The sequence below is a fragment of the Povalibacter uvarum genome (genome assembly GCF_014202975.1).
Lineage (GTDB): Bacteria > Pseudomonadota > Gammaproteobacteria > Steroidobacterales > Steroidobacteraceae > Steroidobacter > Steroidobacter uvarum.
In genome coordinates, this window is the sequence record NZ_JACHHZ010000004.1 from 573,823 (window position 1) to 631,493 (window position 57,671).

47 protein-coding genes, 1 tRNA gene and 3 pseudogenes (2 of these 51 only partly in view) are annotated in these 57,671 nt (G+C 62.7%); 28 read left to right on the top strand and 23 right to left on the bottom strand.

All coding sequences use genetic code 11. The annotated features are described in order from the left end of the window. From HNQ60_RS18855 to HNQ60_RS18865, 3 genes are all read right to left on the bottom strand, one after another. Positions 1-69: the 5' portion of a flippase gene (locus HNQ60_RS18855; RefSeq protein ID WP_184334311.1), read on the bottom strand. It extends 1,218 nt beyond the left edge of the window; 69 of the gene's 1,287 nt are visible here — the first part of the coding sequence; it begins with the start codon at positions 67-69; the stop codon falls past the left edge of the window. An 84-nt stretch (positions 70-153) separates the two neighbouring features. Next, on the bottom strand, positions 154-1,497 hold the full coding sequence (locus HNQ60_RS18860; RefSeq protein ID WP_184334312.1) for a sigma-54-dependent transcriptional regulator: 1,344 nt from the start codon (positions 1,495-1,497) through the stop codon (positions 154-156). Then, a complete protein-coding gene (locus tag HNQ60_RS18865) occupies positions 1,494-3,122 on the bottom strand; it encodes a sensor histidine kinase (RefSeq protein WP_184334313.1) in 1,629 nt (542 codons plus the stop codon). The genes HNQ60_RS18860 and HNQ60_RS18865 overlap by 4 nt, the downstream gene beginning before the upstream one ends. A 182-nt stretch (positions 3,123-3,304) precedes the next feature. On the opposite strand from HNQ60_RS18865, the gene sucC reads away from it, so the two are divergent. The 3 genes and pseudogenes from sucC (at position 3,305) to HNQ60_RS18880 (ending at position 7,418) form a co-directional block, all read left to right on the top strand. Next, a complete protein-coding gene (sucC, locus tag HNQ60_RS18870) occupies positions 3,305-4,468 on the top strand; it encodes an ADP-forming succinate--CoA ligase subunit beta (protein ID WP_184334314.1) in 1,164 nt (387 codons plus the stop codon). Between the two features lie 72 nt (positions 4,469-4,540). Next, positions 4,541-5,404 (top strand): annotated as a pseudogene (sucD, locus tag HNQ60_RS18875) (succinate--CoA ligase subunit alpha); the annotation flags it as partial. Positions 5,405-5,774: 370 nt separating this feature from the next. Then, entirely contained in the window at positions 5,775-7,418 is a 1,644-nt protein-coding gene (locus HNQ60_RS18880) for an NAD+ synthase (RefSeq protein WP_184334316.1), read from the top strand. Between the two features lie 45 nt (positions 7,419-7,463). Here HNQ60_RS18880 and HNQ60_RS18885 read toward each other — a convergent pair whose 3' ends face one another. Together HNQ60_RS18885 and HNQ60_RS18890 are read right to left on the bottom strand one after the other, a co-directional pair. Beyond that, positions 7,464-7,814, bottom strand: coding sequence for a four helix bundle protein (locus tag HNQ60_RS18885; protein WP_184334317.1), 351 nt, complete (start codon positions 7,812-7,814; stop codon positions 7,464-7,466). Positions 7,815-7,880: 66 nt separating this feature from the next. Next, a complete protein-coding gene (locus tag HNQ60_RS18890; protein WP_184334318.1) occupies positions 7,881-8,678 on the bottom strand; it encodes an outer membrane protein assembly factor BamD in 798 nt (265 codons plus the stop codon). A gap of 162 nt (positions 8,679-8,840) precedes the next feature. Between HNQ60_RS18890 and rluD the strand changes: the two genes are divergently transcribed. The 10 genes from rluD to HNQ60_RS18940 all read left to right on the top strand — a co-directional run bounded on the left by rluD (position 8,841) and on the right by HNQ60_RS18940 (position 25,169). Further along, a complete protein-coding gene (rluD, locus tag HNQ60_RS18895) occupies positions 8,841-9,833 on the top strand; it encodes a 23S rRNA pseudouridine(1911/1915/1917) synthase RluD (protein ID WP_184334319.1) in 993 nt (330 codons plus the stop codon). Positions 9,834-9,849: 16 nt separating this feature from the next. Beyond that, positions 9,850-10,590 carry a peptidoglycan editing factor PgeF gene (pgeF, locus tag HNQ60_RS18900; protein ID WP_407676454.1) on the top strand — a complete coding sequence of 247 codons (741 nt, stop codon included), beginning with the start codon at positions 9,850-9,852 and terminating at the stop codon, positions 10,588-10,590. 199 nt (positions 10,591-10,789) lie between these two features. Further along, positions 10,790-11,614 (top strand): ZIP family metal transporter, encoded by an 825-nt coding sequence (locus tag HNQ60_RS18905; protein WP_184334320.1) that lies wholly within the window; start codon positions 10,790-10,792, stop codon positions 11,612-11,614. Positions 11,615-11,779: 165 nt separating this feature from the next. After that, positions 11,780-14,359: an ATP-dependent chaperone ClpB gene (gene clpB, locus HNQ60_RS18910; RefSeq protein ID WP_184334321.1), complete on the top strand. Its 2,580-nt coding sequence runs from the start codon at positions 11,780-11,782 to the stop codon at positions 14,357-14,359. Positions 14,360-14,470: 111 nt separating this feature from the next. Further along, positions 14,471-14,884 carry an FmdB family zinc ribbon protein gene (locus tag HNQ60_RS18915; RefSeq protein ID WP_184334322.1) on the top strand — a complete coding sequence of 138 codons (414 nt, stop codon included), beginning with the start codon at positions 14,471-14,473 and terminating at the stop codon, positions 14,882-14,884. Between the two features lie 134 nt (positions 14,885-15,018). Next, positions 15,019-15,585 (top strand): ECF-type sigma factor, encoded by a 567-nt coding sequence (locus HNQ60_RS18920; RefSeq protein WP_184334323.1) that lies wholly within the window; start codon positions 15,019-15,021, stop codon positions 15,583-15,585. Then, the gene (locus tag HNQ60_RS18925) at positions 15,585-18,602 is read left to right on the top strand and encodes a serine/threonine-protein kinase (protein WP_184334324.1); all 3,018 of its coding nucleotides are present in this window, start codon (positions 15,585-15,587) and stop codon (positions 18,600-18,602) included. The genes HNQ60_RS18920 and HNQ60_RS18925 overlap by 1 nt, the downstream gene beginning before the upstream one ends. Positions 18,603-18,730: 128 nt before the next feature. Next, the gene (locus HNQ60_RS18930) at positions 18,731-22,309 is read left to right on the top strand and encodes a Calx-beta domain-containing protein (protein WP_184334325.1); all 3,579 of its coding nucleotides are present in this window, start codon (positions 18,731-18,733) and stop codon (positions 22,307-22,309) included. Positions 22,310-22,634: 325 nt separating this feature from the next. After that, the gene (gene aspS / locus HNQ60_RS18935; protein WP_184334326.1) at positions 22,635-24,416 is read left to right on the top strand and encodes an aspartate--tRNA ligase; all 1,782 of its coding nucleotides are present in this window, start codon (positions 22,635-22,637) and stop codon (positions 24,414-24,416) included. 105 nt (positions 24,417-24,521) lie between these two features. Next, positions 24,522-25,169, top strand: a complete 648-nt coding sequence (locus HNQ60_RS18940) for an esterase/lipase family protein (protein ID WP_184334327.1) — start codon at positions 24,522-24,524, stop codon at positions 25,167-25,169. Positions 25,170-25,290: 121 nt separating this feature from the next. On the opposite strand, the gene mutS is transcribed toward HNQ60_RS18940, so the two are convergent. Further along, positions 25,291-27,849, bottom strand: coding sequence for a DNA mismatch repair protein MutS (mutS, locus tag HNQ60_RS18945; protein ID WP_184334328.1), 2,559 nt, complete (start codon positions 27,847-27,849; stop codon positions 25,291-25,293). Positions 27,850-28,072: 223 nt separating this feature from the next. Between mutS and HNQ60_RS18950 the strand changes: the two genes are divergently transcribed. The 7 genes from HNQ60_RS18950 to HNQ60_RS18980 all read left to right on the top strand — a co-directional run bounded on the left by HNQ60_RS18950 (position 28,073) and on the right by HNQ60_RS18980 (position 34,514). Next, complete coding sequence (locus tag HNQ60_RS18950; RefSeq protein ID WP_184334329.1) at positions 28,073-28,579, top strand: CinA family protein; 507 nt, start codon at positions 28,073-28,075, stop codon at positions 28,577-28,579. Beyond that, entirely contained in the window at positions 28,572-29,117 is a 546-nt protein-coding gene (gene thpR, locus HNQ60_RS18955) for an RNA 2',3'-cyclic phosphodiesterase (RefSeq protein ID WP_184334330.1), read from the top strand. Before HNQ60_RS18950 ends, thpR begins: the two co-directional genes overlap by 8 nt. A gap of 123 nt (positions 29,118-29,240) precedes the next feature. Continuing rightward, positions 29,241-30,281, top strand: a complete 1,041-nt coding sequence (gene recA, locus HNQ60_RS18960; RefSeq protein ID WP_184334331.1) for a recombinase RecA — start codon at positions 29,241-29,243, stop codon at positions 30,279-30,281. A 118-nt stretch (positions 30,282-30,399) separates the two neighbouring features. After that, positions 30,400-30,828, top strand: a complete 429-nt coding sequence (locus HNQ60_RS18965) for a regulatory protein RecX (RefSeq protein ID WP_221304290.1) — start codon at positions 30,400-30,402, stop codon at positions 30,826-30,828. Between the two features lie 210 nt (positions 30,829-31,038). Beyond that, positions 31,039-33,663 (top strand): alanine--tRNA ligase, encoded by a 2,625-nt coding sequence (gene alaS, locus HNQ60_RS18970; protein WP_184334436.1) that lies wholly within the window; start codon positions 31,039-31,041, stop codon positions 33,661-33,663. A gap of 338 nt (positions 33,664-34,001) precedes the next feature. After that, entirely contained in the window at positions 34,002-34,217 is a 216-nt protein-coding gene (gene csrA / locus HNQ60_RS18975) for a carbon storage regulator CsrA (protein ID WP_184334333.1), read from the top strand. Between the two features lie 206 nt (positions 34,218-34,423). Further along, positions 34,424-34,514, top strand: a tRNA-Ser gene (locus HNQ60_RS18980). Between the two features lie 248 nt (positions 34,515-34,762). Here HNQ60_RS18980 and HNQ60_RS28335 read toward each other — a convergent pair. Both HNQ60_RS28335 and HNQ60_RS18995 read right to left on the bottom strand, forming a co-directional pair. Further along, positions 34,763-35,821, bottom strand: a pseudogene (locus HNQ60_RS28335) (Arm DNA-binding domain-containing protein); the annotation flags it as partial. Continuing rightward, positions 35,803-36,015, bottom strand: coding sequence for an excisionase (locus HNQ60_RS18995; protein WP_184334334.1), 213 nt, complete (start codon positions 36,013-36,015; stop codon positions 35,803-35,805). The gene HNQ60_RS18995 and the pseudogene HNQ60_RS28335, both read right to left, overlap by 19 nt. Before the next feature lie 1,000 nt (positions 36,016-37,015). On the opposite strand from HNQ60_RS18995, the pseudogene HNQ60_RS28430 reads away from it, so the two are divergent. Further along, a pseudogene (locus tag HNQ60_RS28430) lies at positions 37,016-37,660 on the top strand (calcium-binding protein); the annotation flags it as partial. Positions 37,661-38,364: 704 nt separating this feature from the next. Here HNQ60_RS28430 and HNQ60_RS19020 read toward each other — a convergent pair. Together HNQ60_RS19020 and HNQ60_RS19025 are read right to left on the bottom strand one after the other, a co-directional pair. Further along, a complete protein-coding gene (locus tag HNQ60_RS19020) occupies positions 38,365-38,907 on the bottom strand; it encodes a hypothetical protein (protein WP_184334336.1) in 543 nt (180 codons plus the stop codon). Beyond that, complete coding sequence (locus HNQ60_RS19025; RefSeq protein ID WP_322096885.1) at positions 38,900-39,436, bottom strand: RNA polymerase sigma factor; 537 nt, start codon at positions 39,434-39,436, stop codon at positions 38,900-38,902. Before HNQ60_RS19025 ends, HNQ60_RS19020 begins: the two co-directional genes overlap by 8 nt. 680 nt (positions 39,437-40,116) lie before the next feature. Between HNQ60_RS19025 and HNQ60_RS19030 the strand changes: the two genes are divergently transcribed. Further along, positions 40,117-40,389, top strand: a complete 273-nt coding sequence (locus HNQ60_RS19030) for a hypothetical protein (RefSeq protein WP_184334338.1) — start codon at positions 40,117-40,119, stop codon at positions 40,387-40,389. A gap of 209 nt (positions 40,390-40,598) precedes the next feature. Here the strand turns inward: HNQ60_RS19030 and HNQ60_RS27945 are convergent, their stop codons facing one another. From HNQ60_RS27945 to HNQ60_RS19050, 5 genes are read right to left on the bottom strand one after another with little or no spacing between them, the layout of a single operon-like run. Next, positions 40,599-40,832 carry a GDCCVxC domain-containing (seleno)protein gene (locus tag HNQ60_RS27945; protein ID WP_281382777.1) on the bottom strand — a complete coding sequence of 78 codons (234 nt, stop codon included), beginning with the start codon at positions 40,830-40,832 and terminating at the stop codon, positions 40,599-40,601. Between the two features lie 13 nt (positions 40,833-40,845). Further along, the gene (locus tag HNQ60_RS19035; protein ID WP_184334339.1) at positions 40,846-41,211 is read right to left on the bottom strand and encodes an FAD-dependent oxidoreductase; all 366 of its coding nucleotides are present in this window, start codon (positions 41,209-41,211) and stop codon (positions 40,846-40,848) included. Further along, positions 41,208-41,966, bottom strand: a complete 759-nt coding sequence (gene merB / locus HNQ60_RS19040; protein ID WP_184334340.1) for an organomercurial lyase — start codon at positions 41,964-41,966, stop codon at positions 41,208-41,210. Before merB ends, HNQ60_RS19035 begins: the two co-directional genes overlap by 4 nt. 7 nt (positions 41,967-41,973) lie before the next feature. Continuing rightward, positions 41,974-42,261 carry a mercury resistance system periplasmic binding protein MerP gene (gene merP / locus HNQ60_RS19045; protein ID WP_184334341.1) on the bottom strand — a complete coding sequence of 96 codons (288 nt, stop codon included), beginning with the start codon at positions 42,259-42,261 and terminating at the stop codon, positions 41,974-41,976. An 18-nt stretch (positions 42,262-42,279) separates the two neighbouring features. Beyond that, a complete protein-coding gene (locus tag HNQ60_RS19050) occupies positions 42,280-42,675 on the bottom strand; it encodes a mercuric transporter MerT family protein (RefSeq protein WP_184334342.1) in 396 nt (131 codons plus the stop codon). Positions 42,676-42,751: 76 nt separating this feature from the next. On the opposite strand from HNQ60_RS19050, the gene HNQ60_RS27950 reads away from it, so the two are divergent. The 5 genes from HNQ60_RS27950 (at position 42,752) to HNQ60_RS19075 (ending at position 48,698) form a co-directional block, all read left to right on the top strand. Next, positions 42,752-43,225: a MerR family transcriptional regulator gene (locus HNQ60_RS27950; protein ID WP_322096886.1), complete on the top strand. Its 474-nt coding sequence runs from the start codon at positions 42,752-42,754 to the stop codon at positions 43,223-43,225. Between the two features lie 1,047 nt (positions 43,226-44,272). Then, the gene (locus HNQ60_RS19060; RefSeq protein ID WP_184334343.1) at positions 44,273-44,731 is read left to right on the top strand and encodes a MerR family transcriptional regulator; all 459 of its coding nucleotides are present in this window, start codon (positions 44,273-44,275) and stop codon (positions 44,729-44,731) included. Next, positions 44,718-46,583 (top strand): copper resistance system multicopper oxidase, encoded by a 1,866-nt coding sequence (locus HNQ60_RS19065; protein WP_281382779.1) that lies wholly within the window; start codon positions 44,718-44,720, stop codon positions 46,581-46,583. Before HNQ60_RS19060 ends, HNQ60_RS19065 begins: the two co-directional genes overlap by 14 nt. Beyond that, positions 46,580-47,512 carry a copper resistance protein B gene (locus HNQ60_RS19070; RefSeq protein ID WP_221304293.1) on the top strand — a complete coding sequence of 311 codons (933 nt, stop codon included), beginning with the start codon at positions 46,580-46,582 and terminating at the stop codon, positions 47,510-47,512. The genes HNQ60_RS19065 and HNQ60_RS19070 overlap by 4 nt, the downstream gene beginning before the upstream one ends. A 103-nt stretch (positions 47,513-47,615) precedes the next feature. Beyond that, positions 47,616-48,698: a c-type cytochrome gene (locus HNQ60_RS19075; RefSeq protein ID WP_184334344.1), complete on the top strand. Its 1,083-nt coding sequence runs from the start codon at positions 47,616-47,618 to the stop codon at positions 48,696-48,698. 212 nt (positions 48,699-48,910) lie between these two features. Here HNQ60_RS19075 and HNQ60_RS19080 read toward each other — a convergent pair whose 3' ends face one another. The 8 genes from HNQ60_RS19080 to HNQ60_RS19115 all read right to left on the bottom strand — a co-directional run bounded on the left by HNQ60_RS19080 (position 48,911) and on the right by HNQ60_RS19115 (position 57,592). Continuing rightward, entirely contained in the window at positions 48,911-49,384 is a 474-nt protein-coding gene (locus HNQ60_RS19080; protein WP_184334345.1) for a hypothetical protein, read from the bottom strand. Between the two features lie 431 nt (positions 49,385-49,815). Further along, on the bottom strand, positions 49,816-50,373 hold the full coding sequence (locus tag HNQ60_RS19085; RefSeq protein ID WP_184334346.1) for a DUF411 domain-containing protein: 558 nt from the start codon (positions 50,371-50,373) through the stop codon (positions 49,816-49,818). 200 nt (positions 50,374-50,573) lie between these two features. After that, complete coding sequence (locus tag HNQ60_RS19090) at positions 50,574-53,720, bottom strand: efflux RND transporter permease subunit (RefSeq protein WP_184334347.1); 3,147 nt, start codon at positions 53,718-53,720, stop codon at positions 50,574-50,576. Positions 53,721-53,732: 12 nt separating this feature from the next. Further along, positions 53,733-54,698, bottom strand: a complete 966-nt coding sequence (locus HNQ60_RS19095) for an efflux RND transporter periplasmic adaptor subunit (RefSeq protein WP_184334348.1) — start codon at positions 54,696-54,698, stop codon at positions 53,733-53,735. Between the two features lie 19 nt (positions 54,699-54,717). After that, complete coding sequence (locus HNQ60_RS19100) at positions 54,718-56,001, bottom strand: TolC family protein (protein WP_184334349.1); 1,284 nt, start codon at positions 55,999-56,001, stop codon at positions 54,718-54,720. A gap of 74 nt (positions 56,002-56,075) precedes the next feature. Continuing rightward, positions 56,076-56,456 (bottom strand): hypothetical protein, encoded by a 381-nt coding sequence (locus HNQ60_RS19105; protein WP_184334350.1) that lies wholly within the window; start codon positions 56,454-56,456, stop codon positions 56,076-56,078. Between the two features lie 71 nt (positions 56,457-56,527). After that, on the bottom strand, positions 56,528-56,887 hold the full coding sequence (locus HNQ60_RS19110) for a DUF3703 domain-containing protein (protein WP_221304294.1): 360 nt from the start codon (positions 56,885-56,887) through the stop codon (positions 56,528-56,530). Positions 56,888-56,920: 33 nt separating this feature from the next. Then, on the bottom strand, positions 56,921-57,592 hold the full coding sequence (locus HNQ60_RS19115) for a cation transporter (RefSeq protein WP_184334351.1): 672 nt from the start codon (positions 57,590-57,592) through the stop codon (positions 56,921-56,923). A gap of 76 nt (positions 57,593-57,668) precedes the next feature. On the opposite strand from HNQ60_RS19115, the gene cadR reads away from it, so the two are divergent. After that, positions 57,669-57,671, top strand: partial view of a Cd(II)/Pb(II)-responsive transcriptional regulator gene (cadR, locus tag HNQ60_RS28355; RefSeq protein ID WP_184334352.1) — the 5' end (the start) only. The gene runs 483 nt beyond the window's last position; only the first 3 of its 486 coding nucleotides appear in the window; its start codon is at positions 57,669-57,671; its stop codon lies off the right edge, out of view.

Consider the following 57,671-nt stretch of genomic DNA (forward strand, 5'->3'; position numbering starts at 1 on the left):
CTCGAGGCCAACGTACGACACTCTCACTGCGAGTGTCGCGAACGAATCCCACGTGAGGCGATCTCTCAAGGCAGCGCCGCGAGATCTGTCCGTTGCGGTCGACACCTCACCCTCGGCTGGCATGCAAGCATGAGCGGCATCGGCGCGTCCTGATTACTCGATCCCGAGCTTCTTGATCCTGTACCGCAGCGACCTGAACGTCATTCCCAGCAGCGCAGCCGCCTTGGTCTTGTTGTACCGGGTCTGCTCCAGGGCTCGAACGATGGCATCGCGTTCGATGTCCTCCAGCGCTTCACCCAGTTTTTCGCCGGGGGCGACACTGCTCTGGATCGGGACGTCCGCAGCGGCGACCTTCGGCCGCAGCTGCAGATCGCCGACATCGATCATTCCATTCGAGCACAGGGTCGCCGCGCGCTCGAGCACATTCTCCAGCTCGCGGACGTTGCCCGGAAAGTGATAACCGCTGAGCGTCTTGACTGCGTTGTCGGTGACGCTGAGGTCGGCATTGCCGATCTGCTTGCCGAGTCTGGCGATGATCGAGTCGACGAGTTCCTGGATGTCTTCCAGGCGTTCGCGCAGCGGCGGCACTCGCACTTCGATCACGTTCACGCGGTAGAACAGGTCCTCGCGGAACTTGCCCTCCGCAACGAGCGCCGCGAGATTCTTGTGCGTTGCGGACAGCAGGCGGATATCGGTTGGGATCTCGCGCGACTCGCCCACCGGGCGCACGCTTTTCTCCTGGATGACGCGCAGCAGCTTGACCTGCATGTGCAGCGGCAGGTCGGCGATCTCGTCCAGGAACAGCGTCCCGCCCTCGGCGGACTGAATGAGTCCCTGCTTGTCGGCGATCGCCCCCGTGAAAGCCCCTTTCTTGTGGCCGAACAGTTCGCTCTCCATGAGCTCTGTGGGAATCGCGCCGCAGTTCACCGGGACGAAGGGGCCGTCGCGACGTGCGCTAGCATCGTGAATGAGGTGGGCTACGAGCTCCTTGCCGGTGCCGGACTCGCCGTAGATGTGCACCGGCGCCTGGCTGCGTGCGACACGCTCGATGAGCTCACGCAGCTGCTCCATCCTCGCTGACTTGCCGAGCAGCTTCACCTGCGGGAGCTGGATCGTGCTCTCGCTGCTGTCGCCCAGTTTGAGCGTCGCCGCGATCAGCTTGCGCAGCACCGCGAGATCCAGCGGCTTCGAGATGAAGTCGAACGCGCCGAGCTTCAGTGCGCGCACGGCGGTTTCGACATTGCCGTGTGCGGTGATGACCGCGACGGGTATATGGGGTTTGTGGGTCTGGATCCATTCGACGAGGTTCAGGCCGTCGCCGTCCGGTAGCCGCATGTCCGTGAAGCACAGATCGAAGGCGCCATTGCGCAGTTCGCGCGTCGCCGTCGCGACGTCGCCCGCAGTGACGACGTCGATGTTCATGCGCTCGAGCGTGATGCTGAGCAGCTCCCGGATGTCCGGTTCGTCGTCGACGACAAGAGCGCGATGCTTCTTCAAGGCATTTCCCAACGCTGAGGATCAGCGAACACGAGCCGAAAAATACTACCACCGCCCACACGCGGCTCGTAGACGAGTATCGCGCGGTTGGCATGCGCGAGCTCACGGGCGATGAATAGCCCCAGTCCCGTGCCTCCCTTGCCGCCCGTGAAGAACGGTTCGAAGATCCTTTCGGCGTCGGCCGCGGAAATTCCGGGACCGCGATCCAGGACCTCGAGATACGGCCGTTCGGTCCCGGTAACGCGCCCGGTCTGTATTTCCAGCGAGCTTCCGCCGAGGGGATCGCGCCCGTATTTCAGTGCGTTCTCGCACAGGTTCCACATCAGCTGATGCAGGTGCGAGGGATCGACCCTGATTTCCAGATCGCGCGACAGCGGATTGAACCGCAGGACGTCTTCGCCGATCTGCGAGGTCTGTCTGAATTCGGTCAGGAATTCGCGCAGCCAGGCATTGAGCCCGATGCGCTCCTGGCGCGTCGAGTCACGCCGCGAAAGCTGGAGCACGTTGTTGATGATCGTGCTGACGCGCTCGCCGTTGCTCGTGATGATGTCCGTCAGGCGTTTCTCCTGCGGCGTGAGCGAGGGGTCTTCCGCAAGGAGCTGGGCCGCGTGACTCATCGCGCCCACGGGATTGCGGATCTCGTGCGCGATGCTGGCGCTGAGCCTGCCCAGCGCCGCGAGCTTCGTCTGCTGGACACGCTCCGCGATCAGGGTCGTATCCTCGAGAAAGATCAGCGTAGGCCCCTTGCTGGCCTGGTCGAGCGACACGAAGTGCGGCTGGACCACGCTGCCGCCGTCGGCGGCCAGGACGGAGAGCGAGCTCAGTTGCCAGTCATAGGAATGCTTGCGCCACATGCCGAGCAGATAGAGCAGGCGCGGCGACACTTCGCCCAGCAGCGTGCCCGGAGTGACTTGTCCTCGTTTCAGCAGCTGCCCGGCGGATTCATTGATGAGCCTGATGCTGTCGTTCTCGTCGACGACGAGGATGCTTTCGCGCAAGTGCTGCACGATGAACTGATTCAGCTCCGCGAGATTCGCGACGTCGACCTCACGCTGCCGGACCCGTTCCTCGCTTTCCCGCAGACTGGTGGAAAGCGGGACGACACCCAGTGCGACGATGAACATGAGCGCGCCCACGATGCCCGCCGCAGTGAAGTCCGTGGCATCGCCATGACCCAGCAGGGCGATGAAGCCCTGCTGGACCAGCATGGCGAGCGCCGCAAGCGCCGCGAACATGAATGCGAGCCGCTGCGTCACCACGAAGCTGGCCGCGCCGATCGGCAGCACCAGGATCGCGGCGAGCCCGCTGCCCATGCCGCCGCTGGAATAGGTGAGCAGCGCGATGATGGCCACGTCGACGCACACACCCAGGACGGCCTGAACATCAATCGGTGTTGAGCGGCGCCGGATGCTCCAGATCGCGCCGACGGCGAAGAGGAAGTAGGCGGTTGCGGCGCCGATGAATATCGCCGGGCGCATCTGACCGACGGGAGACGGGGTGATCGTCAGGAAAAGAACGGTCAGGAGCAGCGGGACGAGGAGCCGGAAGAGGTTGACGAGCGCCAGGACTCGCCATGCCAGGGTCGTGGAATCGCTGGTCGTCGTGGGTGGCCCGGAAAGTGTCATTCCACTGAAATTAGCACAGGCGCCGTCGGGGCCCGGCCAACCGGGTCGCAGGTCTTATTTTTCCGTGCAGTGCGCACGAACTCCCGATCGGTTCCTGCCTGGCCGTCCTTTGCTTCACCGGCGAATTCCTCCAGAATACGCGGCCTTTCCGCCGACGAACCTCCTCGAGAGACCCATTCAAGATGAATCTGCACGAATACCAGTCGAAACAACTGTTCGCGCGTTACGGCATCCCGGTGCCGAACGGGCAGGTCGCCTCCACGGGCGCGGAAGCTGCCGAGGCAGCCCGCAAGATCGGCGGCTCGAAATGGGTGGTGAAGGCGCAGGTTCATGCAGGCGGCCGAGGCAAGGCAGGCGGCGTGAAGCTCGTGGACTCCCCGGAAGCGGCCGCGGCAGCCGCCGAGGCGATGTTCGGCAAGCAGCTGGTCACGCACCAGACTGGACCAGAAGGTCTGCCGATCCACCAGGTCTTCGTGGAAGAAGGGTCGAAGATCGCCCGTGAGCTGTACCTGAGCCTGGTGCTGAATCGCGACAAGGGCCACATCGCATTCATTGCGTCGGCCGCTGGCGGCATGGACATCGAAGAAGTCGCTGCTCACACCCCGGAAAAGATCATTCGTGTGAACATTCATCCGGCGACCGGGCTGCAGCCCTCGCAGTGCCGCGTGCTCGCTTTCGGGCTCGGCCTGGAAGGCAAGCAGATCGATGAGTTCATTCACATCGCGCAGGCACTCTACAAGCTCTACCTCGACAAGGACGCGAGCCTCCTCGAAGTAAACCCGCTGATCGTCACCGGCGACGGCAAGCTCGTCGCGCTCGATGCCAAGATCGGCATCGAGGACAACGCGCTGTTCCGCCAGAAGGAGCTCGCAGCGTGGCGCGATGATTCGCAGGAAGATGCGATGGAACGCGCCGCTGCCCAGCACGAGCTGAACTACGTTTCTCTCGAGGGCGACATCGCGTGCATGGTGAACGGCGCCGGCCTCGCGATGGCGACGATGGACCTGGTGAAGCTGCACGGCGGCGCGCCGGCGAACTTCCTCGACGTCGGCGGCGGCGCGACACGCGAGCGTGTCACGGTCGCTTTCAAGCTGATTCTCTCGAACAAGAATGTGCGCGCGATTCTCGTGAACATCTTCGGCGGCATCGTCCGCTGCGACATGATCGCGGAAGGCATCATTCACGCGGTGAAGGACGTCGGCGTCAGCGTGCCGGTCGTGGTGCGCATCGAAGGCACCAACGCAGAGCAAGGTCGCAAGCTGCTGGCCGACAGCGGCCTCGCGATCATCGCCGCAGCTGATCTCACCGATGCCGCGAAGAAAGTCGTCGCGGCAGCGAAGAAGTGATCGGCGGTTCAATCATCTCTTCATCTGGCCAGATGCCAGTTTGCCAGTTGACCAGTTAGCCAAGGTTTTTAAATGTCCATCCTCATCGACAAGAACACCCGCGTGATCTGCCAGGGTTTCACGGGCAAGCAAGGTACGTTTCATTCCGAACAGTGTCTCGCCTACGGCACGAAGCTCGTCGGCGGCGTGACTCCCGGCCGCGGCGGCGAGAAGCACCTCGGCCTCCCGGTTTTCAACACCGTGCGCGAAGCGGTCAAGGAAACCGGCGCGACCGTCAGCATGATCTACGTGCCGGCGCCGTACGCAGCCGACGCAATCATCGAAGCTGCCGACGCGGGCATCGAGCTGATCGTCTGCATCACCGAAGGCATTCCCGTGAATGACATGGTGCGTGTGAAGGCTGCGCTCGCAAGCTACGGCAGCCTGCTGATCGGTCCGAACTGCCCGGGCGTGATCACGCCGGGAGAATGCAAGATCGGCATCATGCCCGGCTTCATTCACAAGCCCGGCAAGATCGGCATCGTGTCGCGCTCCGGCACGCTCACGTATGAAGCCGTGTTCCAGACCACGAACGCCGGCCTCGGCCAGAGCACCTGCGTCGGTATCGGCGGCGATCCGGTGCGTGGCATGAACTTCATCGACGTGCTCGCGCACTTCGAAGCGGATCCGAAGACCGAAGGCATCATCATGGTCGGCGAGATCGGCGGTGCGGACGAAGAGGCAGCCGCTGACTTCATTCGCAAGAACGTCACCAAGCCCGTCGTTGCCTACATCGCAGGCGTAACGGCGCCTGCCGGCAAGCGCATGGGCCACGCGGGCGCGATCGTGGCCGGCGGCAAGGGCACCGCGGCGGACAAGTTCAAGGCGCTCGAGCGCGCCGGCGTCCGCACGGTGAAGAGCCCGGCGGATCTCGGCAAGGCCATTGCCGAACTGCTCGCGAAGAAGGGCGGCAAGACGGCCGCCAAGTCGAAGGGCGGCGCGAAGGCCAAGTCGGCTCCGAAGCCTGCCAAGAAAGCTCCGGCGAAGAAGGCTCCAGCCAAAAAGGCCCCAGCCAAGAAGGCTCCAGCCAGCAAGGTCGCGGCAAAGAAGGCCCCGGCGAAGAAGCCGAAGCCGGTCGCCCGCAAGAAGTAAACCCGGGCGGGGTCTGATTACTCAGTCATTCCCGCGCAGGCGGGAATCCATCCGGATCAAGGCATGGATCCCCGCCTGTGCGGGGATGGCGGCAGACCCTCCTGAGGTTTTCTCCGGTATGAACCCGCGGGGCGTTCGGCAATAATCATCAACGCCCCCACCCCTGCAGCTCCCGATGCCTACCTCCACCCTCCGTATCGCCCTGGCGCAGCTCAACCTGTTCGTGGGCGATGTGAGCGGCAACACCCAGCGCGTGCTCGACGCGGCTGCGCGTGCGCGAGATGAGCTGAAGGCCGATCTGGTGCTGATGCCGGAGCTGAGCCTGTCGGGCTATCCGCCGGAAGATCTGCTGTTTCACACGGGCCTGCGCCGCCAGGTCGAGTCGGCGCTGAAGCGCGTCCGCGAAGAAACGCGCGGCATCGCCGCGATGGTGGGTTACCCCGAGTATGCGGACGGCGCGATCTACAACGCGGCTACAGTCGTGCGCGACGGCGCGCAGCTCGCGAACTACCGCAAGCAGGAGCTCCCGAACTACAAAGTCTTCGATGAGAAGCGGTATTTCAAACACGGCAACGCTGCACAGATCATCGAGCTGAACGGCATCCGTATCGGTCTGCTCATCTGCGAAGACATCTGGGAACCGCGTCCCGCCGTCGCGGCGAAAGCTGCCGGCGCCCAGTTGCTCGTCGTCATCAACGGGTCGCCTTATTCGCTTGGGTACCAGGACCGCCGCGAGTCTGTCGTGCGCGACCGCGTTCGCGACACGGCACTGCCCGTTGTCTATGTGAACCTGCTTGGCGGCCAGGACGAACTGGTGTTCGATGGCGGCTCGTTCGTCATGAACGCCGCGGGCCAAGTCGTACAGCGAGTCGCACCATTCGTGGAGAGGCTGACGCCGGTCGACATCGATCTGATCGACGGCAAGGCCGTGCCGCGCTCCGCGCACATCGAGCCGTCACTCAGCGAAGAGGCGAGCGTGTACGGTGCGCTGGTCCTTGGCGTCCGCGACTACGTCGAAAAGCATCGCTTCCCCGGCGTCGTCCTCGGCCTGTCGGGCGGCGTCGATTCAGCGCTCACGCTTGCGATTGCAGTCGATGCGCTCGGCGCCGATCGCGTGCACGTAGTGATGATGCCTTCCCGTTACACATCGCAGATGAGTCTCGACGACGCAGCGCTGCAGGCACGCACGCTCGGCGTCCGCTACGACGTCATCTCGATCGAAGGCATGTTCGAAGCCACGCTCGGCGCGTTGCAGGACGTATTCACCGGCCGCGAACCCGACACGACGGAAGAAAACATCCAGGCCCGCATCCGCGGCGTACTGCTGATGGCGATCTCGAACAAGACCGGCCGCATGCTCGTGACCACGGGCAACAAGAGCGAAATGGCCGTCGGCTACGCCACGCTGTACGGCGACATGAACGGCGGCTTCGCGCCGATCAAGGACTGCAGCAAGATGCTGGTCTATCGCCTCGCGAACTACCGCAACGCCATTTCCCCCGCGGACACGAAGGCGATCCCACAGCGTGTGATCGATCGTCCGCCCTCGGCCGAACTGCGCCCGGACCAGAAAGACTCCGACTCACTTCCTCCCTACGAAGTCCTCGACGCCATCCTCGAGCTCTTCATCGAAGACGACCTCTCCGTCGACGAAATCACCGCCCGCGGCTTCGACCGCGCAACGGTGGGACGAGTGCTGGATATGGTGAAGAGGAATGAGTACAAGCGGCGGCAGGCGCCGCCGGGGGTCAGAATCAGTGACCGCGCCTTCGGTCGGGATTGGCGCTATCCGATTACTTCGGGGTATCGGACGAGATAGCCAGCTAGCCGGCTAGCCACTAGCCACTAGCCGCTAGCCAGAGGGTCAGCGGATCTTCTCGATCAGAGCGCGAAGCGCGCGGCCAGACTGGGAAGCGAGATCTTCGATTTGCGCGGTGGCCACAGGGGCCATGTAGCCTAGTCGTGCTGCGAGGGAGACGTGGTATTCCAGCTCTCGGACTGAGCCGTAGGCGATCAGAAGCAGGCGGCGGAAATCTGCGCTCGAATGGCGGGCGGCGCCTTCCACAATGTTGGCTGCTGATGAAACCGCAGCCCGCCTGATCTGGCTCGTGAGCCCAAACTGTTCATGCGGCGGAAAAGATCCGGTGTGCTTGTACGCGAGCAATACCAGCCGATCCGTAAGCTGGAACACCTTGAGCCGTCGATGGTCACGCATAGGTTCCTCCATGAACCTCTCTCCCTTCTGGCTACCTGCTAGTGGCTAGCCGGCTAGCTGGCCTCCTTACCAGAACTTCCACCACTTCTCCTTCCCCACCTTCCCCACGCTGTCCGGCGACACGCCCGCGTAGTTCGTCTGGATCACCTTGTCCGTTTCGGCCGCCAGGTCGGCCATTCCCAGCCGCTTGTAGCTTTCGGACATGATCATCAGGGCGTGCTGCATCTGCGGGGCGCCGTCGTAGTTTTCGATCGTGTACTTGCTGCGGTTGATGGCGCCGACATAGGCGCCGCGCTTCAGGTAGTAGTCCGCGACGTACACCTCGTACGCGGCGAGGCGGTTGCGCAGGAAGATCATGCGCTGGCGGGAGTCCGGGGCGTATTCGCTGTTCGGGTAGCGTTCCACCAGCGTCTGGAAGGCCTGGAAGGATTTGCGGGCGTCGATCGGCGGGCGCATCGACAGGTCGGCGTTGAACCAGCGTTCCATGAAGTTCGGGTTGCGCTCGAACTGGGCGAGACCCTTGATGTAGTAGGCGTAGTCCACGCGCGGGTGGGCCGGATTTTCGCGGATGAACTGGTCGGCCTGGTCGATGGCGGACTCGGGCTCGGCGTTGCGGTAGTAGGCGTACATCAGGTCCAGCTGGCCCTGTTTGGCGGGGTTGCTGAACGGGAAGCGTGCTTCGAGCGCTTCGTAGTAGGCGATGGCGTCGCGATAGTTGCCGTTGTCCGAAGCCTTCCTGGCGGCTTCGTAGAGCTTGTCGGCGCTGCCGATGATCTCCTTGGCCTTGTTACCGCCGCAGGCGCCAAGGGCAAGAGCCACGACGGTGGTCAGAATCAGCAGGGGCGTGCGAAAATTACTGAGCATTTTGAAACCGATCCGAGTGTGCATTCAGCCCGGGAAAGGCGCGAGAGTATAGCCGCCAGACAGGGGCTGCTGGGTTGTCTCGGCTCCGGGCCGTGGCCTGGGCTCTCTGCGCCCCTGGGATTCTCCCTCTTTCGTGTCCAACGCCGTCCATAAAGTTCCTTCATGCCTGAACCGATCCGCCATTCCCTGACGATCCCCGATGACCATATCGGGCAAAGGCTGGACCAGGCGCTGGCCGAACTGCTGTCCGAGTACTCCCGCACCCGGATCAAGGACTGGATCGAGTCTGGCCAGATCCTGGTCAATGGCGGCCGGCTGAAGCCGAAGGACAAGGTCCTGGGCGGGGAGCGGATCGAGGTTTCGGCCGAGCTGCCGGACGTCATCGATGTCGCGCCCGAATCGATCGCCCTGGACATCGTTCATGAGGACAAGCATGTCCTGATCATCAACAAGCCGGCCGGGCTGGTCGTGCACCCGGGAGCCGGGAACGCGGCCGGGACACTCCAGAACGCGCTGCTGCACTTCGATGCCAGCCTGGCTCACCTGCCGCGAGGCGGCATCGTGCATCGGCTGGACAAGGACACCAGCGGCCTTCTCGTCATCGCCAGGACGCTCGAGGCCCATACCGAGCTCGTTCGTGCACTCGAAGTGCACGATGTCGAGCGCGAGTACGAGGCGGTCTGCGTGGGTGTGATGACGGCGGGCGGTACCGTGGATGCGCCGATCGGACGTCATCCTGTCGATCGTCTGAAGCAGGCCATTCGCGAGGACGGGCGCGAGTCCGTTACGCACTACCGCGTGATTCATCGCTATCGCGGACACACGCACGTGCGGCTCAATCTGGAAACCGGACGAACGCATCAGATCCGCGTGCACATGGCGCATATCAAGTATCCGCTCGTCGGTGACCGCGTGTACGGCGGCAGGTTGTTGTTGCCGAAGGGCGCGACGCCGGAGCTCGTCGAGGCGCTGCGCGGATTCGGTCGACAAGCGCTCCACGCCGCGCGGCTTGCGTTCGAGCATCCCGTGACGGGCAAACCGGTCGAAGCTGTCGCGCCGACACCGGCGGATATCAAATCCCTGCTGAAAGCGTTGGCGGATGATGCGACGTCCGCTGCTGCGTCGGCCCGTCCCACGCGGAGAAAGGGGCGATGACAAGCGCCGTCGCCCTGTGACCGCACCGCTCTTCATCGCGCCCGATTGGCCCGCGCCTGCCCACGTCCGCGCCGCCGCGACTCTACGTTCGGGGGGTGTGAGCGGGGACGAGTACGCGAGCCTCAATCTCGCGATGCACGTCGGCGACGACCCGGCCGCTGTGGCGGAGAACCGCCGCCGATTGCGCGAAGCGTTGGAGCTGACGGCTGAACCTGCGTGGCTCAACCAGGTGCACGGCATCAACGTCGTCGAGGCTCGCCAGCACAAAGAGCCGACCACCGCGGATGCTTCGGTCTCGACGCGACCGGATCAGGTTTGCGTCGTGATGACCGCCGACTGTCTGCCCGTCATCTTCTGCGACCGCGATGGAACGCGCGTCGGCGCGGCGCATGCAGGATGGCGCGGACTGGTGGGTGGAGTCCTGGAGGAAACGATCAAGGCGCTGGGCGTTCCCCCCGATCGACTGCTGGCATGGCTCGGTCCGGCGATCGAGCAGCCGGCGTTCGAAGTCGGATCCGAAGTCCGCGAGCAGTTCGTTGCACGCGATCCGGCGAATGCAGCGGCGTTCGAGGCGAATGCACGGGAACGCTGGCAGGCGGATCTCTACGCGCTTGCCAGGCAGGAGTTGTCGCGCCTCGGGGTCACCGATGTCCATGGCGGCGGATTCCGTGTCTTCGCCGACGAGGAACGATTCTTCTCGTACCGCCGATCATCGAAAACGGGTCGCATGGCGACGCTGGTCTGGCTGACGCGCTGAAGCGGAGCCACTTGACGCCCGTGCTAGGCTTTCAGACGAAATACCAACGAACCGATGCGGCCAGGGCGTTTGCACGCACTGTCATCCCCGCGCAGGCGGGGATCCATCTTGCCAAAGGCATGGATTCCCGCCTGCGCGGGAATGACGAGCGACGGTGCAAGGTGCTCTCAACGGCTAGTCGCTAGCAGCTCTCCTCCTCATGACCCTTCTTGCCTGGATCATTCTCTTCACCGCTCTGGGCGGTGCGCTGAGCGCGATTGCCGCGTCCGCCTTTCTGCTGGCGCCGGCGTCGATGCGCGTGCGCGTATTGCCGCACCTCGTGAGCTTCGCAACCGGCGCGTTGCTCGGAGCGGCGCTGCTCGGCTTGCTCCCACATGCGATCGAAGGCGTCGGTATCGAATCGATTCACGGGATCGGCATCGCGCTGCTGGCCGGGCTGCTGCTTTTCTTCGTGCTCGAGAAGCTCGTGCTCTGGCGTCACTGCCACCAGGAAGTGTGCGAAGGGCATGTGCCTCACGTGCCTCATCACGATCATGGCCACGGCGGCCACGCTCACGATCATGGGAAGGCCCGCGACGCCGCTTCCGCCTCGCTCATCCTGATCGGCGACGGCTTCCACAACGTACTCGATGGCGTGCTCATCGCCGCGGCGTTCATGACGGACGTCCATCTCGGCATCGTCACCGCCATCGCCGTCATGACCCACGAGATTCCTCAGGAAGTCGGCGACCTCGCAATCCTCCTGCAGGGAGGCATGTCGCGCGCGAAAGCGTTCACCCTCAACACCATCACCAGCATTACGTCCGTCATCGGCGGCATCGCCGCCTACTTCTTCCTTGCCGAGGCCCAGTACGTCCTGCCCTACGCCCTCGCGATCGCCGCCTCCAGCTTCCTCTACATCGCCGTCGCCGACCTGATCCCGGGCCTGCACCGCCGCGTCGATCCTGGCTCGGGGGTGAAACAGTTCGTGTTCATCATGCTGGGAGTGGCGGTGATTTTTGTGAGTCATAGCCTCGCGCACTGAGCAGCGACGAGCGGCGAGCGACGAGCTGGTAGCCAGAGGGGCGAAGAATTTTCCTTGTGGATCAGTGCGGATGTTGAATTCGCGCTGCCGCGCCCAAGATCTGAGCCCGTGCCCTCCGGCTCGTAGCTCACGGCTCGCTGCTTCCTAGCTTCTTCGGTGCTTCCCATGCGCATGGACAAACTCACCAGCAAATTCCAGCTCGCTCTGGCTGACGCGCAGTCGCTCGCGGTCGGGCGCGATCACCAGTACATCGAACCGGCACACGTCATGACGGCCCTGCTGGACCAGCAGGGTGGGTCGGTGCGGCACCTGCTCGACAAGGCCGGGACGAATGTGAACCTGTTGCGGTCGCATCTCGGGCAACTGCTCGATCGCATGCCGAAAGTCGAGGGGACCGGCGGCGAGGTTCATATCTCCAATGAGCTGAACAAGGTCCTCAATCTCACCGACAAGCTCGCGCAGAAGCGCGGCGACCAGTACATCTCGAGCGAGCTCTTCGTGCTCGCCGCTTTGGAAGACAAGGGTCAGCTCGGGGCACTGCTGCGCGATTGCGGCGCGGTGAAGGGCGCTATCGAGAAGGCCATCGATGAAGTGCGCGGCGGCGAGAAGATCGACGATCCGAACGCCGAGGAGAACCGTCAGGCGCTGGAGAAATTCACGGTCGATCTGACCGAGCGCGCCGAGCAGGGCAAGCTCGATCCGGTCATCGGCCGTGACGATGAAATCCGTCGCACGATCCAGGTTCTGCAGCGCCGGACCAAGAACAATCCCGTGCTCATCGGCGAACCTGGCGTGGGCAAGACCGCCATCGTGGAGGGTCTCGCGCAGCGCATCGTGAACGGCGAGGTGCCCGAGGGTCTTCGCGGCAAGCGCATTCTCGCGCTCGACATGGGCGCGCTCATCGCCGGCGCGAAGTATCGCGGTGAGTTCGAGGAGCGCCTGAAGGGCGTGCTCAACGATCTCGCGAAACAGGAAGGCCAGGTCATCCTGTTCATCGACGAGCTGCACACGATGGTCGGCGCCGGCAAAGCCGATGGCGCAATGGATGCCGGCAACATGCTCAAGCCCGCGCTCGCTCGCGGCGAGCTGCATTGTGTCGGAGCGACCACGCTCGACGAATATCGCAAGTACATCGAGAAGGACGCTGCGCTCGAGCGCCGCTTCCAGAAGGTGTTCGTGGGCGAGCCGTCAGTCGAAGACACGATCGCGATTCTGCGTGGTCTCAAGGAGCGCTACGAAGTTCACCACGGCGTCCAGATCACCGATCCGGCGATCGTCGCGGCCGCAACGCTCTCCAATCGCTACATCACGGATCGGCAGTTGCCGGACAAGGCGATCGACCTGATCGACGAAGCCGCATCGCGCATCCGCATGGAGATCGACTCCAAGCCCGAGTCGATGGATCGTCTCGAGCGCCGCATCATCCAGCTCAAGATCGAGCGCGAAGCGCTGAAGAAGGAATCGGACGAAGCCTCGCGCAAGCGGCTCGGCATCCTTCAGGACCAGCTCAAGGCGCTGGAAAAGGAATACGCCGATCTCGAAGAGATCTGGAAGGCGGAGAAGGCCTCCGTGCAGAACTCCGCGCAGATCAAGGAAGAGCTCGAGCGTGCCCGCATGGAGCTCGAGACCGCGCGTCGCGCGCAGGATCTCGGCCGCATGTCGGAGCTTCAGTACGGCAAGATTCCTGAGCTCGAGCGCCGCCTTGCCCAGGCCACCGAAGCCGAGCAGCAGGACACCAAGCTTCTGCGCAACAAGGTGACGGACGAGGAAGTGGCGGAAGTCGTTTCCAAGTGGACCGGCATCCCGATCTCCAAGATGCTCGAGGGCGAGAAAGAGAAGCTGCTGCGCATGGAAGAGGCGCTCGGCAAGCGCGTCGTTGGCCAGGCGGAAGCGGTCAAGGCCGTGTCCGATGCGATTCGGCGTTCGCGCGCGGGCCTGTCGGATCCGAGTCGTCCGAACGGTTCGTTCCTGTTCCTCGGCCCCACGGGCGTCGGCAAGACCGAGCTGTGCAAGGCGCTCGCGGAATTCCTCTTCGATACCGAAGAGGCGATGGTCCGCATCGACATGTCCGAATTCATGGAAAAGCATTCGGTTGCGCGTCTCATCGGTGCGCCTCCGGGCTACGTCGGCTACGAAGAGGGTGGTTACCTGACGGAGGCCGTGCGCCGCCGTCCGTACTCCGTGCTGTTGCTCGACGAGGTGGAGAAAGCGCATCCGGATGTCTTCAACGTCCTGTTGCAGGTCCTCGATGACGGGCGCCTGACCGACGGCCAGGGCCGCACGGTCGACTTCCGCAACACCGTGATCATCATGACGTCGAACCTCGGCTCGCATGTGATCCAGGAACTGTCGGGCGAAGCGAACTACTCGAAGATGAAGACCGCGGTCATGGAGATCGTCGGCCAGCATTTCCGGCCGGAGTTCATCAACCGCGTCGACGACATCGTCGTCTTCCACCCGCTGGGCAAGGACCAGCTGCGCTCGATCGTCGATATCCAGCTCGGCTACCTGCGCAAGCGCCTGGCCGATCGCGATATCGAACTGAACCTCGACACGGCCGCCATGGACCTGCTGGGCGAAGCCGGCTTCGATCCGGTCTACGGCGCTCGACCGCTCAAGAGAGCGATCCAGCAGCAGGTGGAGAATCCGCTGGCGCAGAGAATCCTGAGAGGCGAGTTTGGGCCCGGCGCGAAGATTGCGGTGAAAGGGACGGATGGGGGGCTGGAGTTTGGGAGAGCCAGCTAGCCACTAGCCGTTAGCCAGAGAGAGGTCTTCTGATTCTGGCTACCGGCTAGGTGGCTAGCCGGCTAGCAGGCTCTCCTCATAGAATCTCCCGTCGTTAACGAGACCCCACGAATGCCCTTCTACGAATACGAATGCAGCAACTGCAAGTTCTACGTCGAAGTCTTGCAGAAAATTTCCGATGAGCCGCTGAAGAAGTGCCCGAGCTGCAAGAAGCAGGCGCTCAAGAAGCTCGTTTCCGCGCCGGTGTTTCGCCTGAAGGGCGGCGGCTGGTACGAGACCGACTTCAAGTCGGAGCAGGAAGGCAAACGCAACCTGGTGGGCGAGGACAAGGAGCCCGAAACCAAGCCGGACGATGCCAAGAAGGACAAGGCTGAAGCCAAGCCGGCGAAGCCCGAATCCAAGCCGGAAGCCCGGTCAGAAGGCAAGGGCGGGAAGAAGGCTGCAGCCAAAGCGCCCGCCAAGTCCAAGGCGAAAGCCAAGCCAAAAGCGAAGGCGAAGCCGGCGAAGAAGGGCAAGAAGCGCTGATTCGTCACTCCCGCGAAAGCGGGAGTCCATCTTCCCTCCGGATGGGTCCCCGCTTTCCGGGGATGACCGGAGTACCTATCGTCCCTCCGGTCAACTAGCACGCCGTTCGCGCCCGGCTCTATCATCGCCCCCGCATGGGCGAAATCACGCAGCTCCTGGATCGAGCTCGTCACGGTGATCCGGCGGCGCGCGAGCGCTTTTTCGCCAGCGTCTACGCGGAGCTCGATCAGCTGGCACGCCGCAAGATCGGCCGGCCTGGCCGATTCACGATGCTCGATGCGCCGGGCCTGGTGCACGAGGTCTACCTTCGCATCGCCCAGCAATCAGACCTGCCGGGCAACGACCGCCGGTCTTTTCTCGCCTACGCTTCACGGGTCATGCGCAGCGTCATCATCGACTACGTTCGTTCGCGCCGTGCCGAGCGACACGGTGGTGACTGCGATCTCGTGACGCTCAATACGGGTATCGCAGGCCAGAGCTTCCAGGAGCCCGATCTCCTTGCGCTGGGTGATGCGATGGAATCGCTGCAGCGAGTCGACGAGCGCGCGCACTGGGTCGTCGAGATGCGCTACTTCGGCGGCATGGAGATCGAGGAGATCGCGGAATTTCTCTCCATCTCGCCGGCCACAGTGAAGCGCGACTGGCAGAAGGCGAGGGCATTCCTGCTGCAGGCAATCCAGCCGAATCTGGACCTTGCCTGATGAGCGCCTCTTCGCCGGCGCCTGACAGTGTTCGTCAGCGACCGGCGACGCGGCTGTGGGTGCAGGCACTCGCACACCTCGACGAACTGCTGCAGCAGCAGCCCGAACAGCGAGAGAGATCGCTCACCGACATCGCGCAGTCGCAACCGCATCTGCATTCGATGCTGGTGTCGCTGCTGGCGGCCGAAGCACAAGCGGAAAGCGCCGGCTTCCTCGAGCCTGCTCCGCGCATGGCGGCGGCGTTGCAGTCCGGCGCACAGCTGGGGCCCTATCGGGTTGAATCGCAGATTGGCGCGGGCGGCATGGGCGAAGTGTGGCTCGCCCGGCGCGACGACGGCCTCTACCAGGGCGAAGTCGCGATCAAGACGCTGCATCCGTACTACGGGGGCGGCGCGTTGCGCGAACGATTCCTGCGCGAAGCGCAGATCCTCAGCCGCCTCACTCATCCGAACATTGCACGCCTGCTCGATGCGGGGGTCGCCGGCGACGGCAGTGTGTATCTCGTGCTCGAGTATGTTCGGGGCGTCAGCATCGAAACGTGGTGTGACCAGCGCAAGCTCGGCGTCGATGCGCGGCTCGAGCTTTTCCTGGAGGTGTGCGCAGCGGTTGCGCAGGCGCATGCCAGCCTCGTCGTGCATCGGGACATCAAGCCGTCGAACATCCTCGTCACCGATGACGGGCAGGTGAAGCTGCTCGATTTCGGCGTTGCCAAGCTCACTCAAACCGATCCGCCCGCGGAGCGTTCCGATCTGACGCGCATGACGGGACGCATCTTCACGCCGGAGTACGCAGCACCAGAGCAGATCCTCGATCAGCCGATCACGACTGCGACGGATGTGTACTCGCTCGGTGTGCTTTTGAATGTGTTGCTCACGGGTACGCGGCCGTATGGGAACGCGAACAACAACGTTGAGATCGAACGCGCGGTTGTTCAGGACGAGCCGGTGCGGATGAGTCGTGCAATCGCCGGCGCTTCGGATCCGCGGCGAATCGCGGAGGCCCGATCCACTACGCCGGCCCGATTGCAGCGCGCATTGACCGGCGATCTCGACAACATCGTCTCGCATGCACTGCGCAAAGCACCGGCTGAGCGCTATCCCACCGTGCTTGGCCTCGCGGACGATGTGGGAAGGCATCTGCAGCACCAGCCGATTCTCGCGCGCGCCGAAAGCCTGGCAGCCCGTTCACGCAAGTTCGTGCGGCGGCATCGGGTGGGCGTGGCTGCCTCAGTGTTTGTCGCACTTGCAGTCGGCGTCGGCATCGCGGGCGTGGTGTGGCAGGCGCAAGTCGCACGAACGGAAGCACGCAAGGCCGGAGCGATTCGCGACTTCCTGGTCGGAATCTTCGAACGCAACAGCGTTGCGCATCCTGACGGCGCCAAGGCACGCCAGACGACAGCAGCGGAATTGCTGGCGCAGTCGGCGCAGCAGATCCGGACCGATCTGCGCGAAGCACCGGAGGTCCGGCAGGAACTGCTCGGCGTCATGGCGCGGCTCTATTCGACGATGGACATGCAGAAGGATGCGCTGCCGTTGCTCCAGGACCGCCTTGCTTCGCAACGGACGGCGCTCGGCAACGACGATGTCGCCGTCGCCCGCACGCTGTCCGATGTGGCTTTCAGCCAGGTGCAGATCGGGGACTACGAAGGCGCACAGCGCAGCGCGAACGAAGCGATCGAAGTCTTTCATGCACGCAACGCCGAGTCAGCGCTCGAGTACGCGCTTGCGCACGGCACGTTGGCGCAGGTCTCGTACAGGCTGGGAACCGGCCAGGACGGCACTATGCGCCGTCACTATCAGAAGGCGGCCGATCTCTTCGCGCAGTATCACCCTGCCCACAAATGGCGGATCGAAATGCTGCTGGGACTCTCCCGGGCCGCCAATCTCGATCAGGATCGCGAGAAGGGCCTGGTCTATGCCGAGGAAGCGATCGCGCTGATCGAATCGCAAGCGGTCGATGCCGATGGCATCGTGCGCGGCTCGGCGTACCAGACGGCCGGCAATGCGCTGAACTGGCTTGGGCGCAATGGCGAAGCCGAAGTCCTGATGAAACGGGCGATCACCGAATACGATCACGCCGGCGGGCCCGAGCATCCCTTCGCGATCGAGGGCAGGCGTGAGCTCGGAGCGTTCTACGGCTGGATGGGCCGGCGCGAGGAAGCGAAAGAGCTTCTTGCCGCGGCAGTGACGGCTCAGGAACGTGCCAAGGGGATCGACGATCCTGAATTGACGGCGCCGCTGCGCATCGAGCTGGGTCGTGTGCTTCTGCTGCGCGGCGAATACGCAGCCGCCGAGCCTCAGTTGCTCAAGGCGGTCGAAGCCTGGCGGCGCAGCGGCACGCCGACGGTGGGAATCACGATGAATCTCGCGCGGATGTACATGGAGCAGGGCCGTTTCACGGAGGCTGCGCAGATGCTCGCCGGAGCGGATTCCGCCGCCGAGAAAGCCTTCGGCAAAGGCTCGTGGATGCATGCGACGGCACTCAACCGAATAGGCGGGCTGCATCTTGCGCGAGGAGAGACCCGCGAGGCCGAGGCCTATTTCCAGCGCACCCGGGCGGATGCGCAGGATCCGCCGGGAGAGTTGGGTGCCAATCGAGCCTATGCTGAATTGTCGCTGCTGCGGCTCTCGGCGATGCAGCGCGATTCCGCAACGGCAGAACAGGCGCTGGCGCTGCTCTCGCAGATCGAATCCTCTTCCGCGCGCGGTGACATGCCCGACGAGGAGGTCACCGCACACATGCTCAGCGGGATCGGGCTCATGCGCCAGGGCAAACTGCTTGAGGCTGAGACCCATCTGAAGCAAGCCGTGACGATGCGCGAGCGCATGGATGCCCCGGAAAGTCTGTGGCTCGCAGAGGCGCGCCTCTACCTCGCGCAGCAGCAGTACCTCGCAGGGAATCGCGACGTCGCGCGCGGACTCGTCGATCGCGCGGCGGAGGCGCACCAGACGCAGGCGCACCTTGGCCCTCAGCACCGAGAGCTGATGAAGGAAACGCGACGGATCGTTTCGTTCTGATGGAGCGATGAGCCGTCCCGTCCCCGGATTCCGTCCTGACAGGCAGAGGGGCGGTGCGGGGTTCAAAAGGCAGGGTGGGTGACCCTGCCGCCGCGGGATACGCCTCTCTTAATCTGAGAGGCGCCGTCATGACCAAGCTCATTGCAGCAGCGTTCGCTGCTGTCGGGATTCTTGCAGCGACCACGGCCGGGGCGGGGCAGAAGCCGCCTGATATTGCAGGGGCCAATCCACAGCTACCGTTCCTTGCCAATGCGGGCCAGCTGGATCCGCGCGTGGCGTTCTACGCCCGAACGTTCGCTGGAACTGTTTTCGCTACCCATGCCGGTGAGATCGTGTACTCGCTGCCGGCGCGCAATGGCGGCTGGGTGTTGAACGAGTCGTTCGTGGGCGGTGATGCGAAGCCATCCGCTGGGCCGCGTTCCGCCACCCGCGTCAGTGTGCTCGCTCCGGAGCGAGCGGCAGCGGACGTTGCAGCCGTCGACAGTGTTCGCTTTGGAGAAGTGTGGCCCGGTGTCGAAGTCGAGGTTCACGCGCGCGGCAGCAACATCGAAAAGATCTTCACGCTGGCCCCCGGTGCTCATGATGACGCCATTGATATGGCGATCGACGGTGCAACGTTGAGCATCGCGCGCGATGGCTCGCTCGTCGCGGCGACGGGCGAAGGACCGGTCAGCTTCGCCGCGCCGATTGCGTTCCAGGAAGGCGTTACTGGTCGCGAGCCGGTCGTCGTGCGTTATCGGCTCGACGGCAATCGCTACGGTTTCGAACTCGGTGCCTACGATCGCACGCGGCCTGTCGTCATCGACCCGATCATCCAGTCGACCTACATCGGCGGTTCCGGCACGACCTTCCTGCAGGAAGGTCCGCGCGATATTGCTGTGCATCCGACGAACGGCGACGTCTATGTCGTCGGCGCCACTGATTCGCCCGATCTTCCGGGTGTGTCGGGAGGCGCGGTGCCGGCGCTGTCCGGCAACAGCAGCGGCTTCATCGCGCGCTTCAATGCGGATCTCACGACGCTGTATCAGGCGACGTTCTTCGGCGGGCAGGCCGACGAATGGGTGAGCTCGATCGCCGTGACGGCCAGTGACGTGTACGTCAGCGGCTACACCGCTGCACCGACACTGCCTGCGGGAACGACGGCGGGCGCGCAGCCGACCGATCCGAATCCAGGAGCCGACTTCAACGGCTTCATCGCACGCCTGCCGCTTTCGCTCACCAGCATCACCGCGTCCACGTTCCTGGGCGGCGCGACGAACAACCTCACGCAGATCTATGAATCGATGCTGCATCCGAACGGCGATCTCTATGTATGCGGCCGGACGTCGTCCGGGTCGTTGCCGAACACGGCGGGTGGATTCGATGCGGCCAACACTCCGGGTGACCGCACGGCGTTCGTGACGCGCGTTGCGCCCGACCTGACGTCGTTCACGCAGACGACCTACTTTTCAGATGGTGGCTTCACCGGTGGCACGCAATGCAACGCGATGGTGGCGCTGGCGGGCTCCACTGATATCGTCATCGGCGGTACGACTGAATTCGGTTCTTTTCCGCCGCCCAACACGGCGGGCGGGCTGACCACGACGACGACGGGATCGTGGCTCGGGCGCCTCAATGAAGCACTGACGCAGAATCCGCAATCGACCTGGCTCACCGGTGTCGCAGCCGGTACGGGAACACCGAACGTCTACGGACTGCGGGTGCATCCGACCAGCGGTGACCTCTATGTCGTCACGGAAGGGCGCACAGATTCGCCGCAGCCCGCCAATGCTACGGTCGGTGGCGGACAGGTTACGTGCACCGGCACCTTCACCTGCCTGCTCGTGCTGCGACTGAATCCTTCGCTCACGTCACTGGTCGCGGGAACGTTCTACGGCAATCCCGCGAGCTCCATCGTTCCGCGTGCATACGATCATCTTGCGATCGATCCGGCGAGCGGCGATGTGTTCATCGCATCCGATGGCGCGAGCAACCTGCCGAACACGGCCGGCGGCATTCAACCGGCGCCGATCAATACCGGCGGAACGCCGGGGATGGCCGTGCGCATTCGCGGCGACCTCGGCCAGATCGTGCAGGCGACGTATCTGAGTGCCGCGGACACGAGCGGCACATCGCCGTATGCGGTGCTCGTGCATCCTTCTGTCGGCCAACTCTACGTTGCGGGCTACACCGGTCCCGGCTTTCCACAGACTTCAGGTGGAGCGCAGCCCGCGATCGGCAATGCCAACGGCGATGGCTTCGTTTCGAGGATGACGCTCGATCTCCTCGGTTCATCGAGCCCCGGCGTCCTGCAGGTTTCTCCTGCGACTTATACGGTCGATGAAGGCAACACGGTCGTGCAGGTCACTGTCACAAGGACAGGTGGAACCGACGGCGCGGCATCGGTGAGCTACGCCACGAGCAATGCAACGGCGACCGCGGGTTCAGACTACACAACCACCAGCGGTACGTTGAACTGGGCTTCTGGCGACGGCGCTGCGAAAACCATCAGCATTCCCGTGCTGGAAGACACGACAGTCGAGAACGCCGAGACGATCACTGTGACGCTGTCGAACGCGACGGGAGCGACGCTCGGCACGCCCGCTGCGGCGACGATCACGATCAACGACGATGACGTCGCGCAAGCCGGTGTCGTGCAGTTCGGTGCGGCCAGCTACAGCGTGAATGAGAATGGCGGGTCCGTCACCCTCACCCTGACGCGCACGAACGGTGCTGACGGCGCCATCAGCGTGAGCGTCGCAAGCGGTGGCGGATCCGCCTCTGCCGGCGCGGACTACACGGCGCTGGCGCAGACGATCAACTGGGCCGCGGGTGACGCAGCCAACAAGACGGTCGTGCTCACAGTCGCCAACGACACTGCGGATGAAGTCGATGAGACCGTCACGGTGACGCTGTCGAATCCGACAGGCGGCGCTACGCTCGGTGCAACAGCATCGGCGACCGTGACGATTGTTGACGATGACGTGACGGTGACACCGCCGCCGACTTCGAATACTCAGACGCGCGGCTCCTACGGCGGTGGCGGATTCGAGTGGTGTTCGCTGCTGGTGCTCGCTGCTCTGGTCCTGCGACGACGACTGTGGATGCTTGCCGGGGGTCTGGTCGCGAGCATGTCGATTGCAAACGCTGCTGAGCCAGTGGAGGGCATTTATGTCGGCGTGCGTGGCGGGATCTCGCAGTCGACGCTCGATTCCGGCGACATCGCGCGGCGGCTGGCGGATGCGGGATTCGACATGGACGTCTCCAGTGACGATAGCGACAGCACCTGGGGTCTCTTCGGCGGCTATCGCTGGGCGAATGGCCTCGGCATCGAAGCGAGTTTCCTGGATCTGGGTGAGTTCGATGTGGCGATGCAAGGGGAGACCAGCGACCCGGACGGATTCCTTCCGGTCGCGGCGGGTACGCTCGGGGACGCGGGCTATGCGGGTGCGCTCACGCTGGGTTGGCAGTGGACCGTCACGGATTCGTTCGCCGTGACGCCGCGGATCGGGCTCTATCACTGGGAATCGGAGAGCGAGCTGAGTAACGGCAGCGAACAAGTCAGGGTCGAGGACAGCGGGACCGAGATCACGGGCGGTCTTGGGCTGTCGTGGCGCCTCAACCCGAGTTGGGCGATCGGGCTGCAGTGGGAGGTGTATGACGCCGGCGACCACCATGATCTGCGGACATGGACGGCGTCGCTGGAGTACGCGTTCGGCGGTAGATAGCGACTCCCGTTGTGGGTCTGGCTTCAGCCGGACGTCGGGCCGAAGGCCCGGATCGCTGGCGCGATGACGTCCGACTGAAGTCGGACCCACAGCAAAGACGCGAGCAACCCCCGGATTCGCCCGGAAAAATCGCCGTTTCCTTGCGCCGCTTCAGGCCCCTCCGTAACATCGCGCGCCTGCGAAGCCAGTCTTTAGCCATTTAGCCGGCTAGCCCGCTAGCTTCGGAACGTGGCACTGCGCCCTTCCACAGCTTCCGCGGGGTGATCTTCGTACCCGTTTCTTACTCTGGCTAGCTGCTAGCAGGCTAGCCGCCAGGTGCTTCTTCATGCGCTCTCATTATTGCGGTCAGGTCAACGAATCCCTCATCGGACAGGAAGTCAGCGTCGCCGGCTGGGTCCATCGCCGGCGCGATCATGGCGGGGTGATCTTCGTCGATCTGCGCGATCGCGAGGGCCTGCTGCAGGTCGTGTTCGACCCTGATCGCAAGGAAGTCTTCCAGAACGCCGAGCGCCTGCGCAGCGAGTTCTGCGTCCACATCACCGGCAAGGTGCGCGCTCGTCCGTCGGGGACTGCGAACGCCAACCTCGCGTCGGGCCAGATCGAAGTGCTCGCGCACGAGCTCGAGATTCTCAACCGATCCGAGACGCCGCCGTTCCATCACGACGAAGCGACGAACGAGGAGCTGCGCCTCAAGTACCGCTACATCGATCTGCGTCGCGACGTGATGCAGCAGCGCCTGCGCCTGCGCCACAAGGTGACGCGTGCGATGCGCGCGTTCCTCGACGAGAACGGCTTCATCGACGTCGAAACGCCGATGCTGACCAAGGCGACGCCGGAAGGCGCGCGCGACTATCTCGTGCCGAGCCGAACGCATCCAGGTCATTTCTTCGCGCTGCCGCAGTCGCCGCAGCTGTTCAAGCAGCTGCTGATGATGTCGGGCTTCGATCGCTACTATCAGATCGTCAAGTGCTTCCGCGACGAAGACCTGCGCGCCGACCGCCAGCCCGAATTCACCCAGCTCGATATCGAGACTTCGTTCATGAACGAAGCCGAGATCACGGGGCTCATGGAGAAGCTCGCGCGCTATCTGTTCAAGGCCGCGATCAACGTCGATCTGCCCGATCCGTTCCCGCGCATGACGTACGAAGAAGCGATGCGCCGCTACGGCTCCGACAAGCCCGATCTGCGTATCCCGCTCGAGCTCGTCGACATCGCGGATCTGGTGAAGGATTGCGAGTTCAAAGTGTTTGCTGGTCCGGCTTCGAGCGCCGATGGTCGTGTCGCTGCGCTGCGCGTGCCGGAAGGCGGCACGAAGTTGTCGCGCAAGCAGATCGACGACTACACACCGTTCGTCGGCCGCTACGGCGCGAAGGGCCTCGCGTATGTAAAGGTCAACGAGAAGGCGAAGGGCCGCGACGGCCTGCAGTCGCCGATCCTGAAGTTCCTCAGTGATGCCGCCGTCAGCGGCATCCTCGAACGCACCGGCGCGCAGGATGGCGAACTGATTTTCTTCGGCGCCGACAAGGCGAAGGTCGTGAACGACGCGCTGGGTGCATTGCGTCTGAAAGTCGGCCAGGACCTCGGCCTCGTCGCCAACGCCTGGCGTCCGCTGTGGGTCGTGAACTTCCCGATGTTCGAATGGGATGCGGACGCGAAGCGCTGGGGCGCGATGCATCATCCGTTCACGGCGCCGCGCGAACCGGATCCGTCGACGCTCAAGGCCGACCCGGCCAATGCCGTGAGCCAGGGTTACGACATGGTGTTGAACGGTTCGGAAATCGGCGGCGGCTCGGTGCGTATCCATCGCGCCGAAATGCAGTCGGCGGTGTTCGATCTGCTCGGCATCGGCCCGGAGGAACAGATCCGCAAATTCGGCTTCCTGCTCGAAGCTCTCAAGTTCGGCACACCGCCCCACGGCGGTATCGCCTTCGGTCTCGATCGTCTCGTCATGCTGATGGCCGGCGCGGACAGCATCCGCGATGTCATCGCGTTCCCGAAAACGCAGACCGCCGCGGATCTGATGACCGACGCCCCGACGACCGTCAGCGAGCAGCAGCTGAAGGAACTGCATGTGCGGGTGAAGCTGCCGGTGAAGGCGGCCGACTGACGTCGGCCGCCAGCCTGCTAGCCGTTAGCCGGCTAGCCAGAGTCGCTCGAAGGTACGCCGTCTTGATTCCCTACTTCTTCCTTCTGGCTCGGGGCTAGCTGGCTAATGGCTACCGGCTCTCCTCTCATCGTCCTCGTCCACGGTCTCTGGATGTCCGGCTTCGAGCTGGGCGTCCTGCGCAGTCGTCTCGAAGCCTCCGGTCGCTTTCGCGCGGTGGGCTTCTCCTATCCCTCGTTGCGCGGCTCGATGGCTGATCACGTCCGGAGCCTGATCGATTTTGCGCACGCGCAGAAAGCGGATGAGCTGCACTTCGTCGGGCACAGTCTGGGCGGGCTCGTGGTGTTGAACGCGTTGAGCGTTACCGACGACCTGCCTCCCGGTCGTGCTGTGCTGCTTGGAACGCCGCTGCAGGGATCGAAAGCCGCACAGGGCGTTGCGCGCTGGGTGCCGTTCGGCAAGGCGATCCTGGGATCGGCCGTCAATGCAGAGATCGTGCAGTGGCAGCCGAGGGAATGGTCGGGTCGTCGCGAGGTCGGTGTGATCGCGGGCTCGATGGGGCTCGGGCTCGGTCGCCTGTTCGCTGAGCTCAACACCGATCACGACGGTACGGTGATGGTGGAAGAGACGAAGCTGCCGGGCGCGAAAGATCACAAGATTCTCGCCATCTCCCACACGGGGATGTTGTTCTCGGCGGGCGTGGCCGAGGAGGCGGAGCACTTTCTGGTGCGCGGCAGTTTCAGGCGCGAAGGCTGATCGCAATCCGTCATTCCCGCGAAAGCGGGAATCCATCCCTTCTCCGGATGGATCCCCGCTTTCGCGGGGATGACGGAGCTGCGCTGGGAGATGACGGAGCTGCGCGGGGTGACGTCGGCTCTCACTGAGCCGTCAGGTTCTTCAGCTTGTACAGCGCCTCGAGCGCCGCTCGCGGTGTCAGCGAATCCGGATCGAGTTCCTTCAGCGCGGTGACCGCTGCGTGTTCTTCCGTCTCGGGCGCCATTTCCAGCAGCAGTTCCTGTTGCGGTCGCGGTTCATGCGCCGCGGCGGATCGCCGTTCCAGTTCGCGCAGGTATTTGCGGGCCGCCGTGATCACCTTCGGAGGGACACCGGCGAGCGCGGCCACCTGCAATCCGTAGCTCTGGTTCGCGGGGCCTTCCTTTACGGTGTGCAGGAAGATCAGGCGATCTCCATGTTCGGTCGCGTCCAGGTGCACGTTTGCGCAGCCTTCCAGTTCCCGGCCGAGTGACGTCAGCTCGAAGTAGTGAGTCGCAAACAGCGTGAACGCGCGAACGCTCTTCGCAATGTGGGTTGCGCATGCCCACGCGAGCGACAAGCCGTCGTAGGTGCTCGTGCCGCGGCCGATCTCGTCCATCAGCACGAGGCTCTGATCCGTCGCGTTGTTGAGGATGTTGGCGGCTTCCGTCATCTCGAGCATGAACGTCGAACGTCCGCCCGCGAGATCGTCGGAAGCGCCGATACGCGTGAAGACGCGATCGACAGGCCCGACACGCGCCGAACTCGCGGGAACATAGCTCCCGATACGCGCCAGAATGACGATCAACGCCGTCTGTCGCATGAACGTCGACTTGCCGCCCATGTTCGGGCCGGTGATCACGAGCATGCGCCGGTCGTCGCGGAACTGCAGGTCGTTGGGAACGAAAGGCTGGTCGATGAAGCGCTCGACGACCGGATGCCGGCCCTCGGTGATCTCGATCACGGGGTCGTCGGTCAGCGTTGGAGGCGCGTATCGCAGCGATATGGCGCGCTCGGCAAAGTTGGCGAGCACGTCGAGCGCGGCCAATGCGGCAGCGGTGCTCTGCAGTTCGGCCAGCCGCGTGATCAGTTGATCGAGCAGCGCGTCGTAGAGGAGTTTCTCGCGCGCCAGTGCGCGATCGCGCGCGCCCAGCACTTTGTCCTCGAACTCCTTCAACTCGGGCGTGATGTAGCGCTCGGCATTCTTCACGGTCTGGCGACGGTGATAGTCCGGCGGCACCTTGTCGGCGAGGCTGCGGCTGAGTTCGATGTAGTAGCCCTGGACGCGGTTGTAGCCGAGCCGCAGGTTTGCGATGCCGGTGCGCTCACGCTCGCGCGCTTCCAGGTCGAGCAGGTACTGATCGGAGTGCTCGCTGATGAGCTTGAGCTCATCCAGTTCCGGGTCGTAGCCGGGAGCAATCACGCCTCCATCGCGCAGAATCGGTGGCGGTGCTTCGATGATCGCGCGCGTGAGCAGCGCATGCAGATCAGGGTACGTGCCGACCTGCTGCGCGAGCTGTTTGAGAAGCGGTGCCTCTTCTCCCGCAAGAAGCTGCTGCAGTTCCGGCAGCCTGGCGAGCGCGTCGCGCAACTGCGCGAGATCGCGGGGCCGGGCACTCTTGAGCGCGACTCGGGCGAGACCGCGCTCGATGTCACCGACGTGGTTCAGCACATCGTGCACTGACGAATAGAGCCCTTGCTCGATGAGGGCACGCACGGCGCTGAGACGCAGCTCGACGGCTTGCCGGTCGCGCAGCGGACGATGCAGCCAGCGGCGCAACTCACGTCCACCCATTGCGGTGGCCGTCTGATCGAGCACCGCAGCAACGGTGCATTCAGGCCGGTCGGCCAGGCTGATATCGAGCTCGAGATTGCGACGTGTCGCGGCATCGAGCAGCACGGCTTCGCTGCGTTCCTCCGTTCGCAATCCTCGCAAGTGGGGCAGCGCGGCCTTCTGCGTATCGCGAACGTACTGGAGCAGCGCACCCGCCGCGCGGATCGCGAAGGTGTAACTGTCGCAGCCGAATCCGGAGAGATCGCGCGTCGCGAATTGCTCGCACAGCGTTCGAGCGGATGTGTCGAGATCGAAATGCCAGATCGGCCGTTCGCGCACATGGGCGGCAACACCGGCCAGCGGAGTCTGTTCGGATACCAGGATTTCAGCGGGCCGGAGACGTTCGATCTCGCTGGTGAGCGCCTCATCGCCGGCGCCTTCCAGCACGCTGAATCGGCCGCTCGACAGCTCGAGCCACGCGAGCCCGAATTTCTCCTGCTCGCGATACAGCGCGGCCAGCAACGTATCGCGGCGCGCGTCGAGGAATGCATCGTCAGTCACCGTCCCGGGCGTGACGACGCGGACGACCTGACGCTCAACGGGACCCTTCGATTTGGCGGGATCGCCGATCTGCTCGCAGATCGCCACGGATTCGCCTCTTCGCACGAGCCGGGCGAGATAGCTTTCCGCGCTGTGATAAGGCACGCCGGCCATCGGGATCGGCTGGCCCGCCGATTGGCCGCGAGCAGTCAGCGTGATGTCGAGCAGGCGCGCGGCCCGCTTCGCATCGTCGAAGAACAGCTCGTAGAAATCGCCCATCCGGTAGAACAGCAGCGAGTCGGGGTACTGCGCCTTGAGGCGCAGGTACTGCTGCATGACGGGGGTATGGGTTTCGAGCGCTGCGGACATTGGGAAAGAAGTGACTGGCGGATAGCGGATGGCGGATGGGCAAGAGAGTCCCCAGCGCGGATCTTGGTCGTGTCCAGTTCGGGGAATGCCGATTGTGCTTGGTCGCGCAGCCGCTGCACAGCTTGACGGACGGTGGAAGTTTAGGGTCCGTACGTAAAAGTCCATTGGCCCCAACGATTGGAGCGAGGCGTATTCTTTGCGTACCGTCCACGGCGTTGTTCCCATGTCTCAAATCAGTGATACCGAACTGAGCCGGCTCGCCACCAAGGTCGGCGCCCAGTTGCTCGATTCAGAGCGTCGTCTCGTTACCGCCGAATCCTGCAGTGGCGGGTGGATCGGCAAGGCGCTGACCGACGTTCCCGGCAGCTCGGGGTTCTATCTGGGTGGTGTCGTTTCCTACAGCAACACGCTCAAGCAGAGCCTGCTGGGCGTGCTGCCCTCGACGCTTGCCCAGCACGGCGCTGTCAGCGAAGCGGCCGTGCACGAGATGGCGATCGGGGCGCTGGAGACACTCGGTGGTCACATCGCGGTGGCGGTGAGCGGGATTGCCGGGCCGGAGGGCGGGCAGCCGGGCAAACCGGTCGGCACAGTCTGGTTCGGATGGGCGTGGCGCGAGGGCGATGAGATCGAGAGTCGCACTGCCCTCGAAACTTTCAGCGGCGATCGCGAAGCGGTGCGGCGGCAGATCGTGCAGCGAGCACTCGGTGAGATCCTGAAACTCGATGTCTGAATCGATCGAGGCCGGCCCAGCCCAGCACCGGCTGTTCTTCGCTCTCTGGCCCGACGATGCGCTGCGTCAGCAGATCGAGCGCAACACGTGCCAGGCCATCAAGGAAGCCGGCGGACGGAGAATTCCTGCTGGCAATTTTCACGTCACACTGGTCTTCATCGGCGAGGTGCCTGAGCAGCAGGTCGCCGGCGTGATCGCTGCGGCGTGCGAAGTACGCGCGCAACCCTTCGCCCTGACGCTGGACATGCTCGAGTCGTGGACCGGCGCGGACGTGCTGGTCTACAGCGGCGAGCAAGCACCGCCGGCGCTGGGCGCGCTGGTCGACCGTTTGCGAATCAGTCTCTTGCGCCACCAATTCAAACTGCAGCGTCAGACTTTCAAGCCGCACATCACGCTGGTCCGCAGATTGCCGCGACGACTGCCGAAGCGGCCGCTCGCGGCGCTGCAATGGCCTGTCAGCGACTTCGCTCTGGTCGAATCCCGCGGCGGTCCGGACGGCTCCATCTACACGGTGATCGGTCGCTGGCCGCTTGCCTGAGAGCGCCAGATCCATTACTGTACAAATACACAGTTTAACGACGGATCGATCCCGCGCCCGGGAAGTAGAGTTCCGGCTCCCGTTCGACCCGTTCAATGTATCGACAGATTGCAGGACACCAAGATGGAAGAAAATCGCAAGAAGGCGCTCGTTGCTGCGCTCGGACAGATTGAGAAGCAGTTCGGCAAGGGCTCGGTCATGCGTCTTGGCGATGCCAGCGCGTCTTACGACGTCGAAGTCGTTTCGACCGGGTCGCTCGGCCTGGACATCGCGCTCGGTGTCGGCGGCCTGCCGCGCGGACGCATCATCGAGATCTACGGGCCGGAATCCTCCGGTAAGACGACGCTCACGTTGCAGGCGATCGCGGAAGCGCAGCGCTCCGGCGGTACGGCGGCTTTCGTCGACGCGGAACACGCACTCGATCCTTCCTACGCAGCGAAACTGGGCGTGAACGTTCAGGAACTGCTGGTTTCGCAGCCCGACACGGGCGAGCAGGCGCTGGAGATCACGGACATGCTGGTGCGCTCCGGCGCCGTCGACATCGTCGTCGTCGACTCCGTTGCGGCACTGACGCCCAAGGCTGAAATCGAAGGCGAAATGGGCGATTCGCACATGGGTCTGCAGGCGCGCCTCATGTCGCAGGCGCTGCGCAAGCTCACCGGCAACATCAAGCGGTCGAACACCATCGTCATCTTCATCAACCAGATCCGTATGAAGATCGGCGTGATGTTCGGCAACCCGGAAACGACGACCGGCGGCAACGCGCTCAAGTTCTACGCGTCGGTCCGTCTCGACATTCGCCGCATCGGTGCGCTCAAGAACGGCGAGGAAGTCATCGGCAACCAGACCCGCGTGAAAGTGGTCAAGAACAAGGTCGCCCCGCCGTTCCGCGAGGTGGAGTTCGAGATCATGTACGGCGCGGGCATTTCGCGCATGGGCGAGCTGATCGATATCGGCGTGGCCCACGGGCTGATCGAGAAGTCCGGCTCCTGGTACAGCTACAACGGCGAGCGCATTGGGCAGGGCAAGGAAAACGCACGGACGTTCCTCGATACCCATCCCGAGATCGCCAACACCATCGACGCCAAGCTGCGCGAGAAGCTGCTCCCGGCTCGCAAAGGTGAGGCGCTGAAGGGTGAGGCACTGAAGGATGAGGTCGTCTAAATTCTTCCGGGGTTCTCGCGGCCGTGCTGACGACGGCCGCGGACCAGGTCCGGCGCTCGACCCCCAAGAACTCGACCCCAAAGAGATTGAGAAGGCCGTCGAGATCACGGCGGTCCGATTGCTGGCCCGGCGCGAGCACGCAGTCGAGGAACTGAGGCGGAAGCTTCGCTCCAAGGGTCACGCCGACGAGGCGATCGATCCTGTGCTGACCCGCCTGACCGCCAAGCGCCTGGTGTCAGACGATCGCTTCGTGACGAGCTTCGTTCACCATCATGCGCAGCGGGGGCAGGGGCCCATTCGCATCCGGGCGGAGCTTCGACAGCAGGGAATCGCTGACGAGGCCATCGATGCCGCTCTCGAAAATACCAATACAGACTGGGGCTTGCAGGCTCAGTCCGTCCGTCAGCGCAAGTTCGGGGCCGCACTGCCCGCGGGCATGGCCGAGCGTGCAAAGCAGGCGCGCTTCCTTCAATATCGCGGCTTTAGCTCAGACCAGATCCGGGCCGCCCTGAAGGCAGACGTGGAATCCTGGAGCCTGCCCGAGTGATGGGGATCGTCGCGCTGCTGCGACGGAACGACAGCCAGCGTCGATCTCGATAGCGCGTCAGCGCCGGGTTCGATGGAGTCGTCGCTCCGCGTAGCCGTAGCCGCTATCCGCTCCCGCGCAGATTCCTCCCGCTTTCCTGTCGCACCGGCCAGGCCTGGGACGGATCCCGATCCTCAATCAGCTCATATTGGTATGACGACCCCGAAGCGCCTGTCGAGCGCCGCGTTGCGCGCGCTGTTCCTCGAATTCTTCCGTGAAAACGGCCATCAGGTCGTTGCCTCCAGCTCGCTGGTGCCCGGCAACGATCCGACGCTGCTGTTCACGAATGCCGGCATGGTCCAGTTCAAGGACGTGTTTCTCGGCAAGGACAAGCGCAGCTACAACCGCGCCGCCAGCTCGCAGCGGTGCGTTCGCGCGGGCGGCAAGCACAACGATCTCGAGAACGTGGGCTACACCGCGCGACACCACACCTTCTTCGAGATGCTGGGCAATTTCAGTTTCGGCGACTACTTCAAGAAGGACGCGATCCGCCTTGCCTGGGATCTCGTGACCGGTAGCCGGTGGCTCGGCATCGATCCGCAGAAACTGATGGTCACCGTCTATCACACGGACGACGAGGCATTCGACATCTGGCACAAGCAAGTGGGCCTGCCTGCGGATCGCATCGTTCGTATCGGCGACAAGCCGGGCGGCGGCTCGGACAACTTCTGGCAGATGGGCGAGACGGGTCCGTGTGGTCCCTGCACGGAAATTTTCTATGATCATGGCGCTCACATCCCGGGCGGCCCTCCGGGCTCTCCCGACGCCGATGGCGACCGCTGGATCGAGATCTGGAATCTCGTCTTCATGCAGTTCGATCGTTCCGCGGACGGCGTGCTGACGCCGCTGCCCAAGCCTTCCGTCGATACCGGCATGGGACTCGAGCGCACCGCGGCCGTCATGCAGGGTGTGCACTCGAACTATGAGATCGATCTGTTCGTCAATCTCATCAAGGCCGCCGCCAAGGTAACGAACACGGCGGATCTTTCTTCGAACTCGCTGAAGGTGATCGCTGACCACATCCGCGCATGCTCCTTCCTGATCGGCGATGGCGTGCTGCCGTCCAACGAAGGCCGGGGCTACGTTTTGCGCCGGATCATCCGTCGCGCCATTCGTCACGGCTACCAGCTCGGTCAGACGCAGCCGTTTTTCTATTCGCTCGTTGCAGCGCTCGAAGCGGAGATGGGCGAGGCCTTCCCCGAGCTGAAGGCGCAGCGCGCTCACATCGAGCGCGTGCTGAGGCAGGAAGAAGAACGCTTTGCGGAGACCCTGACGCAGGGCATGTCGCTGCTCGAAGGAGCGATCGGCGATCTCAAAGGCAAAGTGATCCCCGGCGAGACGGTATTCCGTCTCTACGACACATACGGATTCCCTGTCGATCTGACCGCGGATATCGCGCGCGAGCGCGGCCTGTCGATTGACGAACCGGGCTTTGAATCAGCGATGGAGGCGCAGCGCGAGCGCGCGCGAGCCGCAAGCAAGTTCGGCGTCGACCTGCGCAGCAACGTCTCCATCGAAGGCAAGACCAGCTTCAGCGGCTATGAAGGTCTCCAGGACAGCGCGACGATCGTTGCGTTGCTGCGAGGCTCCGAGCAGGTTCAGGCGCTGCGTGCGGGTGAGGAGGGCCGTGTGATTCTCGATCGCACGCCGTTCTACGCGGAAAGCGGCGGCCAGGTTGGAGATCAGGGTGTCCTGAGCAGCTCCGGCGGTCGCTTCGAAGTCATCGACACGCTGAAGCTCAACGCGTCTCACGCGCACCTCGGCAAGGTTGCTTCGGGCGAGCTGAAGGTTGGGGATCGCGTGCAGGCAACTGTCGATGCGGCTCGTCGTCGCGCGACGATGCAGAATCACACGGCAACACATCTCTTGCACGCCGCCTTGCGCAAAGTGCTCGGCACGCACGTCACCCAGAAAGGTTCGCTGGTCGCGCCCGATCGCTTGCGCTTCGACTTCTCGCATTACGCAGCTGTCACGCCGGCGGAGCTCAAGGAGATCGAGCGGCTCGTGAACGACGAGATCCGCGCCAACGCGGCGGCCGAAATCAGCTTGATGCAGTACGACGCCGCTGTCGCCTCCGGCGCCATGGCGCTCTTCGGCGAGAAGTACGAAGACGAAGTGCGCGTCCTTCGCATCGGCGAATTCTCCACCGAGCTCTGTGGCGGCACTCATGTGAGCCGCGCAGGCGATATCGGGCTGTTCAAGATCACGAGCGAAGGCGGTGTGGCCGCCGGCATTCGTCGCATTGAGGCGGTGACGGGGCAGGGTGCGCTCGACTGGGTGACGCAGACCGACCAGGTGCTGCGCGACCTGGCAGCGCTGGTCAAAGGCTCCCGCGAAGACGTCGAGGACAAGGTTCGCCAGCTGATCGACCGCAGCCGCAAGCTCGAGAAAGAGGTCAGCGGCCTGAAGCAGAAGCTCGCGAGCGGCCAGAGCCAGGATCTGTCGGCCGGTGCAGTCGATGTGGCGGGGCTGAAGGTCGTCGCTACCCGCGTGGACGGGGCCGATGCGGCGACATTGCGTACCGCGCTCGATCAGCTGAAAGACAAGCTCAAAACGGCAGCAATCGTCCTGGCTTCCGTTCAGGAAGGCGACAAGGTGGCGGTCATCGCCGGCGTTACGAGCGATTCGACTTCGCGCATCAAGGCGGGCGATCTCGTGAACGTGGTCGCGCAGAAGATCGGCGGCCGCGGTGGCGGTCGGCCCGACATGGCGCAGGCCGGCGGCAACGATCCGTCGAAACTCGACGAGGCGCTCGAAGGCGTCGTGCCGTGGGTTCAATCGCAATTGCGTGCATGACCGATCACGCCCGCGATTGCTTCTACAGAGTTTTGCGTCCTACTGGTTATGTCCGTATACAGCGTTATGTAGATGAATCGCTGTCGCTGCACATGCAGCAAAAGGCTTTAAAAACAGGCTCGCGAGCACACACAGGGACGAAGAAAAATTTTTTGTAAGAAAGTGTTCTCCCTGTGAGGGAATTTTCGATATTCAGGGAAATCCCGATCCCCAATCGAAAAACCGTGGCCTACTCTGACTTCACGGTGAAAGGTAATTGCAAGCTTTGACAGGCAGTGATCCTCGCTGCCGGAGCAAGTCAATTTCGATCACTCGGCTTTGACAGCAAGGAGCAAACCATGTTGATCCTGACACGGCGCGTCGGTGAGACCGTGATGATCGGTAACGATGTCACAGTGACCGTTCTTGGCGTCAAGGGCAACCAAGTCCGTGTCGGCGTGAATGCGCCGAAGGAAGTTGCCGTGCATCGCGAAGAGATCTACGAGCGCATCAAGCGTGAAGAGCAGGCAGCTGGCACTGGCGCCAAGCACCCTGCCTCGGGCGTAGGCTCCTGAGGCGATCTTCAGAACCTCCCGCGGAGCGATGCCCGGCACCGCTCCGCGGCTCCGGGTTCCTCGATTCCCACCTACTCGAGTATTTACGTCCCCCCTCGCGGCCAGTATTCTTGCCGGCCTTCTAGGTTGGCCTCGTCCGGCCAGAAGCGCGGAATCACGCGCGCCGGCAGGTGCAACTGAGGCCGGACAATCAGCTTTTTCGTAGCGGAGAGATGGCCGAGTGGTCGAAGGCGCACCCCTGCTAAGGGTGTATGGGTCAAAAGCCCATCGAGGGTTCGAATCCCTCTCTCTCCGCCATATATTTCCTTGCACTTTCCGGGACTTAGCCGGTGCCCACCTCCCTCTAGTGCCAAACTAGTGCCAAATTCCGGGGATGCGAGGGGCACGACGACCGCCGCGTCAACGGTTCGTGTCCGCAACGAGGGGCTCGACTCCATCGCCCGCTTGATCATCTCGATGTCCTTCTCCTGCGCACCTTCCGTCCACGCGGCATAGGTCGTCAGCATCGTCTGCACGCTGTGGCCATGTTGCTTGGCGACCCACAGCGGGTTTTTGCCGATCATCAGATTCCAGCTCACCGAGGAGTGCCGCGCGTTGTATGCGTCGCGGTAACGCATTTTCAGTCGGCGCAGGGTGCTGCGCCAACGGATCCAAGGGTACTGAAGGTTGCGGATGGGGTTCCCGTCCGCCTGGAAGAACAGTTCGTCGTGCTGGATCTCGCCGGCGAGCTTGAGCCGGGCGCGCAGGTCGAACTGGCGCTTCAGGACTTCGAGCGCCCGCGGACAGAGCTCGACGATCCGATCCTCACTCGTCTTCGTGCGATCCTTGTCGCGCGCCATCACGCGCGCCTTCGTCACGCTGATCTTGCCCTGCACGAGATCGCAGTCGGAGACGAGCAGGGCGATTTGCTCGGAAGGACGGAGCCCCGTGAAGAACCGGAACTCATCGTAGTTGCCTTGCGCCTCGCCCCAATCCGCGTGGACGCCGGCAATGATTGTCTCCGCCTCATCGATGGTGAAGGGATCGATCGCTGGACGATCCTTCTTCGTGATGCGAAAGCCTTTCAGCCCAGATGCGGGGTTATGCTTCTCCGGGTGGTCCTTGTAGCCATACTCGAACGCACAGCGCAGCGCGCTGATGTTGTTGTTGTACGTCTTCTTTGACCACGCATGCTTGTTCGCGATCTTCGCAAGCTGCGTGTAGCGAACGCTCTCGAACAACTCCTGCGCGATCTCGGGACGCCACACCGAGTCGATGATCTTGCGATAACCGTCGACGGTGGCGAAGGCGAGATCCTTCTTCACCATGCGCGACTCGCAATGCGCGAGGAACTCATTGAACAACTCGTTGCACGTGCGCGCACCGCGCACGTCTCCGAGATTCTCCATGAGGCGATAGTCCGGGAACTCTTCGGCGAACGAGAACACGCCGTTCGCGATGCGCGCCTTGATGTCCCCGAGTTGCTTGCGCGCACGCCGCAGGTTCGCCTCCGTCGGCACGCGCGTGAGCGTGGGGCGGTAGCGCACGCCCTGATACTCGAAATCGAACTGGATTCGATCCGAGCCCTTGGGCCGCACACCGCCGGTTACAGATTTTCGACCCATCGCTGATAACCCTGGATGTCGATCATGATGTGGCCGTCCGGAGCGCGTCGCCAGACCTTCCCCTCGATCCAATCACCGCGTTCGATCTTCCGCTCCATCGCCTTGACCGTGTAACCAGTAATCGCATTGGCGAGCGGAAGGAGCACGTAGCGCGCAGGTACGACGACCACGGGCGGCAGATTGGGCTGATTCATGGTTCGATCCGCCCATCATCAGCAAACGGCAACTCCATCGGCTCACCCTGAGAAGAAGGAGGGACGCGGGTCGATGTGGTGATCCCGCTCGCATGCGATCGCTGTAGCCACGGGCGCCGGCACAACGTGGTGCTGCGTCGATCCCGCCGCGCGCAGCGGCGTGTGGCGCGGCGCCGCTCTGCCCGAGACCGAATGCGTCCGCAAGGGATCCCAGAGCAATTCGCCAAATCGGCGCTCGCCGGGAGTCCCGCTGCCTCGAGAAGCCAGCGCTGCACATCGCGTCGGTGCCAGCCGATCGCGCGCCCGCGAAACCGCCGCGGCTTTGGAAATTGCCCGACGAATGCAAGCGTCGCCAGGATCCATCGCGGCCGACGAGTCAGGCGCGCCACCTCGTGCGCGCCGAGGATCTCGTTCCACGCCGGCAGCTTCTCATTCACCCACTTCGACAAAGCGACGTTGCTTCGGGGAATGATGGCCGGCGTGTTCGTCTCCGATTCGGGTGTGTCCTTGCGCATAAAAGGTCGTGCTCATGATCTGCGGTTCCGATCGCTTAGGGACGAGTTGTCACTCGATGACGATCATGGTGAGCGGAGGCAAGAAAATCAGCCCGGAGAATCGCGGAAAATTTCGACGAAATTCGACCCTCTGTTCTTAACTCTGTTGCACTCGGATAGGCAAGCAGTTTGCCTCTGAATAATCACCGATAAAACCGGCGAAACTCGGGCGGACTCGCCGGGTGCAGGCACTTGTAAAGGCCGATACGCATGGGTCAGGGCGAGTTTCGCCGATTCGGGCGAAACTCAGGGCCACGGGGGCCGCACGCAAAGAGCGAGGCCCGAACTGCCACGCCGAAACGTGCAGCGATAGGGAGCGATCCGACGACGCAGCTTCCATAAACGGATGGACTCTCAAGCCCTGTCGCGCATGATGGTCAGCGAGGCCAAGCGGGCAACGAGCGCGCCAGGAGGGCTCGAGGACACGATTGTCGAGAACGTCAGTGGGTATGGATCTCGTGCAGGCCTCCGTGAGCTACGTGCTCGGCAGCAACATCGAGAACCTAACGCTGACCGGAACGAGCGCGATCGACGGAACCGGCAATGCTCTTAACAACGTGCTGACAGGTAACTCGGCTGCCAACACGCTCGCCGGTGGAGCAGGTAACGATACCTACGTCCTCGACAGCGCCAGCGATACGATCGTTGAACTCCTCGGTGAGGGAACGGATACCGTACAGTCGTCCGCGACCGTAACGCTTTCGGCGAACGTAGAGAATCTCATGCTCACAGAAGTGCGGCGCTCATCGGCACGGGTAGTGAACTCAACAACGTGCTTACGGGCAACACGGGCGCGAACACGCTGGTCGGCGGTGCCGGCAACGATACGATCAACGGCGTGCCGACAGCATACAGGGGGCCAAGGAGACGACCTGTACTATGTAGACAACGCAGCCGATGCGATCGTGGAACTGGCGGGCGACGGCGTTGACTCGGTGCAAACGTCCGTCGCCTACAACCTTGCGGACCACGTGGAGAATCTGACGCTCACCGGCAGTTCTGGCTTCACGCTCGGAGGCAACAAACTCGACAACATTCTCATCGGCAACACCGGCAACAACACGCTCAATGGCTACGGCGGCAACGACATCTGTCGTGCATTCGATGAACTCGACTGGGATCTGATGCGTAGGGCGATCAGAAAGCACGTAAAGGATCCATGGGCACGGCTCTACATCGAAAGGTACGGATGATGGGAGCCGTATGACGGGAGACCGCCCCGTACGGTTCTGAGAGGAGCTCCGGCTGAAATGCCGGAGCCTACTCACCTCCCGGCATTGTCTGTGCGCGACAGGGTCAAGTGAATTCCTCAGCTAACTCAACATACTGGATCTGCCGCGGTCATTCGGCTCAGGGCCGTACTGGATGGCCACGGCACTTGCCAGCAGAAATAGCCATGCGAATGGATCTCGGCGCCGCACAGCCGAATGAAACGCGATAGGAACTTCGCCTGCGAAGCATGTGGAGAAAGGGCGTCAACGACCTCGCTGAAGTCCGCGGTTCGCGTCGTTTCAGGAAGGAGCTGTCACTCGGTGCGGATCATGGTGAACGCAGGCACGAAAGTCAGCCCGAGGAATCGCGGAAATTTCGACGAAACTGGAGCGGCGCAGCCAGATGTATGTTGCACGCGCGGCGTGCGTGTGCCGGTATCGCAGGAAAGATCGGCGAAACTAGAACGTACATCGGCGAACGGCGAGGCTCACATGGCGCGCTTGCCTGATGCCGGTGTGAATTCCGCCTGATGCCGGCCACTGATCCGCCGCATGGCGGCCACCGTCTTGAGGAGTTCCCCCTGTTACGGCGCCTGCGGCGTCATGCGAGAGCGAAGGAGGACGGCGACGACGGCGCTGCTCACGATGTACGCAGCCGCCAGGCTGAACGAAACAACGAGCCCAAGCTCGAGGGAACCTAAAGCCCCGAAGATCAACGCAACACTCGCAGAGGCAAACCAGACAAAGATGCCCGCTTGCCGTCGATGCAGTTCGTATCCCATCCATGCACCAGCGAGAGTCCCCGCCGCGATGCACACGGTGGTGCAGAGGGTGGGATTGGACGAGCTGCCTAGCTGCATCAACGCGATACAGACCAGCAAAGGCAGCGTTCCCGACTTCAGGCCCATATCCACGGCGTGCACACCACGCCGATCCAGCCAACGCAGAGCCACCGCGAGACCAACCGTGAGTAGCGCAAGCCAGGCGCAGGCTCGCGGAGTTTCGCTCAGTAGTACGCACACCGTACTGAGCGGCAACAAGAACAGCAGCACGCGCGATGACATTCGCAACCGGCCGAGTTCGTACGCGCGCAGTGCGCGCTCGCGTAACTGCTCTTGATCAACCATAAAGCTTGCTCCACACCGTGCGTAGCCTTCCGAGCGCACGCTGGCGGCGCTTTCGAATCGCCGTACCAGTGAGCCCTGTATCGGAGCCTCGCTCGCCGATCCCGAGCAGCGCCCGGTCTGCATCGCTGAGCTCACCGAGCGCACCCATCAGAGTCCGCGAGATCTCCTGGTCGATCATCAGATCGACAGGTGAAGGCATTGGATCGGTCGGCTCGGAGTCCTCCGCCAGTGGCGGGACCTCTCGGCGTCGTTGCAATCGACGCAGATGTGTTCGGACTTCGAATGCGGCGATCGCATAGACCCACGTAAGACCGTCGCGGCTGCGGTCATAGTCGGCGATGCGCGAGGCAACCTTCACGAACACCTCCTGAGCGACATCCTCGGCGTCCGCGACCTCACGCACAGTTTTCCGCACAAAGGCCAGGATCACTGGCCAGAGCTCGGTCATGACCATCGTAAACGCGGACCGGTCTCCATCGGCCAAGCGCGACAGGGCATTACTGATAGCGGTGCGGCGAGCAGCATCCATCCTGTGGCAATTGTCACAGAGCGCCTCGTTCGCTGACCAGCCGCGACCTACGCAATAGGCGGCAGGCTGCCGAACGTGACCGCCCTCGTCGAGCCTCGGTCACGCTTTGATGATTCATGCCTACAGTGAGTGACTGAGCTTGTGCATGGCCGAATCGTTTGGGAACTTAACTTCAATGCTGTGCCGTCTTGCGACCTTGTGCGTGCTGTTGTTGAGCCTTGCGGGGGTTGTCCCAGCGGCAGTGGCATGCGCTTCTGGGGCGAAGAGTGCCGACTGCTGTCCGATGGGCCAGCCGTGCGAGACAGAGAGCGCTGCTGCGTTCGCGGGATCCGCCCCAAGCGCGTGCTGCACTGCACAGCCTGCGCCAACGCGCATTGCTGCCGTAGTCAGCGGGCCGAGCGATCGACGCTTTGCAGATTCATTGCTACCTGATCACGCGGCCGCGCCCGCGTCAGAAACTTGCGGTTCCTTTCGTTCTTTGCGCGAGCAGCCAGCGCTCGTCGTCTCTGTCCGGGTCAGAGTCGACCAACAGCAGATCTATCTGCGCACCGGTCGACTGCGACTCTAAATACATACCTCACACGGGCTGAGTGGGCTCGGCCTGTGCCGTTAGACGACTCGCGTGCATGAGGGGCTCATCTCCGCTGCGCGCCGTACTTCCGAATTTTTAGGTGATTGCAATGAACACTCGCAACCGTTTCCGCGACGTCTTGTTCGCGTCCATTACCGCAGCAACATTCCTGGGTCTGCAACCGGTCATCGCGGTCGCCCAGCCAAAGGCAGATCAGCAGCAAGCGCAAGAGCGAGCCGAGGCGCAAGAACGAGCGAAGGCACAGGCACGCGACACTGGCCACTGCAAGAAGTACGTCCGTGAGCACCGCGGGCACCCTGATCCTGCAAAGGGCGTGGACATCGTCAAAGTTGTGTACGTCCCGTGCTCGAAGAAGGGCTGAGTGCGTGGGTCGCGGACGCACGCCGGCCGAAACAGTTTCCTTGCGACAGCCGGCGTTGTCGCGCACGCCTTTTTCGTCACACTTTGTGTCGGCCGTCGCACGAAAGGTGTCGAACAATGAGGAGCCGGCAGGGCTGAAGGAAAGCGATCGGGTCGAGTTCCAGATCGCACGCCCGTTGAGTCGCCGTAGTCACGACGTGCGCCCCATATTCATCGCCCAACATCGGTCGAAGCAGTGGGGTGTGCGCAGCAGGATTCTGCGGATTGCATCGGAGGGCACGGTACCGATCCATACGAGCAGAAGACGCAGCAATGCCCGGCCTGCGGGCGCAGCAATGTCTTGCAGCGCGTGCATTCAAAGAAGTAGATACAAGCGTCTGTTGGCATCGTCTCGATGGAAACGTGACCACAAGCGGGGCAGGTGATGTGCGATTCGAGAATCATGATGCGACCAATTTCATCGTCGGGATGGCCGAAGGTTGCGCGTGCATTGACCCAAACGATCGCCAACGTTCGGCCGGGGCGATCCAGCCAGGCTTCCGCAACGGCAGTCAAGCATCTGCGCGCTCGCGTCGATGCCGGCGAATCGATGGGCGAAGCGCGCACTGTGCATGGCTTCAGTGGTTCGGATGAGCGTCTTCGATGGAACGCAGCCGATGTTGACGCAGATTCCGCCGATCGTGCTATGACCTACCAGCGGTATCCGTGCGCCAAGCTCTGCACCTCGAATTGCGGCAGAGAAACCGGCTGAGCCAGCACCGATTACCGCGAGGTCATAGCGCTTCTCAGGAGCGGCGCGCGATGCGCAGCATGCTTCAGTCATGTGGCGACCGCTCCGCTTTCGTTAGCCTTCAGACTGTTTTCAAAGATCGCGCGGCCGGTCTCGAGCCCTTCTTCCATCGATAGTCGAAAGCCGCGCGAGTCCTCGCCCTGCCGCTGCCGCCAAGCCGCAAGGTGTTCGTCGCTGCAGAAGAACGCCAGCACTTTGCACAAAGAGTTCGCTGCGCATCCATGCTCATAGCGTATGCCAGACCACACGATCGCCGTCTCGGGTGTCCAGTAGGCAAGCTCTCTGCCGCGGTTCAAGGTCGCGACCTCGATGGCAGTGCCGCACATTCTGCAGCTCGACCGGATCCGGACGTCTCGATCGTACATGGCGCCGATGCCGAGCGCGTCGATCGCGCACATCGCGTTCAGTGCCTGCAGAGCCAGATCAACGCGGTGCCCGGTCTCAGCTTCAGTGAACGGATACGCCCCGATGATCCGACCAGTTTGGCTATCGCGAACGATGACGTCTTGCGCCTCCAGGTTCATAAGCACTGCTTGCAACTGCGATGCTGTCAATCCAACTCGTGTAGCGAGATCCGCAATCGCCGGCGCGCGTCCTTGCTCGGCGTACATCTGTAGAAGGGCAATCCGCACCCGGTCCTCTTCAGCCGATAGTCCGCACCAGCTGATGAGAGCGCCCGCGTTCTCGATGGCGAGCAGAGCCTCTCGAGCGCGCGGCGAGGCTACGCCGGATCGATTGGCTGCTGCGACAGTGGTGGGCGTGCAGCAGTGCCGAACGTTGTTACCCATGCGAGCCCTACCTTTCGACAACACGAGAGGGAAAGCCCACATCGGCGGTTGCCTTGGTCAGCCCGGCAACACTAGTGGCAGCGTCATCGAATGTGACGGTGGCGCTCTTCTCTTCAAAGGAAACGTCTGCCCGCTTTACGCCTGAAACCCGCGTGAGAGCTTGCTTCACGATATAGGGGCAACTCGCGCAGGTCATCTTGTCGACGGCGAGCGTCACAGTGCGTTCGCCGGCGAGGGCCACTGAGCTGGCAAGCAGCGCTGCGGAAACCGCGATGATTCGTGCGGGTCGATGCATAGAAGTCACTCCTGAGAGCTAGGTGCCCAACAAAGCCGGCGCGACGTAAGGAAACAGCATGGCTGCTGCGACCAACGCTGTGGCGACCCACAGCGCGATTTCGACAAGTCGATTTGGCAGGGGGCGAGCGCACGCTTTCCCGTCTGCACATTCCGGACTTGGGCGGCGATAGACGAGATAGAAGCCAGCAGCGAGAAAGAGGAGTGTGATCGTGATGAAGATCCACTGATAGGGAGCAAGGACAGTCAAATTGCCGAGCCAGGCCCCGCTGATGCCCAGGCTGAACAGGACCAGCGGCAGCACGCAACAGGATGACGCGGCGAGCGCACCGAAAAGTCCGCCCACTGCGAGAAGACCTCCGCGACGGGTCCGCTGCTCGGACATGTCTGTGGGTCCGTTCATTGCTTCGCTCATCTCTCTGCACTTCAATGAAATCAGGACGAGCGTAGACTAGGACCTGTAGCGGCTACAGATTCAAGAGGAATCTTCAGTGAACCAGCGAACGGCTCCGAAGCCGGTCCAGTTGACCATCGGCAGCCTGTCGCGGCGCGCCGCCGTCAAGATCGAAACCGTTCGGTACTACGAGCGCGTCGGTCTGCTGCCGGCGCCCCCGCGTACTGAAGGCGGACATCGGTTGTACGGTGAGCCCCACGTGAAGAGGCTCACATTCGTACGGCGTGCGCGTGAGCTGGGGTTCACGCTCGAGGAGATTCGGGCGCTCCTGCGTCTCGTCGATGAACGCCCGCCATCGTGCGCGAGAGCACGCACGCTCGCGACAAAACATCTCACCGATGTGCGTGAGAAGATTGCGGACCTGAAGCGGATGGAGCGTGTACTCACACAAACTGTCGCACTGTGCGAACAGGGTGATCGGCCAGAGTGTCCGTTACTCGAGGCGCTGTTCCGCGAGAACGGGTCGGGGGTATCAGCGCAGCGTTCGCGGCGTGGTGCGGAGACGGACTAGGTAGGACATTACCCAAAGTCTGCATCCGACATCGAATGCGAGGAATCCAAATCTACCGCGGGCGAGAGCAGCGGCTATCGGTAGCACCATCGCCGCCATCCTGGCCTGTGAGCCTACACGACCGTCGACGTTCTGGGTCTCGATCGGGGCACGCGAGCGTTGACGGCCAAGCGCGACATTGCATCCGTTACGAGTCGCCGGAACTTGTTCGCGCGGGACCCAGGTCTGCTCGAGGACAATGTGGCGCTCGCAAGGTTGAGGTTGGTCTCGGGAAGATACGCGTTGTGTGCTCATTCCCTCGCGATTCTGCCCGCCGTCGGCCTGCGTGCTTCGTCAACCCTCAAGCATGCTTGTTGTTCCTGGAATTGCTTGATTCTGCAAAGACAAACCTGGAGTTCTCTCCAGACTTGTCCCAGACCGGCAACGCTGCTGTAGGGAGATTCTTAGCCGCTCGCGATTGCGGCACTGAGCTGGGGAGGCTACCCTTGCCGAGTGCAACGTCAGCTCCTCCATCGCTGGTCTATCGTTCTGCTGCTCATCGCGCGATTCGTAGTGGGCGACTTTGCGCATGCGATGCCGCATCAAGGCGAGCCCAACAACGCGCAAGCCCTTGCAGCAGCGAACGCTCAGGAAATGCCGTGCCCCGATCATGCTGGAACGACAGATGCGGGTGAGTTCTCGACGGATTCCGATGACCTGACAAGCAATCCCACCGATCCAACTTCGCATGGCACACATTGCTGCCAAACTTCGTGCGATTGCCCCTGCCTGCATCTGTCAGCGCTCGCGATATCCAACGTGAGCGCGGGCGTTGCAACACGTGAGCAACTCTTGATTTCGGTCGCCGTGCTCGGACACACCCCGAATCGCATCTTCCTGTTGTTCCGCCCTCCCGCCTGACGCTCGCTCCACCGTCGCGGTTAGCGCCGCGGCAGCGCTGCTGCCGCAATCAAACGCGCTTGAACTCGAGGATCCGCTGAATCCTGTGCTCGCGCGCTCCGATGCGCCTTGTGCAGCGATGCAGCCAGCACGTCCGCGGAGTCTTCCATGCATGGGTTATCGATTGGCCGGCTCGCAAAGCTCGCCAATGTCAGCACCGACACCATCCGGTTCTACGAGAAGGCCGGGTTATTGGCGCCGCCCGTCCGGCGCCCGTCCGGATTCCGGGAGTATTCGCTGATCGACTTGAAGCGACTCAAGTTCATTCGCTGCGGACGCTTCCTGGGTTTCTCGCTGGAGGAAATTGGCGAGCTGCTCATGCTGAAGGGCGGATTGCCCGCAGGCAGCGTAGTCCGTCAGCGGTTGCAGGTCATCGATCGGATGATCGAGGAACTCACGCGCTGGCGCCGCAGTCTGATCGACTTTCTCGAGATACCCGCGACGGGTGAGCCCGGCGGACACTCCATCCTCGATTGTTTTACTGACGAGTCAACAGACGCTGCGGCGGTCGCGTTCCTCACGCGGTCGTCGCAGGAATCGCAAAGAGATTGTCATGGCCAACTTTGATCCATTGCGCGCCCCGACCTGGGGCATGAGTCGCAGACGTTTCTTGACGACTGCGGGTGCCGGGCTGTTCGTACTCGGTAGCGTCCGAAACGCATGGCCGCAGAGGGCGCAACAAAGCGTTCTCTCCGGCACGGAATTCGACCTTCAGATCGGCGAGACATCCGTGAATTTCACTGGCAAGTCGCGCATCGGCACGGTAGTGAACGGGCAAGTGCCAGCGCCGCTGCTGCGCTGGCGCGAAGGCGACACAATCACGTTGCGTGTCTCGAATCGGTTGCCGGTGCGCAGCTCGATTCACTGGCACGGCATGATCGTGCCCGCGGACATGGATGGCGTGCCGGGCTTGAGCTTCGAAGGCATTCCGAGCGGAGGCATGTATGTCTACCGCTTCAAAGTGAATCAGTACGGCACCTACTGGTATCACGCACACTCGCGATTTCAAGAGCAGACCGGACTCTATGGGCCGATCGTGATCGAGCCGCGCGGCGGAGAGCGCCACCACGCCGATCGCGAGTATGTGGTCTTGCTCTCCGATTGGACCGACACGGATCCCGAACGAATTTTCGCGACACTGAAAAAGCAGAGCGACTATTTCAACTTCGGCAAGCGCACGGCTGGGGACTTCTTCGAGGACGTGCGCGAGAAGGGGTGGCGGGAGACGGTGGCGGACCGGCGCATGTGGGGACAGATGCGCATGAATCCCACCGACATCCTCGACGTCTCCGGCTATGCGTACACGTATCTGATGAACGGTGTCGCTCCGGCGAATAACTGGACGGGGTTGTTCTCGCGCGGTGAGAAGGTACGTCTGCGCTTCATCAATGGCTCCGCGATGAGCATCTTCGATGTGCGCATCCCCGGTCTCAAACTCACGGTGGTGGCGGCCGACGGCCAAGATGTCGAGCCGGTCACCGTGGATGAATTTCGGATCGCCACGGCGGAAACGTACGACGTGATCGTCGAGCCCAAGGACGACCGCGCCTACACGATCTTCGCGCAGTCGATGGATCGGTCAGGCTACGCCCGCGGCACGCTCGCGCCGGCGGCTGGAATGCAAGCGGAGATTCCGCCACTCGATCCGCGCCCGCTGCTCACCATGGCGGATATGGGAATGGCCCATGATATGGGCGGGATGAGCCATGACGGGATGCTTGGCAGCTCGCAGTCCCCCTCAATGGATCATGGATCGATGCAAGGCATGGATCACAGTGCGATGAATCACGGCGACCAGCCCTCAAACGAGCAAGTTGATCATGCAGCGATGGGACACGGCGGGATGCAGCAGGGTGAGGTAACTGCTGCCGCGCCGCGCCATGCGCCCCGCGAACTTGGGCCGATGGTCGACGCGCGCGCTGAGCAGGTGAACACTCGACTGGACGACCCAGGCGTCGGGCTGCGTGACAACGGCCGGCGAGTGCTGAACTACGCGGACCTGCACACGCTTGGCGGTCCTATCGACCGACGCGACCCCGGCCGGGAGATCGAGTTGCATCTCACCGGGCACATGGAGCGATTCGTCTGGTCGTTCAGCGGACGGAAGTTCTCCGAGGCAGAGCCGCTGCAGTTCAACTATGGCGAGCGCTTGCGCATCACGCTCGTGAACGACTCGATGATGACGCATCCGATTCACCTGCACGGAATGTGGAGCGAAGTCGAGACCGAGAAGGGCGAGTTCCAGGTTCGCAAGCACACGATCACGGTTAATCCGGCACAGCGGATCAGCTATGCCGTCACGGCCGATGCGCTCGGCCGTTGGGCCTATCATTGCCATCTGCTGTACCACATGGAAGCGGGCATGTTTCGCGAAGTCGAGGTCGCGGAGCACGGAGCGCATCAGGGAGATCACACATGAGCCGCTTCGCGACGTTTGCAACTCTCCTGGCTGTCGTGCTCGGCAGTGCAGCTGCGCGCGCGGCCGAAGATCAAGCTCACCAGCATGAGCAGCAATCAAAGCCCAAGCCCGAGGGACACGGCTCACGTCAACACCCTGCCGAGCACGATACGACAACGGCTGACCCGCATGCGCAGCATGCGAAGGCGGCAGAGAATGAGCCCACCGAAAGCGAACGGCGGCACGTCCCGCCCGACCCGCCGCAACATCCGCTGCGCGACATGTCGAACAAACGAATGATCGAGCTCATGCAGATGGAGGACGACGCGCCGTACAGCATGTGGTTGCTCGATCAGCTGGAATGGCGCGAGATCGACAACGAGAACGCGCTGTCGTGGGACGGCCAGGCGTGGTACGGCACTGACTACAACAAAGCCTGGTTCAAGACCGAGGGCGAGCGCGTCGAAGGTGATTACGAAGGACGCGCCGAGCTGTTCTGGGATCGCATCATTGGCCGGTGGTGGCACCTTCAGACGGGCATTCGCCATGATGTCGGCGAGGGTCCGTCGCGCACCTGGGCGGCCTTCGGTGTCCAGGGACTCGCGCCCTACTGGTTCGAGGTCGAAGCGACCGCGTATGTGGGTGAAGGAGGTCGCACGGCGGCGGGATTCTCGGCGGAATACGAGTTGCTGCTCACGCAGCGTCTCATTCTGCAGCCAAAGATCGAGTTTGATCTTTACGGCGAAGACGATCCGCGCAACGGAATCGGTTCGGGTTTGGCGGATTCGGAGCTTGGTCTGCGGCTGAGATATGAAATCCGCCGAGAGATTGCGCCCTATATCGGGATCGTGTGGACGCGTTCGTACGGAGATACCGCCGACTTCGCACGCGCTGCAGGTCATGACGATGATGATGTGCAGTTCGTCGCCGGCGTGCGGGCGTGGTTCTAAGGCACGCTCATCATCGTTACAACACTTCGATCAACAAAACCTCGGCGCCGACAAGCACGTCAGGGTGGGGCTCGGCCATCTTTTTGAGTGAAGGAGCAGAAGCATGAAGAGAATAATGCTTACCGTCGTCTCCGTGCTGGTCGCGCTCGTAGCGATGGCGGCCCTGATCATCGCGACGGGCATCTACAACGTTGCCGCTGATGAGCCTCATTCGTCGCTCGTTTCTCGCACACTTGAAAGCGCGCGCGAGCGCTCGATTGCCATGCGCGCCAACGAGATCGAGGTGCCGCACCTGGACGATCCAGCGAGGGTGCGCCGCGGGGCCGGCAACTACGACGCGATGTGCGTGGGTTGCCATCTCGCACCTGGCAAGGCGGCGTCGGAGCTGCGCTCGGGCTTGTATCCAAGTCCGCCCAATCTGACGGAACGCCAGCACCTGGACCCGGCGGAGGCGTTCTGGGTGATCAAGCACGGCATCAAGTCCACGGGCATGCCTGCGTGGGGCAAGAGCATGCAAGACCCGTACGTCTGGGACCTCGTGGCATTCGTGCGCGCGCTCCCCTCATTGTCGGCCGAGCAGTACGCGACGGAAGTGGAGGCGAGCGAAGGACACTCGCATGCGGGTGGTGAGTCAACCGATGACAGTCATGAAGAAGGTGCGCGGCACGATGAGCATTCAGCAGGGAGTCCTGAGCACGACGACAAAGGCGCCCTCGCGCACGACCACTCGGATGCGAAGCCGGCGACGGCCACGACACACGCCCATGCTGACGGCACGCAGCACATGCATGAGGCAGAGGCTGGTATGCCCGTTGCCGTAGTCATTGCGCTCCATGATGCGTTGTCGGGCGGTCACGCCAGAAAGGTTGAAGCACTGCTCGACCCGAACGTGTTGATTCTGGAAGGCGGGAATGTGGAGCGTTCCAGAAAGGAGTACGCCGCGCATCACATGCCGTCCGATCTCAAGTTCATGCAGGCGCTCACCTACAAGCTTGAACGTCAGAGTGGCGACACGGTCGGCGACTTGGCGTGGGTCGTGAGCGAGGCGCGCTTGACCGGCGCGCGTGAAGGAAAGCCGGTTGATCTCGTGAGCACTGAGACGCTCGTGCTCAAGAAATCGAGCGCCGGATGGAAGGTTGTTCACATCCATTGGTCATCACGGCCCGCTGCGAAGCAGCCCGTATGAAGGCAGCCGTCAGATCCGGAGGACTCTCGTGAATACGAACAGACTGATGATGAGCGCTCTGATTGCGGTTTTCGACTCCTGGGCGCCCGGACAGTTCGGCAATCAGTCCAGCACAGGCATCCGCCCGTCCTGGGACCTCCGGAAGCGCGACCTCGAGATCCAGTTGCAAACGCGTGGCCTTACTCATCGAGGGTCTTCCTCTCAGCGGGCGTTCAGGGATGCGCCTCGTGGCCGAGCGCAGACAAAGTCGCCATCGCGCTGCGCATGAGCGTGACAAGCATGCCTTGGTTGTCGGGGCCGGAGAGCAGCAAGACTGTTGTGTCATAGCGGGCAATGAGCACCGCCGATGAGGACGGCGCCGCGCTCATAAAGCGCGCTTCGGTGCCAAGGCCCCGCAGTGGGTCGGCAGATCGACCATCGGGAAGGAGGCGCTGCAGCTCTCGCGAGAATCGATCGCGCGCTTCTGCCTCAGAGCCAAGGCGTATGACGGAAAGAGAAGCTATCGTGCCCTGAGATACGTATCGACACGAGTCGACACCATCGTGCTCTTGCGGCTTCGCTCGGACCGGAATCGAGAGGAACTCCGAGACGACCCTGGCCGGAAGAAGCTGGCATGCCTCTGTCGAACTGGCCCGCGCTTGACTGACGAATATTGCTGCCGCAGTTACCAGGATCCATCGGGTCATTGTGAGCCTCCTGCGGAGCTGTAGTAGACGCGCTCGCCACGTTCATCGTGGCGATAGAGCCGATGGTTCTCGGCGAACACGAGACATCGATCGCGTGCCATTTGACACTGTTGCTCGCGCTCTTCAGCCAGTCTCTGCTGTTGCGAACTCCCACTTGAAGACACAGGCGTCTCCAGGCGAGTCCCGTCGGACTTCCAGCCCACGCGTCGTAGGCACGCAGAGACGGATTGGTTGTCTGGAGAGAGGGCGAGACGTCGATTCAAGCGCCCCGGTTGCTGCATGCGGCAGGCATGCAATGCGTCTGAGAAATTGGTCGCCTTCTGTGGATCCAGGCTGCGGACCGCGACGGAGGAGCACGCGCTCATACAAGCAGTGAATGCAAGCACCAGAAACAGAGTGACCAGAGGTCGTCGAAGTATTCTGTTCATGCGTCAGCCCCGGGCGTTCCTCGTCGGTTGCCAAGCCAGCGAATGCCCGTGTACGTCGTACAGCACCGATGGCGTGGCGGATGGGTCGGCATCGCGAACGGTACCGACGGCATGCTGCGGGCTCGCATCCTGAGCAATGCCAGCCGCCTCGGGGTGCTCGCGGTTGAGCCGCGCGAGATCCGTGGCCCGTACGTGTCCCTCGACGAAGTAGCTGAGGTACTGGGCCACATGGCATCCATTCAGCGGTTCAGGGGTATGAAGACGGCGCCGTACCGGTGCTAACGTGTCGACTTCCCGAAGTCGAACGACGTATCCCCGGTTCTCCAGCTCGCGTGCCCAGGCGAAGGCACATCGACAGCCGTGGGTGCGATAAACCGTCACCAGTTCCTGAGGCTCGATACCCAGGAGGGCATCGCAGTACGAAAGTCCAGCGGCGATTCCTGCGGTAATCGCTGCGCAGCCGGCGACGATCGCCAGCGACCGATACGGCAGCACCGCTGCCTGAGTACGCGCTCTGACGAACTGTGGGGAACGCGTCTGCCGTGAGTGCGAACGTGGCATGAATGCGGCCCTTCAATGCAGCGCGAAGAGCGCTGGAATTTCAGTCGCCGCCCGGAGGTCGTCGATGGCGTGAACAATCGACTCAAGGCACATCCATTGCATCGCCAGCTTGCGCAGCCCGGTCGCTCGCTCAGGTGACAGTGGTTGCTCTACAGCCATTGGCGCAGACCCCCATTGCTGGACGACTGATGCGGCGCTCCTCAGTGCGACTGATGGAGCGCCGGCTCCGCAGCGGGCACCGAGGCAGCCTTGCGATAGGCCATTCGGTAGAGTCCCGGCAGCACAAGCAACGTCAGCAAGGTGGAAGAGATGATTCCGCCAATGACAACCGTGGCGAGCGGACGCTGGACTTCCGCGCCGGTGCTCGTATTGAGTGCCATCGGGAGGAAGCCGAGGGCCGCCACCAGCGCGACCATGAGGATGGGCCGCAGACGCAGCATCGCGCCCTCGCGAATGGCGGTATCGATGCTCGCGCCAGCGTCAAGTTTGTCGCGGAAAGCGGAGACCATGACGACGCCGGTGAGCACCGCCACACCAGACAACGTGATGAAGCCCACGCCGGCAGTGATGGACAGCGGTATGTCGCGCAGCCACAGTGCAATCACGCCACCGGTCAACGCGAGCGGCACACCGCTGAAGACGAGCGCAGCGTCCTTCGCCGAACCGAACGTGAGCAGCAGCAGGGCAAAGATCATGAGCAGCGTTACCGGCACGAGCAGCGTGAGTCGCTGTGAGGCGGATTCGAGCTGTTCGAACGTACCGCCGTATTCGAGCCAGTAGCCTGTCGGCAACTGCACCTCCTGGGCGATCTTCGCTCGTGCCTCGGTTACAAACCCACCCAGGTCCCGGCCGCGTACATTGCTGGACACCACCAGGCGTCGCTTGCCGTTCTCGCGGCTGATCTGGTTGGGACCGGGTGCAAGCTTGAGCGTGGCCACTTCGCCAAGCGGCACATAGCCGCCAGCGGCCAGCGGGATGGGCAGACGCGACAGACTCGCGATGTCGCCGCGCTGCTGCTCGGGCAAGCGCACGATGACGGCGAAACGCTGGTCGCCTTCGAAGATCTGTCCCGCTTCCTCACCGCCTGTGGCAGCGGCGAGCACGTCCTGCACGTCCGCCACATTCAGTCCGTACCTGTACAAAGCGGCGCGATTGGGCTCCACGGACAGCACCGGAAGGCCCGCGACTTGCTCGACCTTGACACCATCAGCGCCGTCGATGCTGTTCAGGACGCGTGCAATGGCATTGCCCGCCTTGAGCAACTGATCAAGGTCATCGCCATAGACCTTGATGCCAAGATCGGAACGAACGCCCGAAATCAACTCGTTGAAGCGCAGCTGAATCGGCTGACTGATTTCAAACGCATTGCCCGGAATGGCTTCGAGCTTTTCCTCGATCTCGCGGACGAGGTCCGACTTCGGCCTCTTGGGATCGGGCCACTCCTCGCGATCCTTCAACATGATGTAGCCGTCGGAGATATTCGGCGGCATCGGATCCGTCGCGACTTCGGCGGTACCGACGCGCGAGAAATACGTGCGTACCTCTGGCATGTCCTTCACCGCTCGCTCCAGCTGGAACTGCATCTCCAGCGACTGGGACAGGCTCGTCCCGGGAATGCGCAGCGCCTGGACGGCCAGGTCGCCCTCATCGAGATTCGGAATGAACTCCGATCCCATGCGTGACCCGATCCAGCCGCACAACACGACAAAGCCCACGGCGGCGGCCAGCACGAGCACACGGAAGCGAAGCGCAGCTTCGAGCACAGGAGCATAGAGATTGCGCGCACCGCGAACGATGGCGTTCTCCTTTTCCTCGATCTTTCCGTTCAGGAACAGAGCGACGGCGGCCGGAACGAACGTGAGCGACAGTGCCAGCGCGGCAAGCAGCGCGATGATTACGGTCATGGCCATCGGCCGGAACATCTTCCCTTCGACGCCCGTGAGCGCGAGGATCGGCAGGTTGACAAGAATGACGACGAGGACGCTCACGAGACTCGGGGTAAACACCTCGCGCGTCGCCTGGAACACAGTCTCCATGCGCTCGTGCAGGTCAAGCAGTCGTCCGACGCGGTGCTGCCGCTGCGACAGGCGCAGGATGCAGTTCTCAACGATGATGACGGCGCCGTCCACGATCAGGCCGAAGTCGAGTGCGCCAAGGGACATGAGATTTGCGCTCACCTTGGATTGCACCATTCCCGTCATCAGCATCAGCATCGACAGTGGAATGACCATGGCGGTAAGCAGAGCCGCTCGCACATTGCCGAGCATCAGCAAGAGAACAGCAACGACGAGGATGGCGCCCTCGAGCAGGTTCTTCTGTACGGTGGCGATCGTTTTCTCGACCAGAACCGTTCGGTCGTAGACGGGATCGGCCGTGATGCCAGCGGGCAAGGTCTTGTCGATCTCCGCCAGCTTTTCTGCCACAGCTTTCGACACTGTGCGGCTGTTCTCGGCGATCAGCATGACCGCCGTACCGAGGACGGTCTCCTCACCGTCGCGAGTGGCGGCGCCCGTGCGCAACTGCTTGCCGTAGGCGACGTCGGCGACATCGCGAATCGTTACGGGAATGCCGTTGCGATGAGCAACGATGATGCCTTCGATGGAAGGGATATCGGCGACCTGGCCGGGCGAGCGAATGAGGTACTGCTCGCCATTGCGCTCGATGTATCCCGCGCCGATGTTCGCGTTGTTTTTCTCGAGGGCGGCGACGAGATCATCGAACGTCAGTCCAAACGCAAGGAGGCGTGCGGGGTCAGGGGTGACGTGATACTGCCGTTCGTAGCCGCCGATCGTATTAACTTCGGTCACGCCGGGTACTTGGCGTAGTTGCGGACGAATGACCCAGTCCTGCAACGTACGAAGAGCAGTGGCGTCGTAGGGCTGTCCATTCGGTTGCCGGGCACTGGCATCGGCATGCACGGTGTAGAGGAAGATTTCTCCAAGGCCTGTAGCAATCGGACCCATCTCCGGCTCGATGCCATCCGGCAACTGACTCTTGGCCTGCTGAAGGCGTTCGTTGATCAGATTGCGAGCGAAGTAGATGTCGGTGCCGTCCTCAAATACCACGGTGACCTGGGAGAGGCCGTAACGGGACAGGGAGCGTGTGTATTCGAGATGCGGCAGGCCCGCGATCGATACTTCGACGAGGTAGGTGATGCGCTGCTCGACTTCGAGCGGAGAATAGCCGGGCGCCTGAGTATTGATCTGCACCTGGACATTGGTGATGTCCGGAACAGCATCGATAGGCAGTCGCTGGTAATTCCAAACCCCGATGCCGGCAACCACAAGCACCAGGAATACGACGACCCAACGCCGCGCGATCGACAGTCGCAAGAGAGAATCAATCATGACTGCGATCCTTTAATGACCATGCTCGGCGGAGCCTTTACCCAGCTCCGCTTTGACGATGAAGCTGTTCGCGGCGGCATAGGTCTCTCCCGCCTGCAGGCCCTGCGTGATCTCGACCCACTGTCCGTCGGTGCGGCCGCTCTGTACCGGTCTTGGCTCGAAACCTTCGTCGCCGCGCACAAACACCACGGTGTTCTCTTCCCAACTCTGCAGCGCGTCGCTGCGTACTGCGAGAGGAACCGGGCTCTGCGACAACGTGACATTCGCGGTCACATACAACCCTGGTGCCCAGCGTCGTTCCTTGTTATCCAGCAACACCCGCGCGGTGAGCGTTTGATTCGCGCTCGTTCCAAAGGGCGCGACATACACGATCTTTCCTTCGCCCTGAAGTCCGGGATCGCTGGCGCCCACTTGTACGATCTGGCCGACCTTGACCTTCGCGATGTCGCGTGGGAACAGCGACAGCTCGACCCACACGGTGGACAGGTCGGCGATGGCGAACAGAACCTTCTCGCCGGTTTGCTCGCCGGAATTTGCGTTACGGGCGATCACGGTACCGCTGAGTGGCGCCACGACAGGGTAGGTCTGCAGGCTTTCGTTGCTCTCGACCGTGGCGAGCGTTTCGCCCTGGCGAACCTCATCGCCGATCTTCTTCGAGACGTTGCGGATGATTCCCGGAAAGCGCGCACCAACGTCACGCACACGTTCGGCATTCGGGGCAATGGCTCCGTAGACGGGGAGGGTCTCGCGAATGGCCGCGGGACCCACTTGTTCGAGACCGATGCCAGCTGTCTTTACCTGCTCCTCGCTAAGCGCGACGCGACCTTCGCCACTTTCCTCGTGCTGGTCGCCATCCTCCTCATGGCCTTCGTCTTCCGCCGAATGTTCGGCAGACGCGGACGGCTTCTGCGGGGCAGATTCGGAGCCGCATCCTGCGAGGGTGACGAGCAATGCAATCAACATCACCTTGGTGTTCATCGGAGTGTCCATATGGATTTCATGGGGTGGGCTGCGTTAACGCAGCGCTCGTGAGTCGTTCAATTTCAGCGAGCATGCGGTGATAGTCTGTCGCTGCATCAATCGCAGCGGCACGTAGTGCCAACAGCTCTTCCTGCGCAGTCGCGAGTTCGAGGAACGAAAAGCGCCCGCGCTCGTAACCGTTGCGTGTCTGATCCAATGCTTGCTGAGCTTGAGGCAGCGCCTCACCACGCAGCGTTTCAACGCGTGTTCTTGCTGACTGAATCTCTTCGTAGATCGCCCGCAGACTGGCGCGTGCGCGCACTTGAGCTGCGTTTTTCAACGCCTCTGTCTGAGAGAAGCGTGCCTGTGCCTCGCTAATGGCGCCCTGATTGCGATCAGAGATTGGCAGCGGCATGGAGAAGCCTGCGACCAGCGCTGCATCGTTGGTTCCCTCGAACCGGCGGACGCCGAGACTGAAATTCAGATTGGGCCGAGCCTGAGCGCGCGCGAGCCGCAATTCTGCGTCGCGAAGACGGCCTTCCGTGGCAAAGAGCAGGAAGTCCGGCGATTGATCGAGCTGTTGCATCAGGGAGGGGAAGGAACCCAGGGGACGCAGGTCGAACAACTCCGCGCGCGAACTGGTGAACGTGGGTTCGGGATTGCCCCACAGCGCAGACAACGCATAGCGCGCTGTGCGCAGTTCGCTCTGAGCCTGCTGTTGTTCCACCCTGGCACGAGTGAGGGCAATGCGGGCACGGCTGCGCTCAGCTTCCGGCGATCTTCCGGCGTCGACGCGTGCGCCAATCGCATCCAGCGTCTGCTGTGCAAGGTTCACAGCCTCGGCTTCGAACCGGACGCGTTCCTGTGCCGCGGATACATCAATGAATCGCCGTGTGACCTCCGCGAGAACATCGAGTTCGCGTGCACGCCGCTCGATGGTTACGGTGTCAAGATCAGCCTCTGCGACCGATCGACGCAGTGCTCGCTTGGATCCAAGTTCAATGACCTGGCTCAGGCTCAGCGTCGTCTCGAGAGCGTCCACGCCGCTGTAGTTGCCGCCACCCGCAAAGTTCTCGAGCTCGATCCCGAGTTCTGGGTTGGGACGCAGTCCAGCCTGGACGATGCGCGCCTGGGCAGCATTGAGGTCGTACGTGCTGGCGGCCAGATCCGGGTTGCCGCGCAGAGCGGCTTCTATCGCCTCGGCAAGCGTCAGCTCGCCTTGAGGATTTGGCGGATCGGCCGCGTGTACGGGTGCACTGCAAAGCAGCGCCATGAGGAACAGGGCCCACGCTTCGCGAGCGCGTGCAAGAACAGCAAACATTGCAATGCCTCCTGGCGGCAGGCACTCGTCGGTGCCAGCCGTTCGTTACGAGAAACGAAACAACAGTGGGAGGCTTAGCAGGGTGGCCCGCGGGATGGCGGACGCAGATCGAAAGCGGGGGTCAGATCCGGAATCTGGACGAAGACTGGGGGAGCAACGGACCGCTCGACGGGCAGCACTATGGCTAGAACGTAGGTCTCGAGCAGCGGCAGCGGGGTATCGTCGAGGGTATTGGCCTTGGTGATTGAAAGCGCTGCCGACAATTTGACGTCACGGTCGTTGTGACCGCTTTCATCTTCAGTGCCGTCATGCATCGGCACATCCGTTACATGCAGCGCGGCCCGTGGTTCTTGGCCGTCCAAGCACATGTGCAAATGTGCGTTCGCCATCCGGACTGGCAGCAGCGCGATGGCGAGCAGCCAGATGAGGGCAGCGAATTTGGAACGACGGAACATGGCCGGAGTATGCCTCACGTGGACAGCAATTCACATCAACAACGTGTCAAGCTTGTTAAGCAGTTCTCGAATCATGTGGCTTTGCGCTCGCTGGACAGCAACTCTCGTAAGTCATCGGGCAGCGGCATCTGTCTGAAGGCGCTAACGTTTGCTCGTCCGGTGTTACCCAGTGGTACCCAAATCCAGGTGAACAGCGCGGCCGCTACGATTCTTAAGGATTGGCCCACAACCTCCTGCACGTGGCATTGTCGCCAGGCAAGTCGCAACATCGCGATGTGAGCAGCTACATGCAACACAGCATGGCGTTGACCAATGATGTGCGCCGCTTCCAGGCACGAGAAGGCGGCATCCATTCGTCCAGCGTTTTCGTGGTCACGAGCCATCTGGCGGAATGCCCAGTACGCCGTCACCGTTGAAGAATCCTCACCCATCCTCCTGACTCCCCGTCTGCGAACCTTGATCGTTCATGTGTGCACCCGGCGGGCATCGCGGCGTGTTTCCCTGTCTCGGATGTCATGCGCGCGAACCTCAACGATTTCTTGACGCGCCTGCACAATGACGACCTTTCCTGCCGCAATCGCCAACGCGCCCATGAGGAGCGCGACAAGCAGGTCAGGCCACGCCGACTGCGTCAGCGACACCGACACCGCGGCGGCTATGACTGCCAGGTTGCCAATTGCATCATTACGGGAACACAGCCACACCGAGCGCATGTTGGCATCGCCTTCCCGGTACTTGTAGAGCAGTACAGTCACGAGGACGTTTACGGCCAGCGCCAGCAGTCCTACGAAACCCATTGTTGCCGGATGGGGAGTGAAATCACTTAGCGCACCCCATGCTGCTCGCCCGAGCACCAGCAGTCCGAATGCGCCCATCGTCAGGCCCTTGAGCAATGCAGTGCGGGCTCGCCAGAGCGCGCCCATCGACAGCGCAAACAACGACACGGCGTAGTTGCCTGCATCGCCGAGAAAGTCGACCGCATCGGCAAGCAGCGATGCCGACTGAGCTCGATGGCTCGCCACGATCTCCACGAGGAACATCAGTGCATTGAGGGCAAGTGCAACCCAAAGCACGCGCCTATAGCGTATGGATAGAGTCTGATCGGGCCGACACGCGCTGCTGCAACACGATTCCATGGATGCTCCGCGGAACTTCGCTGATAGAATTTGAAACCCTGTAGCAACTCCAGAGTCAAGCAGCGGCGGAGATCCCATG

What these genes read in the sequence shown, in the direction of transcription:
- HNQ60_RS18865 (WP_184334313.1), bottom strand. Translation starts at nt 3,122, where the DNA reads ATGACACTTTCCGGGCCACCCACGACGACCAGCGATTCCACGACCCTG.
- sucC (WP_184334314.1), top strand. Translation starts at nt 3,305, where the DNA reads ATGAATCTGCACGAATACCAGTCGAAACAACTGTTCGCGCGTTACGGC.
- HNQ60_RS18880 (WP_184334316.1), top strand. Translation starts at nt 5,775, where the DNA reads ATGCCTACCTCCACCCTCCGTATCGCCCTGGCGCAGCTCAACCTGTTC.
- HNQ60_RS18885 (WP_184334317.1), bottom strand. Translation starts at nt 7,814, where the DNA reads ATGCGTGACCATCGACGGCTCAAGGTGTTCCAGCTTACGGATCGGCTG.
- HNQ60_RS18890 (WP_184334318.1), bottom strand. Translation starts at nt 8,678, where the DNA reads ATGCTCAGTAATTTTCGCACGCCCCTGCTGATTCTGACCACCGTCGTG.
- rluD (WP_184334319.1), top strand. Translation starts at nt 8,841, where the DNA reads ATGCCTGAACCGATCCGCCATTCCCTGACGATCCCCGATGACCATATC.
- HNQ60_RS18905 (WP_184334320.1), top strand. Translation starts at nt 10,790, where the DNA reads ATGACCCTTCTTGCCTGGATCATTCTCTTCACCGCTCTGGGCGGTGCG.
- clpB (WP_184334321.1), top strand. Translation starts at nt 11,780, where the DNA reads ATGCGCATGGACAAACTCACCAGCAAATTCCAGCTCGCTCTGGCTGAC.
- HNQ60_RS18915 (WP_184334322.1), top strand. Translation starts at nt 14,471, where the DNA reads ATGCCCTTCTACGAATACGAATGCAGCAACTGCAAGTTCTACGTCGAA.
- HNQ60_RS18920 (WP_184334323.1), top strand. Translation starts at nt 15,019, where the DNA reads ATGGGCGAAATCACGCAGCTCCTGGATCGAGCTCGTCACGGTGATCCG.
- HNQ60_RS18925 (WP_184334324.1), top strand. Translation starts at nt 15,585, where the DNA reads ATGAGCGCCTCTTCGCCGGCGCCTGACAGTGTTCGTCAGCGACCGGCG.
- HNQ60_RS18930 (WP_184334325.1), top strand. Translation starts at nt 18,731, where the DNA reads ATGACCAAGCTCATTGCAGCAGCGTTCGCTGCTGTCGGGATTCTTGCA.
- aspS (WP_184334326.1), top strand. Translation starts at nt 22,635, where the DNA reads ATGCGCTCTCATTATTGCGGTCAGGTCAACGAATCCCTCATCGGACAG.
- HNQ60_RS18940 (WP_184334327.1), top strand. Translation starts at nt 24,522, where the DNA reads ATGGCTACCGGCTCTCCTCTCATCGTCCTCGTCCACGGTCTCTGGATG.
- mutS (WP_184334328.1), bottom strand. Translation starts at nt 27,849, where the DNA reads ATGTCCGCAGCGCTCGAAACCCATACCCCCGTCATGCAGCAGTACCTG.
- HNQ60_RS18950 (WP_184334329.1), top strand. Translation starts at nt 28,073, where the DNA reads ATGTCTCAAATCAGTGATACCGAACTGAGCCGGCTCGCCACCAAGGTC.
- thpR (WP_184334330.1), top strand. Translation starts at nt 28,572, where the DNA reads ATGTCTGAATCGATCGAGGCCGGCCCAGCCCAGCACCGGCTGTTCTTC.
- recA (WP_184334331.1), top strand. Translation starts at nt 29,241, where the DNA reads ATGGAAGAAAATCGCAAGAAGGCGCTCGTTGCTGCGCTCGGACAGATT.
- csrA (WP_184334333.1), top strand. Translation starts at nt 34,002, where the DNA reads ATGTTGATCCTGACACGGCGCGTCGGTGAGACCGTGATGATCGGTAAC.
- HNQ60_RS18995 (WP_184334334.1), bottom strand. Translation starts at nt 36,015, where the DNA reads ATGAATCAGCCCAATCTGCCGCCCGTGGTCGTCGTACCTGCGCGCTAC.
- HNQ60_RS19020 (WP_184334336.1), bottom strand. Translation starts at nt 38,907, where the DNA reads ATGGTTGATCAAGAGCAGTTACGCGAGCGCGCACTGCGCGCGTACGAA.
- HNQ60_RS19025 (WP_322096885.1), bottom strand. Translation starts at nt 39,436, where the DNA reads ATGGATGCTGCTCGCCGCACCGCTATCAGTAATGCCCTGTCGCGCTTG.
- HNQ60_RS19030 (WP_184334338.1), top strand. Translation starts at nt 40,117, where the DNA reads ATGAACACTCGCAACCGTTTCCGCGACGTCTTGTTCGCGTCCATTACC.
- HNQ60_RS27945 (WP_281382777.1), bottom strand. Translation starts at nt 40,832, where the DNA reads ATGATTCTCGAATCGCACATCACCTGCCCCGCTTGTGGTCACGTTTCC.
- HNQ60_RS19035 (WP_184334339.1), bottom strand. Translation starts at nt 41,211, where the DNA reads ATGACTGAAGCATGCTGCGCATCGCGCGCCGCTCCTGAGAAGCGCTAT.
- merB (WP_184334340.1), bottom strand. Translation starts at nt 41,966, where the DNA reads ATGGGTAACAACGTTCGGCACTGCTGCACGCCCACCACTGTCGCAGCA.
- merP (WP_184334341.1), bottom strand. Translation starts at nt 42,261, where the DNA reads ATGCATCGACCCGCACGAATCATCGCGGTTTCCGCAGCGCTGCTTGCC.
- HNQ60_RS19050 (WP_184334342.1), bottom strand. Translation starts at nt 42,675, where the DNA reads ATGAGCGAAGCAATGAACGGACCCACAGACATGTCCGAGCAGCGGACC.
- HNQ60_RS19060 (WP_184334343.1), top strand. Translation starts at nt 44,273, where the DNA reads ATGCATGGGTTATCGATTGGCCGGCTCGCAAAGCTCGCCAATGTCAGC.
- HNQ60_RS19065 (WP_281382779.1), top strand. Translation starts at nt 44,718, where the DNA reads ATGGCCAACTTTGATCCATTGCGCGCCCCGACCTGGGGCATGAGTCGC.
- HNQ60_RS19070 (WP_221304293.1), top strand. Translation starts at nt 46,580, where the DNA reads ATGAGCCGCTTCGCGACGTTTGCAACTCTCCTGGCTGTCGTGCTCGGC.
- HNQ60_RS19075 (WP_184334344.1), top strand. Translation starts at nt 47,616, where the DNA reads ATGAAGAGAATAATGCTTACCGTCGTCTCCGTGCTGGTCGCGCTCGTA.
- HNQ60_RS19080 (WP_184334345.1), bottom strand. Translation starts at nt 49,384, where the DNA reads ATGACCCGATGGATCCTGGTAACTGCGGCAGCAATATTCGTCAGTCAA.
- HNQ60_RS19085 (WP_184334346.1), bottom strand. Translation starts at nt 50,373, where the DNA reads ATGCCACGTTCGCACTCACGGCAGACGCGTTCCCCACAGTTCGTCAGA.
- HNQ60_RS19090 (WP_184334347.1), bottom strand. Translation starts at nt 53,720, where the DNA reads ATGATTGATTCTCTCTTGCGACTGTCGATCGCGCGGCGTTGGGTCGTC.
- HNQ60_RS19095 (WP_184334348.1), bottom strand. Translation starts at nt 54,698, where the DNA reads ATGAACACCAAGGTGATGTTGATTGCATTGCTCGTCACCCTCGCAGGA.
- HNQ60_RS19100 (WP_184334349.1), bottom strand. Translation starts at nt 56,001, where the DNA reads ATGTTTGCTGTTCTTGCACGCGCTCGCGAAGCGTGGGCCCTGTTCCTC.
- HNQ60_RS19105 (WP_184334350.1), bottom strand. Translation starts at nt 56,456, where the DNA reads ATGTTCCGTCGTTCCAAATTCGCTGCCCTCATCTGGCTGCTCGCCATC.
- HNQ60_RS19110 (WP_221304294.1), bottom strand. Translation starts at nt 56,887, where the DNA reads ATGGGTGAGGATTCTTCAACGGTGACGGCGTACTGGGCATTCCGCCAG.
- HNQ60_RS19115 (WP_184334351.1), bottom strand. Translation starts at nt 57,592, where the DNA reads ATGGAATCGTGTTGCAGCAGCGCGTGTCGGCCCGATCAGACTCTATCC.